General features: G+C 60.8%; 57 protein-coding genes and 2 pseudogenes (1 of these 59 only partly in view). 27 read left to right on the top strand and 32 right to left on the bottom strand.

Annotation, left to right across the window (positions count from 1 at the left end; translation table 11 throughout):
• Positions 1-180 carry the 5' portion of a hypothetical protein gene (locus tag NCT32_RS37520; protein ID WP_250491192.1) on the bottom strand. It extends 243 nt beyond the left edge of the window, so the window shows 180 of its 423 coding nt (coding positions 1-180); the start codon lies at positions 178-180; its stop codon lies off the left edge, out of view.
• Between NCT32_RS37520 and NCT32_RS31930 the strand changes: the two genes are divergently transcribed.
• The 10 genes from NCT32_RS31930 to NCT32_RS31885 all read left to right on the top strand — a co-directional run bounded on the left by NCT32_RS31930 (position 181) and on the right by NCT32_RS31885 (position 11,472).
• Positions 181-2,232 carry a type IV secretion system protein VirB4 gene (locus NCT32_RS31930; protein ID WP_250491191.1) on the top strand — a complete coding sequence of 684 codons (2,052 nt, stop codon included), beginning with the start codon at positions 181-183 and terminating at the stop codon, positions 2,230-2,232.
• Positions 2,190-3,023 carry a type VI secretion protein gene (locus NCT32_RS31925; RefSeq protein WP_250491190.1) on the top strand — a complete coding sequence of 278 codons (834 nt, stop codon included), beginning with the start codon at positions 2,190-2,192 and terminating at the stop codon, positions 3,021-3,023. Before NCT32_RS31930 ends, NCT32_RS31925 begins: the two co-directional genes overlap by 43 nt.
• Positions 3,020-4,042: a type IV secretion system protein gene (locus NCT32_RS31920; RefSeq protein WP_250491189.1), complete on the top strand. Its 1,023-nt coding sequence runs from the start codon at positions 3,020-3,022 to the stop codon at positions 4,040-4,042. Before NCT32_RS31925 ends, NCT32_RS31920 begins: the two co-directional genes overlap by 4 nt.
• Entirely contained in the window at positions 4,039-5,400 is a 1,362-nt protein-coding gene (locus NCT32_RS31915; protein ID WP_250491188.1) for a TraI domain-containing protein, read from the top strand. The genes NCT32_RS31920 and NCT32_RS31915 overlap by 4 nt, the downstream gene beginning before the upstream one ends.
• A complete protein-coding gene (gene traD, locus NCT32_RS31910; RefSeq protein WP_250491187.1) occupies positions 5,397-7,268 on the top strand; it encodes a conjugative transfer system coupling protein TraD in 1,872 nt (623 codons plus the stop codon). Before NCT32_RS31915 ends, traD begins: the two co-directional genes overlap by 4 nt.
• Positions 7,269-7,278: 10 nt before the next feature.
• Positions 7,279-7,797: a hypothetical protein gene (locus NCT32_RS31905; RefSeq protein ID WP_250491186.1), complete on the top strand. Its 519-nt coding sequence runs from the start codon at positions 7,279-7,281 to the stop codon at positions 7,795-7,797.
• Entirely contained in the window at positions 7,754-8,008 is a 255-nt protein-coding gene (locus NCT32_RS31900) for a hypothetical protein (RefSeq protein ID WP_250491185.1), read from the top strand. Before NCT32_RS31905 ends, NCT32_RS31900 begins: the two co-directional genes overlap by 44 nt.
• Positions 8,001-8,615: a DUF4400 domain-containing protein gene (locus NCT32_RS31895; protein WP_250491184.1), complete on the top strand. Its 615-nt coding sequence runs from the start codon at positions 8,001-8,003 to the stop codon at positions 8,613-8,615. Before NCT32_RS31900 ends, NCT32_RS31895 begins: the two co-directional genes overlap by 8 nt.
• Before the next feature lie 286 nt (positions 8,616-8,901).
• Positions 8,902-9,738, top strand: a complete 837-nt coding sequence (locus NCT32_RS31890; RefSeq protein ID WP_250491183.1) for an ATPase — start codon at positions 8,902-8,904, stop codon at positions 9,736-9,738.
• Between the two features lie 9 nt (positions 9,739-9,747).
• A complete protein-coding gene (locus NCT32_RS31885) occupies positions 9,748-11,472 on the top strand; it encodes an ATP-dependent helicase (protein ID WP_250491182.1) in 1,725 nt (574 codons plus the stop codon).
• A gap of 901 nt (positions 11,473-12,373) precedes the next feature.
• Here the strand turns inward: NCT32_RS31885 and NCT32_RS31880 are convergent.
• The 3 genes from NCT32_RS31880 to NCT32_RS31870 form a co-directional block, all read right to left on the bottom strand.
• Positions 12,374-12,826, bottom strand: coding sequence for a polymer-forming cytoskeletal protein (locus NCT32_RS31880; RefSeq protein ID WP_250491181.1), 453 nt, complete (start codon positions 12,824-12,826; stop codon positions 12,374-12,376).
• A 12-nt stretch (positions 12,827-12,838) separates the two neighbouring features.
• A complete protein-coding gene (locus NCT32_RS31875) occupies positions 12,839-13,657 on the bottom strand; it encodes a hypothetical protein (protein WP_250491180.1) in 819 nt (272 codons plus the stop codon).
• A gap of 85 nt (positions 13,658-13,742) precedes the next feature.
• Positions 13,743-14,342: a DUF1845 domain-containing protein gene (locus NCT32_RS31870; RefSeq protein ID WP_250491179.1), complete on the bottom strand. Its 600-nt coding sequence runs from the start codon at positions 14,340-14,342 to the stop codon at positions 13,743-13,745.
• 677 nt (positions 14,343-15,019) lie between these two features.
• On the opposite strand from NCT32_RS31870, the gene NCT32_RS31865 reads away from it, so the two are divergent.
• The 8 genes from NCT32_RS31865 to NCT32_RS31830 all read left to right on the top strand — a co-directional run bounded on the left by NCT32_RS31865 (position 15,020) and on the right by NCT32_RS31830 (position 22,801).
• Positions 15,020-15,286: a hypothetical protein gene (locus NCT32_RS31865; RefSeq protein ID WP_061168064.1), complete on the top strand. Its 267-nt coding sequence runs from the start codon at positions 15,020-15,022 to the stop codon at positions 15,284-15,286.
• Complete coding sequence (locus NCT32_RS31860) at positions 15,283-16,608, top strand: hypothetical protein (protein WP_250491199.1); 1,326 nt, start codon at positions 15,283-15,285, stop codon at positions 16,606-16,608. Before NCT32_RS31865 ends, NCT32_RS31860 begins: the two co-directional genes overlap by 4 nt.
• 166 nt (positions 16,609-16,774) lie before the next feature.
• Positions 16,775-17,257, top strand: a complete 483-nt coding sequence (locus NCT32_RS31855) for an NADAR family protein (protein WP_250491178.1) — start codon at positions 16,775-16,777, stop codon at positions 17,255-17,257.
• 82 nt (positions 17,258-17,339) lie between these two features.
• Positions 17,340-18,734, top strand: a complete 1,395-nt coding sequence (locus tag NCT32_RS31850) for a metallophosphatase family protein (protein ID WP_077161723.1) — start codon at positions 17,340-17,342, stop codon at positions 18,732-18,734.
• A gap of 238 nt (positions 18,735-18,972) precedes the next feature.
• The gene (locus NCT32_RS31845) at positions 18,973-19,521 is read left to right on the top strand and encodes a hypothetical protein (protein WP_250491177.1); all 549 of its coding nucleotides are present in this window, start codon (positions 18,973-18,975) and stop codon (positions 19,519-19,521) included.
• On the top strand, positions 19,509-21,830 hold the full coding sequence (locus NCT32_RS31840) for an SMC family ATPase (RefSeq protein ID WP_250491176.1): 2,322 nt from the start codon (positions 19,509-19,511) through the stop codon (positions 21,828-21,830). The genes NCT32_RS31845 and NCT32_RS31840 overlap by 13 nt, the downstream gene beginning before the upstream one ends.
• A 308-nt stretch (positions 21,831-22,138) precedes the next feature.
• On the top strand, positions 22,139-22,525 hold the full coding sequence (locus NCT32_RS31835; protein ID WP_250491175.1) for a hypothetical protein: 387 nt from the start codon (positions 22,139-22,141) through the stop codon (positions 22,523-22,525).
• A gap of 90 nt (positions 22,526-22,615) precedes the next feature.
• A complete protein-coding gene (locus NCT32_RS31830) occupies positions 22,616-22,801 on the top strand; it encodes a hypothetical protein (RefSeq protein ID WP_250487088.1) in 186 nt (61 codons plus the stop codon).
• A gap of 35 nt (positions 22,802-22,836) precedes the next feature.
• Here NCT32_RS31830 and NCT32_RS31825 read toward each other — a convergent pair.
• Positions 22,837-22,980: pseudogene (locus NCT32_RS31825) on the bottom strand (Ku protein); the annotation flags it as partial.
• Positions 22,981-23,173: 193 nt separating this feature from the next.
• On the opposite strand from NCT32_RS31825, the gene NCT32_RS31820 reads away from it, so the two are divergent.
• Positions 23,174-23,884 carry an SOS response-associated peptidase gene (locus NCT32_RS31820; protein WP_250491174.1) on the top strand — a complete coding sequence of 237 codons (711 nt, stop codon included), beginning with the start codon at positions 23,174-23,176 and terminating at the stop codon, positions 23,882-23,884.
• Positions 23,885-23,980: 96 nt separating this feature from the next.
• On the top strand, positions 23,981-24,139 hold the full coding sequence (locus NCT32_RS31815) for a hypothetical protein (RefSeq protein ID WP_159462575.1): 159 nt from the start codon (positions 23,981-23,983) through the stop codon (positions 24,137-24,139).
• A 5-nt stretch (positions 24,140-24,144) separates the two neighbouring features.
• Here the strand turns inward: NCT32_RS31815 and NCT32_RS31810 are convergent, their stop codons facing one another.
• The 11 genes from NCT32_RS31810 to NCT32_RS31760 form a co-directional block, all read right to left on the bottom strand.
• Complete coding sequence (locus NCT32_RS31810) at positions 24,145-24,627, bottom strand: hypothetical protein (RefSeq protein WP_250491173.1); 483 nt, start codon at positions 24,625-24,627, stop codon at positions 24,145-24,147.
• A gap of 323 nt (positions 24,628-24,950) precedes the next feature.
• On the bottom strand, positions 24,951-25,145 hold the full coding sequence (locus NCT32_RS31805) for a YqaE/Pmp3 family membrane protein (RefSeq protein ID WP_239295530.1): 195 nt from the start codon (positions 25,143-25,145) through the stop codon (positions 24,951-24,953).
• A 101-nt stretch (positions 25,146-25,246) separates the two neighbouring features.
• A complete protein-coding gene (locus tag NCT32_RS31800) occupies positions 25,247-25,525 on the bottom strand; it encodes a hypothetical protein (protein ID WP_250491172.1) in 279 nt (92 codons plus the stop codon).
• A 247-nt stretch (positions 25,526-25,772) separates the two neighbouring features.
• The gene (locus NCT32_RS31795) at positions 25,773-27,392 is read right to left on the bottom strand and encodes a tannase/feruloyl esterase family alpha/beta hydrolase (RefSeq protein WP_250491171.1); all 1,620 of its coding nucleotides are present in this window, start codon (positions 27,390-27,392) and stop codon (positions 25,773-25,775) included.
• A gap of 531 nt (positions 27,393-27,923) precedes the next feature.
• Positions 27,924-28,667 (bottom strand): SDR family NAD(P)-dependent oxidoreductase, encoded by a 744-nt coding sequence (locus NCT32_RS31790; protein ID WP_250491170.1) that lies wholly within the window; start codon positions 28,665-28,667, stop codon positions 27,924-27,926.
• Between the two features lie 13 nt (positions 28,668-28,680).
• Positions 28,681-29,826 carry an amidase gene (locus NCT32_RS31785; protein ID WP_250491169.1) on the bottom strand — a complete coding sequence of 382 codons (1,146 nt, stop codon included), beginning with the start codon at positions 29,824-29,826 and terminating at the stop codon, positions 28,681-28,683.
• Positions 29,823-30,338 carry a nuclear transport factor 2 family protein gene (locus NCT32_RS31780; RefSeq protein ID WP_250491168.1) on the bottom strand — a complete coding sequence of 172 codons (516 nt, stop codon included), beginning with the start codon at positions 30,336-30,338 and terminating at the stop codon, positions 29,823-29,825. The genes NCT32_RS31785 and NCT32_RS31780 overlap by 4 nt, the downstream gene beginning before the upstream one ends.
• Before the next feature lie 3 nt (positions 30,339-30,341).
• Positions 30,342-30,722: a hypothetical protein gene (locus tag NCT32_RS31775; RefSeq protein WP_250491167.1), complete on the bottom strand. Its 381-nt coding sequence runs from the start codon at positions 30,720-30,722 to the stop codon at positions 30,342-30,344.
• A 68-nt stretch (positions 30,723-30,790) separates the two neighbouring features.
• Positions 30,791-31,165, bottom strand: coding sequence for a tautomerase family protein (locus NCT32_RS31770; RefSeq protein WP_250491198.1), 375 nt, complete (start codon positions 31,163-31,165; stop codon positions 30,791-30,793).
• A gap of 20 nt (positions 31,166-31,185) precedes the next feature.
• A complete protein-coding gene (locus tag NCT32_RS31765) occupies positions 31,186-31,686 on the bottom strand; it encodes an aromatic-ring-hydroxylating dioxygenase subunit beta (protein WP_250491166.1) in 501 nt (166 codons plus the stop codon).
• Positions 31,683-32,966, bottom strand: a complete 1,284-nt coding sequence (locus NCT32_RS31760; protein WP_250491165.1) for a Rieske 2Fe-2S domain-containing protein — start codon at positions 32,964-32,966, stop codon at positions 31,683-31,685. The genes NCT32_RS31765 and NCT32_RS31760 overlap by 4 nt, the downstream gene beginning before the upstream one ends.
• 169 nt (positions 32,967-33,135) lie before the next feature.
• On the opposite strand from NCT32_RS31760, the gene NCT32_RS31755 reads away from it, so the two are divergent.
• Positions 33,136-34,056: a LysR family transcriptional regulator gene (locus NCT32_RS31755; RefSeq protein ID WP_250491164.1), complete on the top strand. Its 921-nt coding sequence runs from the start codon at positions 33,136-33,138 to the stop codon at positions 34,054-34,056.
• A gap of 6 nt (positions 34,057-34,062) precedes the next feature.
• Here NCT32_RS31755 and NCT32_RS31750 read toward each other — a convergent pair whose 3' ends face one another.
• The 7 genes from NCT32_RS31750 to NCT32_RS31720 form a co-directional block, all read right to left on the bottom strand.
• Positions 34,063-35,031 (bottom strand): PDR/VanB family oxidoreductase, encoded by a 969-nt coding sequence (locus tag NCT32_RS31750; protein WP_250491163.1) that lies wholly within the window; start codon positions 35,029-35,031, stop codon positions 34,063-34,065.
• 94 nt (positions 35,032-35,125) lie between these two features.
• Entirely contained in the window at positions 35,126-36,436 is a 1,311-nt protein-coding gene (locus NCT32_RS31745; RefSeq protein WP_250491162.1) for an MFS transporter, read from the bottom strand.
• Between the two features lie 129 nt (positions 36,437-36,565).
• A complete protein-coding gene (locus tag NCT32_RS31740; protein ID WP_250491161.1) occupies positions 36,566-37,486 on the bottom strand; it encodes a LysR family transcriptional regulator in 921 nt (306 codons plus the stop codon).
• 43 nt (positions 37,487-37,529) lie between these two features.
• On the bottom strand, positions 37,530-38,204 hold the full coding sequence (locus tag NCT32_RS31735) for an ethyl tert-butyl ether degradation protein EthD (protein ID WP_250491160.1): 675 nt from the start codon (positions 38,202-38,204) through the stop codon (positions 37,530-37,532).
• A 2-nt stretch (positions 38,205-38,206) separates the two neighbouring features.
• Complete coding sequence (locus NCT32_RS31730) at positions 38,207-38,722, bottom strand: flavin reductase (protein ID WP_250491159.1); 516 nt, start codon at positions 38,720-38,722, stop codon at positions 38,207-38,209.
• A gap of 29 nt (positions 38,723-38,751) precedes the next feature.
• On the bottom strand, positions 38,752-39,942 hold the full coding sequence (locus NCT32_RS31725) for an acyl-CoA dehydrogenase family protein (RefSeq protein WP_250491158.1): 1,191 nt from the start codon (positions 39,940-39,942) through the stop codon (positions 38,752-38,754).
• 33 nt (positions 39,943-39,975) lie between these two features.
• The gene (locus tag NCT32_RS31720) at positions 39,976-41,328 is read right to left on the bottom strand and encodes an MFS transporter (RefSeq protein WP_250491197.1); all 1,353 of its coding nucleotides are present in this window, start codon (positions 41,326-41,328) and stop codon (positions 39,976-39,978) included.
• A 337-nt stretch (positions 41,329-41,665) separates the two neighbouring features.
• On the opposite strand from NCT32_RS31720, the gene NCT32_RS31715 reads away from it, so the two are divergent.
• From NCT32_RS31715 to catA, 4 genes are all read left to right on the top strand, one after another.
• Positions 41,666-42,868, top strand: a complete 1,203-nt coding sequence (locus tag NCT32_RS31715) for a porin (RefSeq protein ID WP_250491157.1) — start codon at positions 41,666-41,668, stop codon at positions 42,866-42,868.
• 189 nt (positions 42,869-43,057) lie between these two features.
• Positions 43,058-44,194 (top strand): muconate/chloromuconate family cycloisomerase, encoded by a 1,137-nt coding sequence (locus tag NCT32_RS31710; protein ID WP_250491156.1) that lies wholly within the window; start codon positions 43,058-43,060, stop codon positions 44,192-44,194.
• Between the two features lie 24 nt (positions 44,195-44,218).
• A complete protein-coding gene (gene catC, locus NCT32_RS31705) occupies positions 44,219-44,509 on the top strand; it encodes a muconolactone Delta-isomerase (RefSeq protein ID WP_250491155.1) in 291 nt (96 codons plus the stop codon).
• 65 nt (positions 44,510-44,574) lie between these two features.
• Positions 44,575-45,510 carry a catechol 1,2-dioxygenase gene (gene catA, locus NCT32_RS31700; protein WP_250491154.1) on the top strand — a complete coding sequence of 312 codons (936 nt, stop codon included), beginning with the start codon at positions 44,575-44,577 and terminating at the stop codon, positions 45,508-45,510.
• Between the two features lie 110 nt (positions 45,511-45,620).
• On the opposite strand, the gene NCT32_RS31695 is transcribed toward catA, so the two are convergent.
• From NCT32_RS31695 to imuA, 6 genes and pseudogenes are all read right to left on the bottom strand, one after another.
• Positions 45,621-46,001, bottom strand: a complete 381-nt coding sequence (locus NCT32_RS31695; protein WP_311768211.1) for a glycogen/starch/alpha-glucan phosphorylase — start codon at positions 45,999-46,001, stop codon at positions 45,621-45,623.
• Positions 45,993-46,273: pseudogene (locus NCT32_RS37515) on the bottom strand (glycogen/starch/alpha-glucan phosphorylase); the annotation flags it as partial. The pseudogene NCT32_RS37515 and the gene NCT32_RS31695, both read right to left, overlap by 9 nt.
• 239 nt (positions 46,274-46,512) lie before the next feature.
• Positions 46,513-46,686 carry a hypothetical protein gene (locus NCT32_RS31685; protein WP_250491200.1) on the bottom strand — a complete coding sequence of 58 codons (174 nt, stop codon included), beginning with the start codon at positions 46,684-46,686 and terminating at the stop codon, positions 46,513-46,515.
• A 674-nt stretch (positions 46,687-47,360) separates the two neighbouring features.
• Positions 47,361-50,504: an error-prone DNA polymerase gene (locus tag NCT32_RS31680; protein ID WP_250491152.1), complete on the bottom strand. Its 3,144-nt coding sequence runs from the start codon at positions 50,502-50,504 to the stop codon at positions 47,361-47,363.
• Between the two features lie 4 nt (positions 50,505-50,508).
• A complete protein-coding gene (locus NCT32_RS31675) occupies positions 50,509-51,981 on the bottom strand; it encodes a DNA polymerase Y family protein (protein WP_250491151.1) in 1,473 nt (490 codons plus the stop codon).
• A complete protein-coding gene (gene imuA / locus NCT32_RS31670) occupies positions 51,905-52,612 on the bottom strand; it encodes a translesion DNA synthesis-associated protein ImuA (protein ID WP_250491150.1) in 708 nt (235 codons plus the stop codon). Before imuA ends, NCT32_RS31675 begins: the two co-directional genes overlap by 77 nt.
• Before the next feature lie 408 nt (positions 52,613-53,020).
• Between imuA and NCT32_RS31665 the strand changes: the two genes are divergently transcribed.
• A complete protein-coding gene (locus tag NCT32_RS31665; RefSeq protein ID WP_250491149.1) occupies positions 53,021-53,368 on the top strand; it encodes a flagellar transcriptional regulator FlhD in 348 nt (115 codons plus the stop codon).
• Between the two features lie 2 nt (positions 53,369-53,370).
• Entirely contained in the window at positions 53,371-53,955 is a 585-nt protein-coding gene (gene flhC, locus NCT32_RS31660; protein ID WP_250491147.1) for a flagellar transcriptional regulator FlhC, read from the top strand.
• 72 nt (positions 53,956-54,027) lie between these two features.
• Here the strand turns inward: flhC and NCT32_RS31655 are convergent, their stop codons facing one another.
• The 3 genes from NCT32_RS31655 to NCT32_RS31645 form a co-directional block, all read right to left on the bottom strand.
• Positions 54,028-54,366 (bottom strand): hypothetical protein, encoded by a 339-nt coding sequence (locus NCT32_RS31655; RefSeq protein WP_250491145.1) that lies wholly within the window; start codon positions 54,364-54,366, stop codon positions 54,028-54,030.
• Positions 54,367-54,419: 53 nt separating this feature from the next.
• A complete protein-coding gene (locus tag NCT32_RS31650; RefSeq protein WP_250491144.1) occupies positions 54,420-54,824 on the bottom strand; it encodes a hypothetical protein in 405 nt (134 codons plus the stop codon).
• Positions 54,825-55,064: 240 nt separating this feature from the next.
• A partial coding sequence (locus tag NCT32_RS31645; RefSeq protein WP_250491143.1) for a hypothetical protein occupies positions 55,065-55,725 on the bottom strand: 661 nt, incomplete at its 5' end.

The raw sequence follows: 55,725 nt of genomic DNA, 5'->3' as shown, positions 1-55,725 counted from the left end.
CACCGGCGCGTGCGCGGAGGCATCGACGGCACGTTCGCGTCGGAAGCCGATGCGCGCGTCGACGCGATAAATCAAGCGATCATCGGCAGCGGCAAGTACTTTAAGAACTCTCACTCGCTCGCGCTGGCGTTCACGCCTGAGACCGGCATTTCGCGGATCTTCGACAAGATCGGCTATCACATGACGGTCGGCGGCAAGAATCTGGCTGTGGCGATGTTCGAAGCGGTGAAAGACACGATTCTCGCGCGCAGTGCCTTCGCGTTTGACCTGACCAAGATCCAAAACGAGATCAAGCGGTTCGAGTCGGTGATCGACGGATTCGTCGGCGGTGTTACGCGCCTGAAGATGAAGCGGCTGCAGCTTCAGAACGTCCTGTCGTTCTTGCATCAGCGAGCGAATCCGTCGACACCCAAGCGCCGCGTGCGCTATCCGGTCACGATGCTGGACACGCATTTGACCGAGACCGAAGTCACAATCGGCGCGACCGAGCTGATGTTTGAATCGGCGCACGGCAAGGTGTACGCCCGCATCATCGGCATCAAGGAGTGGATGGGCTTTCAGGAGGCGGCGCTCGACGTTCTCTCACAGGTGGACGCGGAACTGGACGTCTGTGTGATGTTCCGATTCCTCGACACATCACGTGCAAGCGCCTACATTAAGAAGATTCGAGGGTTCTATAAGGTCGCGGCCTTCAATCCCGTCGCCATCCTCAAGCAGTGGGCAACGAAGGAAGAGCAAAAGAACGACGAAGGCCGTGAGATTCTCGCGAAGGAAGCGGGCGACGCGCTGGCGAAGCTCGACGCCGAAGGCCAGCAGTACGGCTTCGCGAACATTTCGGTGGTCGTCTATGGGAGCACTCCTGAGGAGTGCGAGGACGCAACGCGTCAGGTGGTCGGCGTCATCGGCAATGCTGGCTTCGGTGTAATCCTCGAAAAGACGAACCTCTTCGCCTCGTGGAGCGCAACGCTGCCGGGCCGGTGGGACCAGCAAAGGCGTCTGCAGTTCGTTGAGACGCCCGCGGTGTCCGACATCGCCCCACTTTGCAGTGTGGGCGAGGGTTCGAAGGTCAACGAATGGCTGACGCAGCAGTCCGGCACGAAAACCGGCCCGCTCACCTGCCTGCCGACCCGCCATCGCACGCTCCAGTATTTTGACTTGCATCATCCGGGCGGCAAGGCCCATACGCTCGTCGTCGGTCCAATCGGCGCGGGTAAGTCTGTGTTTCTCAACTATCTGATGACGCAGACGGGCCGTCACGGCGCGCGCCGCATCCGCTTCGACAAGGACCGATCGACCCGTATCCCGACCCTGCTCGGCGGCGGTCGATTCATCGATGCAACCGGCAGATTTGAGGCCGCGACCTCGGTCAATCCGCTTTCGCTGATCGGCGAGGAAAAGCACTGGTCATATGTCGCGGACTGGGTGCAGCTTGCCATCGAGGGCGAGGACTACACCTGCACGCCGCAGCAGCAGACCGAAATCTACGATCGGATCAAGACGCTGGCGCTCGGCTTTCCGGCTGAGAAGTGGCGTCTGTCGAGCTTGATCACGTTGCTGCCCGCGGATCTTCGCGAGCGACTGCAGGTTTGGACTGAAGGCAACAAGAACGGCAAGTTCTTCGATCACGCCGAAGACGGCTTCGCGATCTCCGACGATCTGTCGATCGAGATGGGCGACTTGTTCCAAAACTTCCCGGTGGCCGCCGCGTTGTTTATGGACTACGCGTTCTACCGGATCGCCCAGATCCTCGACGGCAAGCGCTACACCGTGATCGAAATTGAAGAGGCGGGCTTCTTCTTTACCTACCCGAAGTTCTACGCGCGCCTCGAAATTTGGGCGGTGACCATTCGAAAGCTCAACGCCGCGCTGGTGATGGCGACGCAGTCGCTCGGGCAGCTTGCGCGCGTGCCGAACTTTGAGATTTTGAAAGAGAACATCCCCAACCTCATTTACCTGCCCAACAGCGACGCCATCAATAACCAAGGCTTGTACCGCGATGTATTCGGCCTCACGCCGCATCAGATCAAGATGATCTCGGATGCGGTGCCCAATCGCGACTACCTGTGGGTGACGGCTAAACAAAGCCGGATGCTGCAGGCCCAGTTCCCGAAAGAAGCGCTCGCCTACCTCCGCTCGGACGGCCGTGCGCAAGCGCTTCTCGACAAGCACGTCAAGTCCGGCAGCCCACAGTGGCAGGAGGAGTACGTGCGAGACGTACTCGTCAACGCTTAACGTTCTATCAGCAAGGTACCGCCATGATGAAAAAAATGCTCCGCCGCATCGCAGCCACCGGCGTGCTCACGCTCGGGTTTGTGCAACACGCCAACGCGAACATGCCGGTGTTCGATGCGTCCAACTTCATTCAGAACACGATGACCGCCGCGGCCGCCGTGAAGGGTGAGGTTTATCAGGATTCGAACCTGGTGTATCAGTACCAGATGATGCTCAACCAGCTCAAGCAGGCGACCAACCTCGATCCGTCGGCGATGCTGGCACAGTTCAAAAGCATCACGAGCGATATTTCGAGCCTGAGCAAGTACACCGACGCCTTGAAGGATTTGTACGGAGGCCTGCAGAACAACGCCGAGTACGCAAGCAAGGTGCAGGCGCTGATTACGCAATCGGGCAAAACGGCTGACCAGTGGTTCACGGACCAAAACACGCTACTGCACAACAACGACAAGACGGCGAAGCAGCTTTTCCAGCAGGGCAACGACGTCATCTCGCACGTCAGCACGCTCGCCAAGCGTCGGCAGGAGATTCAGGACCAACTGAATATGTCGCCGACAATGCAGGCTACCGCTCAGTTGACCACGCACATGCTGGACATCATCTCCAGTCAGAACAGCGACCTTCTGACGATGATGGCGGCCAAGCAACGCAACGACGCTGTCAAAGACTCGGCGACAGTCGCGGATCAGAAGGCGAACAACGCGAGTCAGGCGGCAATCAAGGCGCAACAGGATCGAGAGCGTGCTGCCTTTGACGCACAGATTGGCTCGTCGAAGGTGCTTGGGCAATGATGCGGTGTTCCGTCATTTCTTTCATTAGGACGCTGCTAATCTTAGCCGCGGCGGTGGGCTGCGTCGCCATCACCTCTAACCGGGCGATGGCGCAAGCAGCGGTCGACGTGCCCGCTTCGGCGGCGACAAGCTCTGCGGCAATACTGGCCAGTCAGAAAGGTGATTTCGCCAAAGGGGCGACCAGCGCGGCACAGCAGATCCACGTCTTGCTCGGCAACGTCGTCAGCACCGCGGTGGATGCCAGTTCGAATGTGATGAGCGAGGCGAACAAATTTGCGTGGGGCCTGGGCGTCATCTCGTTGGTCTTGGTAGGAGTCCGGTTCGCCGGGACCCACCATCCGATCGCAGCGTGGGTCGATCTTTTCGAGGAAGTGGCGATTTTGGGCATTTTCGTCGCCTTGTATCTCGGTTACACCACATCAGCCGCTGGCTTCTGGACATGGTTCGAGCAGTTGGCGGCACACATCGCCACCTCGGACAATGGCTCGGTTGGTTCGCAAATGGCCTCACTTGCAGGGACCATCATCGACGCACTGACCGCCAAGCTAAAGACGGTAAAGCTCTGGGACATTCCTGCGCTGTTCACCGATATGATCGTACTGGCCATCGCGGGAATGCTCATGGTTCTCGCCTCCATCATCTTCGTCTACTACACGGCGATAGGCCAAATTCAGGCCGCCATCGGTATCGTGCTCGGCCCGATTGCGATCGCGCTCGGCTTCTCTTCGTACACACGAAACTATTTCAAGAAGTGGCTCGACTGGATGATTAGTGCGGGCATGTACACGGTCGTGGTCTCAGTTCTGATCAAGCTTGTAGGGGCGTCAATCACGGAAGCGGTAGCGAAGGCGACGCAGGTGGGCGGGTCGACGACAGTCAACGGGGCGTACGTGTTCGACCTAGCAGTGTTCGTGCTGCTCCTGTCCTTCGAAATCCCGAAGCTCGCGACGATCTTTGGCGGCGGTGCAACGGCAACCGGAACCGGGGCGATGAAGTTGGCGAGCAAATTCATTCCATGACGAACGCTCACGAAGCTATCCCGGTCGAAGACCTTTTCGCCACGCACCAAAAGCGCATCGAACTGGTTCGACAGTGCGCCAATGAAAGCACGGAAACCGAGTTCGCGCGCAAGTGGCTGTCCGTACTGCGTCGGTGTGCGAGCTGGTTTTCGGCGATGCCGCTCACGCCTGAGTTGCACTGCGAGCCGGGCGGTGCATTTCGCGCGACGATCGAATCAACGTTCTATGCCATGCGGCTCGCGGGCGGGCAGAAATTCGCGGCCGATCTCACGTCCGACAAGCGTCGCCGTCTCGAGCCGCAATACAACTTTGCCGTGTTTCTGGCCGCCGCATGCTCGTTGCTTGACGAGCCGTTTCGTCACTTCGAAATGCTGCGGCTCTCGGACCGTACGAAGTGGAATCCGGCGGCGCACGGGGCGTTCGGCACGTGGATCGGAACCGGTCAGTTCGCCGTTGAGCGGCGTGTGACGCCACTGAAGAACGAGCGCATGCGCACTGCCATGTTTGCCCAGACCGTCATCTCGCCCGAGCTGCTCTCCGGGTTCGACACAGCGGTGCTGGACGACCTCTTCAACGCGATAAATCCCGAGCGCAGCCCGCAGGGGTTTGAACCCCTCGTCCACAAGGTAGTGCGGCAGGCCATGGGCGTTGCGGTGGACTTCGAGCGCAAGGCGCAACGCGCCGTGTTCGCGCCGGTGAAGTATGACGTTCCCTCAGCCGTGCACGTCGCGCTCGCGCTTGAGCCGCAGTTCGTCGCGACGCCCGCCCCGGCTAGTGTTGATTCCTCCGTGAACCCGGGACAGTCGACCGCAACGACCGCATCAGTAGCGTCGGCCACGACCCCGGAACCGCAGTCTGCCGTTGTTGGAGCAACGGCCTCGTCGCAGCAGGAGGCGAGCGCCTCCGCGCCGAAGTTTTCTCAGTCGTTGCTCGATGCGTTGGAGCGCAGCGAAGCACAGGCCGCTGGTGCGGCTGCGGCTGAGCCCTCGACCGGCCCGAGCGCGCCTGCATCGCGTCCGGCGCCGGTCGACCCTGCCGCAGCGCGTTCAGCGAGGTCCAATGCAAACAGGGTCGGGCCGTCTGACGAAGAATTGACGGAACTCCTCGGCCCCGGCGCTGCAATGCTGAAAGAGTTTTTCAAAGCCCTCGCCGGTGACGTGGCGACCGGAAAGGCGGAAGTGACGTGGGAAGAGAAGGGGCTCGCCGTCAAGAAGCGGCTCGTCGGCGGATACGGCATCACGAGCGATACCCTTGTCGAACAACTCAAGAAGCGCAGCCTCCTGATGCGCGCACACGGCAATGACATCTGCATTGTTGAGCGCGCCGGACGTCTCATCGTGGAGCGACCAGCGGCATGAACTACGTCAATCACTTCCGTCCGATTTACGAATTTCGACCGTTTCTCGTCTGGCCCATCGTCATCATTGGCATCTTGGTCTCGGGGATGCCCTACGGCTGGGCGTTTGCGCTAGCCGGCGTTGCCCTGCTGTCGATTCGTGCGCTCCAGATATGGAAGGCACTGAGCTTTCGCATGGCCATTTCAACGAAATGGCTCAGCAAGATTCGCATCGAAAAGCTTCTTGCCACGCAGAACTCGATGCGGAAAAGAGCGGACTCGATGTACCTGGGCATCGGATACGAGTGGACGCAGAAGCATACACAGATTGCCCACGAAATCCTCCGGATGCCCGTAACCGACATTCCGTCGCTGCCGAAGTGGCTGTCAAAAACCGAGATAGGCCGTACCGTGGAGGAGCGCATCGAGCGGCTATTCGGTCCGCGCGACAGCATCCGCGATCGCATGCCGCAGGGATCATCCTGGATCCACGGTATGGAGCAGAAGAAGGTTGAGGTGCCGTTTCACTATAAGGCGATGGGCGGTCACACGCTGGTGGCGGGCACGACTGGCGCGGGAAAGACCCGCACCTACGAAGTTATCTCCACGCAAGTGATTCACAACCCGAAGGACGTCCTGATCATCGTCGACCCCAAGAACGATGACGAGTGGAAAAAGCGCGTGGAGAAGGAATGCGCGCGCACCGGGCGCAAGTTCCTGTACTTCAATCAGGCGAAGCCGCATGAGTCGATCCGCCTGAACCCGCTCGAAAACTGGTCGCAGCCGTCGGAAATCCCGTCGCGCATCGCGCAGTTGATGGAAGAAGGCCAGTTCCGTGACTTCGCGTTTCTCTTCATCGACCGCGCCGTGAAAGGTGAGCTGTATGTCGGCGACAAGCCCAACTTGCGATCGATTCTCAAATACGCACAGTCAGGCATTGGCAATTTGCTCGACCGTGGGCTGCGACGATTCTTTATTGAGAACGGCCTGACCGATTGGGAAGAACTGACCGTAACCGCGACGGTAAAAGACGCGCAGCGCCGCAACGACGCCTCGTTGATTGACGGGATGGTGAAGCTGTATCTCGACCGCTTTGCCGCTCACGACCGGGGGCACGAGACGATCGATGGGTTGATCGCCACGCACACCCACGACCGCGAGCACTACATGAAGATCATCGCGTCCGCGTTGCCGCTGCTACAGATGCTCGCGACAGGCGAAACGGGCCTCATGCTCGCGCCAAAGGCGGACGACTTCGAGGACGAGCGCGAGATATGGGACATCGACAAGATCATCAAGCAGAAGGCGGTCTTGTACATGGGGCTCGACTCTCTGTCGAACAACATCGTCCAGAAGGCAATCGCGTCCATGGCATTGTCGGACGTCGCGGCCGTCTGCGGCGCCATCTACAACTTCTATGCAGAGAAGCCTGACGTCGTGCTCATCATCGACGAGATCGCCGAGGCCATCAACGAGAAGGTTATCCAAATCCTGAACAAGGGACGCGGGGCAGGGTTCAAGGCGTTCGTCGCATTCCAGGCGCGTGCCGACCTCGAAGCGAAACTTGGAAACGCAGCGAAAATGCTGCAGGTTTTGGGTAACCTCAACAATCAGGTGGTGCTTAGACTAGAGGACTCAGATACAGCGAAGTGGTTCTCGGACAAGGTCGGGGAGACTGCGATCCGCGTGGTGAACGTGTCCAACAGCACCAATACCACGACTGAGGCGCACGCGCTTGAATTCAGTGGCTCACAGTCCCGCTCAATCCAGTTGGAGAAGGTGCCGCTCATTCCCGTCAAGCTCCTCCACAGCTTGCCGAATCTGCAGTACTTCATGCGCATCTCTGGCGGTGCCGTGTATCAGGGTCGCATTCCTATCATCGAAGGCTAAACACAAGATTATGTCCGCTGCATATAAAAACATCATTCGCGATCACAAGCTCTCGCACAGGCTGGTTGCGGTCTTCAATGTCGCACCGGAGCTGGAGCTCGCGTGTTCGCGCGTGGCCGACTTCATCGGGGAGCGGTTTATCGGAGACAAGGGGCCGCTGGCTGCGGAGATGATCGAGTCGGCGCTAGAGGGTTTCCGGCGTGCCAAGCGCACGGGCGACCAGCACATCGCCTTCATGCAGGGCTTGTTCGAGCCGTCGAAAGCGCTGTATGCCCGCCGGCTTGTCGCTCGGTTTGGCGACAAGGTGTCGGTGTGGTGTCCGATGGTCGAGGCGATTCCCGCGTTCGAAGCGCGCCACGCTGAGTACCAGTTCGAAATGGTCGATGAGCGTTGCCCGGACGAGATCACTGAGCGCACCGCGGCGTTCCAGCTCGCCGCACGCGTGCTTCAGGGGGAAGCTTTCCGCCGTTACTTCGAGGAATATGATGTCGCTCACCGTTACGATCATAGCGAAGCTGTCGGGAGTTGAGCCGCGCACGGCCCAGCGCGCGCGCGACACTGCTGCTGCATTCGACGGCGACATGAACGCGGCCGTGCCGGACGAATTCACTTACGGCGCGGGCGCCCGGTGCTATGCATTGGCGACGATCGCCGAATTCCGACCGGCGCTGTTTTGGGGCGGACTGATGGCGCTCGTCGCGGTGCCCGCCCTCATGCTAGTCAAGGTGCTGCATGGCTAGCCGGTTTGGTTCGCATATCAAGGTTTGGTTTCTGCTCGTGCCGGTGCTATCCATCGCGGTCATGCCGGCGATTCCGGAGCGCAAGCTCTTTGAGGTGCCGGAAGCGGAAACACATTCTCTCGTCGAGTCGGTGGGACAGGACCGGGTCGATCGCGCCATGCGCAGCGCCAACGAAGAGTTCCGCCGTGCATTTGTCGATAGCGGGCTGCTCCACCGCACGCTGAATGCATCCGGAAAGGTAGGCGGCTTGGACGACGGCGGATTCTCATCGTTCGCCCACACCTGGACCGAGAACTTCTGGTTACTGGTGTACCGCATGCTCTTCCGTGCGATGGTGATGAAGATGTGGATCGTTGGAACACTTCTTTTCGCCGTCGGCATGTTCATCGACGGTGCGGCGCGCCGCAAGATCAAAGCGTCGGCTGCGGGCTTTGTAAGTCCATTGTCTTTCCATCTGGCAGGCCATGGACTGCTGCTTGTCACTGGAACGCTGTTCGCGGTGCTGGTGGTTCCGTTGCCTGTGTTGGTGGGCTACTGGGTCGCCGTTGCTGCACTCCTCGGAGGTCTCCTGTGGAAAGCTGCCGAGTCCTTCCAGTCGTCGAGATAGGGAAAAAGGTCCTCCAGGCGCATTAGCAATTCATCAGAAAAATTGCTCTATTTCTCTTAGGCAACGCTACCCGGCTAGCGTTGCCTTTGTTTTTTCCGCCTTCGTCTTGCCGCTGCTTGCCTAGAGCGCGCCGACAATTCGGCGAAAGGCGCTTCAAATAGCCACCGTTTCGAGCTTTTTCACGCTGCCACCGCCGCAACAATGCTAAATATGGGCAACGCGCTTTGCTTGCCTAATCCCCAACGATGAAACGGGACCGATGCGGTCCAGACAGGAGAAACGGCGAATGAGCACGGTTGTGGAACCCGGCAGTGAAGAGACGGTCGCGCTTAGCGCACTTGAACAAGGTACGGTCGAGGCGTCGCTGACCACCGATGGCGCTGACGACGGCGAGCTTGAGCGCGAGTTGACGCAGATGGAGGCGGACGCCGATCGTCTTCAGAGGGAAGGCGTGATCTCCACCGACGACGCCGATATGAAGCGGGCGGAAGTTGCGAAGACGCGCAAGCTGTTCCGCGACCTGCCTGCCGCCGAGCGTATTGCCATCATTAAGCGCCGCCGCGAAATAGGTCGTCAGTTGCTTGACCGCCAGCTTTCCGGCGCAGCAGTCGTGACCGCCCGCGTGCGTCTAAACCACACCCGCCTGAAGCCGTTGTTCGAACAATGGTGGCCGTACATCAACCGCATGAGCATCAACATGCAGCGTTTCGGCCGCTCGACGTTCGGCGAAAACGACAAGGAAGTGGTCAACAGCGCGCTCGAAAAGCTGCTCGGAGGCATCGAGAGCTACGTTGACGAGCAACTGCGCGTGGCCGAAGGCTTCCGCCAGCAAAAGGAAGCGGAGCTTCGGGCGAACAAGGAATTCGTGTTTGAGCCGACGATCCCAATGCCCGCGATGGACATCGAAGTTGAGGCGTACTCGCGCTTTTCGATGCGCGTGCTGGGCGTCATCATGAAGTTTGACAGCGCGATGGACCACTTCGATTTCATGGTCTGGAACGGCATCCGCGACCAGTCCGACGTGGACGACGAGGCAGTCAACTTCCTCAAGCGCTTCAATCCGCTCGGAATTCGCGGGTACATGACGCACCTGAAGCTGATGACGACGGTCCGCGGTAACTAAGGAGGCGCGATGCTGGACGAACTCAATCCCCAGCAACGGGAAGTCGCCCAGTTGCGCCAGCATTGCGTGGCGATCGCCTGCCCGGGCGCGGGCAAGACAAAGACAATCGCCACGAAAGCGGCCCTGCTGCTACAAGACAGCGCCGCGACGGTCGGCGCCGTCACTTTCTCCAAGGACGCCGCACTCGAATTGCGTGAGCGCATCCTGACTGCCGCCGGCGAGTCGGCGAAGAAGCGCCTGATCGCCGGCACCTTCCATTCCCTTGCGTTCAAACAACTAAAACGCCCCGGTGCGCGCGCGCTCGATATCGCCTCCGATGGTGACCGGCTCGGCTTGCTCATTCGCGTGATGCAGGAACTCGGCCGCGACGGGAAGGCAGAAGACGTCATTCCAACGATCGAGAAGATCAAAACCAATTTTGGGCGGTGCGACCCGAACACTGCCGACGGCGAGCTTTATCACGCCTATCAGGACGCGCTCGCGCGTAACGGCAAAATCGACTTTCAGGACATGCTGCGCCTCGCCGTCGAGGGGATGGAGCAGGGCACCATCGCCCCATACGCGTTCACCTATCTGCTCGTTGACGAGTTTCAGGATACCGACCCGCTGCAGTACCGGTGGATCGAGCTACATGCAAATGCGGGCTCGGTCGTGACGGTCGTGGGCGACGACGACCAGAGCATCTATGCGTTCCGCGAAGCACTTGGGTACCGAGGCATGGAGTCGTTCATCCAGTCGCTCGCCGCAAAGCCCGTTGTCTTGGGCAGCAACTACCGGTGCCGCGCAGAAATCCTGGGCGCGGCCGACCGCGTGATTCGCAACAACGCCGACCGGATCGCCAAGGTTTTGCGCGCTGAGAAGGGCCCGGGCGGTAGCGTGCAAACTTCCCGCCATCCAGATGAGTATGAGGAGGCAACCGCGGCGGTCGAGGTGCTCGGGCCGTTGCTGGCGAAAGGGCAGTCGTGCGCAATCCTGGCGCGTACTAACCGCATACTAGACCCCCTTGAGGCAGTCTGCCGCTCGCATGGCATCAAGTACTACCGGGCATCGGGCGCGTCTGTCCTGAGCCGCCCGGAGGGCGCGCTGATGTGCAATCTGCTCGAAATCGTGGAGCGAATCAAAGACACCGGCCTCGATGCAGTCTTGGCGCACCTCGGGCTTACCACCCAGCAGCTACGCGCACTCCACGCGGATATGGGTGCGGAACTGACGCAGAAGGGGCGGGCGGAATTGGTTGGTCTCGGGCTGCCCGAGGACGTGGCGACGAACTATCGCGAGTTCATGAAGCGGCTCGCCGAATGGCAAAGCCTGTGCGATCGTAAATTCTACTCGCTGACGCTCTCGGGCGTCGCGGAGTGGATGTTGAAATACGCGAAAAAGGATTCCGCGATCCGCGCGATTCAAGCGACGAACGATGTTTTGTCGCGCCTGTCCGGCAGTTTCGCCGAACGGCTGCTCTTTCTGCGCCAAGACAATAACGAGCCGACGCCGGGCGCTCTCATTCTCACAACAATGCACAGCTCCAAAGGGCTGGAATGGGATCACGTCTGGATCGCCCGCAGCGAAGAGACGATCGTCCCAGACCCCAAGTCGACTGAGCCAGAAGAGCGGCGGCTGTTCTATGTCGCCATGACGCGTGCTCGCGAATCATTAATGGTCTCGGGGACGTCGAAAAATTTCGAATCGCGATTTGTCGTTGAGGCGCAGCTTCACCAACCCGCTATCGCGGGGTGACTCCACATCTGCAGAGCTAAGCTGGCTGGCGAATTACGCCCAATCAAACGACGCGTGCTGGAGCTTGACGCGCGCAAAGCGGGCCCTCGATAGAATTGCGTATTGTGAAAAGTGTGCCGACTAAGGGGGGTGTGAATATTCGGCAACTTTTGTAACAAGCCTTTTTATGTTTTGATTCAAGCCACTAACGAAATGGGCACACGCAGTGGGACGCTCTCCGGAGAGCGTCCCTCCGCCACTGTTGCGCGAGGTCGTCGACGCCGTCACGTGGATTTTTCGACGATTGTGTAACTGCGTGCCAGGGCCGGTGCGGATAACTTTGGCGAACCGACGTCGCTATTCGTAGAGGTTCGTTTCCCGACTGCTCAGAGCGCAGCCCGAGACCGCATACATGGTCATTGTGGGTCACTCCGCACTGTCGGGCGCGGCCGACTCCCAAGGCCTGACGTGTCCGGCATCCAGATATCGAGCAGAACGAAGTCGGGCTGCCACCGCTTGGCGATCGCGATCGCTTGCTGTCCGCCATAGGCGACTTGACTCTCATTGAGTTACGAAAGGTAAGCCTACGCAAGCATTGCTATAAGGCGGGCCATTCGTTCACAGCGGCGGTGCAGACGGACTCGAGATTACTAGCGCTTGCGTTGCAGAGCGCGTTTATAGCTTGCGACGGACTGGTAAGCCGGTCGGTTCCAATGAGGCGTGTCGACGGGCATCGAGTGGCTATTCACGAGTCGTCCGGTGTCGAGCATGCAGAAGCAGTGGCCTTCGAAAGCGGCCTCTTGCGCGGCCGCGTCCCACGTTACAGTGAGGAAGTCGAAGATGGGTTCGGTGGGTTTCACGGTTGGATGAAGCAGGGCTAACTTGGCCTTTTATCGGCAAGTCATACAACACATTGAGCGGCTTACGCCATCGCCCGCGAAATGTCGGTTACGTTCGATTCCGTGCGCTCCTCAGCGGGCCTTTCTGCTGTGCGCTGAGTCTCTATCGACGCTTGCTCCTGCTCCGACTCGGCTTCGATGGTGAGCATACGCGCAACGCGTTTGAGCGTCCCATTAAGCGCCGCACGCGGGCCGAGGCGGATGGTGCCGCAATAGAAGATGTCGCCAGACACCTGGCCGTTGATCTCAAGCGAACCGCGCGCATGGACGTCGCCATCGACGCGTCCGTCGATGCGAAGATGCTCGCCTTGTGCCATGCCTTTGACGAGGCCGCCCTCGCCAATGTGTAGCAGACCCTCGGTTGAGATGATGCCGCCGTCGAGCAGGCCAAAGCACGAAATGCCGTGATCCACGACCATGTCGCCGGTGATTGCGCAACCGCGCGCGATAAGCGTGATATTGAGTTCGGTTTTCATGGTGTCGATTCCTTAAAACATTTGCACTTCGTTCGCGCCGGCGCGGTTCGCAGGTGCCGACTTCTTATTTGTTGCTGACGCGGTGTCGCCGTCGCTTACCGGCTCATCGCGCGAGTGAGAGCGGTGGCGGTAGCTGTGCGTACGGGTCGGGGCCGCGTTCGGTTGCTGCGCGTGTTCTTCAGTGGCGGGCGGGGCCGCCGGTTGCGCAGGCGTCACTGAGGTCGCGGGCTTGGTGGAAGCCTGGCTAGCCGGCTCTGTCTCGCGACGCGCTTGATGAATAGGTGATGCCGCCGCTCGTTGCTCATCGTTGGAAACCAGAGGGGTCGGCTTGGGCGCGGCCGCGCTCGTTGCGGCGCCGCTCGTCGTCCCCAACGAATTCTTGAATTGGTCGGCAGTCAGACCGATCGAGGAACCAGGAGCGATGTCCTTTCCAGTCAGCAACGGAGCGAGCGCTACCGGATGCGGCGGCTCTGCATCGATCGGGCGCGTCGCTGCTGCAACTGCCTGTGCTTGCGTTACTGGCCGTTCGCTCAGGTCCCATTGCTGCTGATTAGCCGTCTTCAAGACATGCGCAGAGGGCGCGCCCACCGACTTGTACAACGACGCCGGTCCCATACCCGCCATAGCCACGACAGCGGCAATAGCCACTGCGATGAGGCTTCGGCGAGCGACAGGCACCGTCCTAGGAAGCCGCACTCTAAGCGTCGGTGTCCTGGCGTCTGCCGTCACGTTGGCCGGTGCCGGAAGAGCAGCAATCTGTCGCGGCAGATCGATGGTCATCGAGTCAGGTGCGAACTGCGCATGCAGTCGTTGAATTTCGCGTAAGTCCATGCAGGGTCCTCCCGTCGTTGTTAGAGCGAGCAGTCCAGCGCCGCCGTGAGTTCAGGCGGAAACGCAGGGACGTTCAAGTCGAATGTCAGTGAGTTCGATCCGAGTCCGGAAGTAGCACACCCTCAGGCGCAAAGCGGTCGTTGTCCGGCATGCACAAGAAAGGGATTTGATTGATGCGTGCCTCGGCAGCCTCAAGCGCGGATTGGCGCACTTGAGGCGTCATGGTTCTCAGCATCAGCGCTTCCATCGTCTTCAGGAAAAGCTGGTCATACATCGAGAGGAGCCGCACGAGGCGGCCGGACATAGCGTGCTTGATTTCAAGCGTGACCATCTCCGGCGGAGTCGGTGCGCGTCGACCAGGAAACTTGCTAGCCCATGCGAGCGCCTTCTTCATGAACGCCTCGGCCGTGCGAAACTCCGATTCAATGGCGATCAGCTTGCCGCCGCGCGCAACGGTCATCTTTGCGGCCGCGAAGTTGAAGTCGGCTCGGAGGAATTCACGCGCGAACAATGAGTAGTAGGGCAGTTCCGTTTTTGCCAGCGTGTCGCCGTTGATGCGTGCGAGACGACTGTCGTTGGTCAGTCGGTTCAACGGACGAAGACCGCTTTGCGCAGCGCTCTCGTTGGTGAGCGTAGCGGTTCGCTTAGGGTCTTCGTCAGGCGCTTCTAGGTCGGTTGCAGCCATGGAATTTTCGGTATGTCTGTGTTCTCTCTCACATAGAATTTTCATTGATTAGGCAAGAGTCAAGCGGGCGAAAGCTATATGAATTTCGTTAGCTTTCGAGCGCACGCGTCCGCCTTTAACCCGGATACTCAACTCCATTCCCCGCGTCACCGACGCATCGACCTCGACTCCAAGCCCGGAGTCCATCTTTTTTCTGCAAGTCGTGCCCGCCTCGTGCGTTGGCATGCGCCGACCGGATAGCTACCGGTGTGGAAATCTTCCTTGTGCTGAGTGTGCTCGCTACACACTCCCCAATTTCAGCCGTGATACTCGTACCCAGTGCTGCATTCATTTGCACCGGTACATCGTTCGAACCCGGGTTTTCGGGTGTTCTCTCTCCAGAGCCTGATCTGGGTAGAACGATCGAAGTTGGCTGATCCGTGATTCCTGCGGCGGAAGTAATTCCGAAAAGGGCTGTTGCTCGGCGTGACCATGCTGCGCGAGAACGACTTTACGTTCTCTGACCGAGCGACACCGGCTTATGCCGGCCGCTCCCTGCACGCCACGTCCCCGGAAGGGACGTGGCGCGTAGGTCTCTATATCGATTTCAAGAAGCTCGCTCCCTCACGGGAGCGGGCTTTTTTTTCGCCTGTCGCTTCCTGCGGCCACACATTTCTCAACGGAGGTGCTGTTCTATGTTGTTGCCCGACCGCCTCAATCAACGTATCGCCGAGGCCATAACGCATCAAATCAATACCGAGCGCGAGCAGGCGGACACCACGTCCCCCGTTTGGCGTGAGCGGTGCGAAGTAGCTCGAGTCGCGATGTTCAGCGACGCAGAGCGCTCCGTCTTCATTTCCCATGTCAGCGAGCGTCGCGGCAGTGCGGCAGCCCGAGAGATGCAATCTCAGGCCGAATCACTGCGGACAAACGCCATCTTCTTTCTCGCAAGGAAACCATCATGAATGCAGTTGTTCAGATGTTCGATCACGCGCCGCGTAGCCTCGTTGAAGAACGAGCTATTCGCCCGCCCACGATCGGCAAGATTCGACCCGGCATCAAAGTGCTCACGCGGGCGCACCAGTCCAACGAAAAAGCCGTCAAGCTGTACAACGACATGGTGGCAGCGGGCGAGTCGTTCGAAGCCATCGGCAAGCTGCTCGAAACTTCGCTGAAGCTGCGCAACGCGCTGATTCCGCGAAACGTCGACTACTTCGTTTGCAGACGCTCAGACTTCTCCAATCCGGACACGGCCGACGAAATCCTGCGGCTGTATGGCGAAAATCGCGGGCAAGGGTTGCGGCTCTACCGTTTCCCGATCATGTTTGCGTTCGACGACTGGCTGCGCAATGTGCCAAATCAGATGGCCCTTTACACGCCTACCGGGCGACAGTACTTCTCGGAGTACGACCGCGACGGCAAGCGATATTGCAAGACGTACGCGCCGGTCGAGCGTAACGCACGCGCACAACGGGCGCGGCGATCCTTCGGTGGGCGACTGGTCGTTCACCGGCAAGACGACGACATTCCCGATGGCGTCTGTGATCCTCACATCTGTCCGCAGTATCAGGACCGCAAGTGCAACCTGACCGCAAACTTCTTGTTTGCAGTTCCCGACGTGAAGGGGCTCGGTCTAATCGAACTGCCGACCAACTCCATCTACGTGCTGCAGAAGGCGTACTCGGCGATGCAGACCGTGGCATTGGCGCGCGGCAGGCTCACCGGCACACGCTTCTGGCTCTCGAAGAAAGAGTTCGACATCACGCGGATTGACGACAACGGCCAGGCCGTGCGTCAGAAGCAGATGTTGACGGTGCTCGATGCCGACATCGACCTAGGCGCGCTACTGGATGGCGCGGACGAGGCTCAACCGGCGCTCGATGCTGCCAGTCGTGCAGTGGCGCTGTTGGAGTCGGACGGAACGGTACAGTCGATCGGCGATCCGGTCCTTCAGCCAGAGCAGCAGGCCGAAGACGCACGGATAAGCGATGGCGCATCATCGGGCATCAACGGCGCCGATGGCCACAACGACGACGCGCCGGATCACGACGAGACGCTGGAAGACAAGCGCCACCGCATGTCTGACCTGCTGCATCGTCTGGGCCTAAGTCAGCCGGAGCGACAGAACGGGTTTCGCAAGTACGCGCACCAGATGTACGGTCGCGGTTGGATCGAACGCATCGCTGATGTAGATGCGATGAATGCGCGTCTCAAGAACGCGCTCGACGATCCCTCCTCGCTCGACGTCGAAATTCAGGACGCGATTGCGCAAGCTGCTTACGTCTAACCTTAGCCAGTCCCCGAATGGGGGCTGGCATCCTTTCTTCCACGCTCGCGCATGAGAGCATTTCAGCAAGAACCGCTTGCTCAAATGTTTTCGACCGCGCTGTACCGGCGCATCGAATCCGTCCGCCTCGGCGGCCCATCTACTTGTTCACGCGAAGGAGATTCCAATGCGTAGAGTCGGCAACTTCACGCTGTTCTTCGGCGCGGAGGACGCTTTTAGTAACTGGCACCCGTGCCGCTTTACTTACCATGACGTCGATTTTGTGTCGGTGGAACAGTTCATGATGTTCTCCAAAGCGAAGCTGTTCGGCGACGAGGACATTGCACAAGCTGTCCTCGCCACACACCTCCCGAAAGAGCAAAAAGCGCTAGGCCGCAAGGTCAGGGGCTTCGACCTCGATACGTGGAAGGCGAAGCGCGAGTCGATCGTCTATGTCGGATGCCGCGAGAAGTTCGCGCAGCATCCGGGTCTGCGAACGCTGTTGCTTGCGACGGCGCCGACCGAGCTTGTCCAAGCAAGTCCTTACGACACGATATGGGGCGTGGGTCTTGGTGAGCACCATCCAGACATCACGGACAAATCGAAGTGGCGCGGCCAGAACCTTCTGGGCAAGGCGCTGATGAAAGTCCGCGACACGCTGTCAACGTAATCCCTCTCTTAGCGCGCCCTAGCGGTGCGTCGGCAAATACTGGCTACCTTCGGGTGGCCTTTTTCATTTATAGGAGGCGACCTTGAAGATCGCACATTTTTCCGACCTGCACTACGCGCCGGGCAACATCGAAGAGTCGGACCGATGCTTCGGTTTCGGCATCGACCATGCGGTGCTGGCCCATGCCGACGTGGCAGTCATCTCCGGTGATGCGACGGACCATCGTCTCGACGCACACGCGCCGTCGTTGAACCGCCTCGCACGCCGCATCAACGGTCTGAGCGGCAGCATGCCGGTCCTAATGCTGCAGGGCACGTTTTCCCATGAGCCTCCGGGCACGCTGCGCAACTTCGAACTGATGGCAACGACGCATCAGATCTATGTTGCGGAACGCGTGCAGCAGGTAAGCCTCCACGAGGGGCGGTTCTACCCCTCGGACGGCCCGGTGTTCTCGGACGACGAGCTGCGCGAGGTTCTGGCAATCGGCGCTGATGTCGTGTTCACGTGTCTGCCCACGGTCAATAAGGGGGCGCTGGCGGTCGCTGTTGGTGCTAAGGAAGCCGGGACGGGTCTTGAAGCCGTCCTGGGCGACTATCTCGCCGCAGCAGGGGGCGTCAACCAGCAGCTTCGTGCCGCAGGCATCCGGACTGTCGGGGTTTCACACGGCACGGTCAACGGTTGTACGACCGAGCACGGCGTAACGATGGCGGGGTTCGATCATGAGTTTTCGCTTGGCAGTCTGTTCGAGGCCGAATGCGATGCGTTCATGCTTGGGCACATCCATAAAGCACAGCAGTGGGAGCGAGCGGGGCGCGTTGTGGCGTATCCCGGTTCGATCGGGCGATTCCACTACGGCGAGGAAGGCGACAAGGGCTTCCTCATGTGGAATGTCGAGGTGGGAAGCGCGCAAGCTGATCTGCTCGTGACGCCCTCTCGGCAGACGATCTGCGTCGACTTTGACGGACCGCCCGACATGGAACGCCTGACGGCAATCGCGCTCGACGCGACCGACAAGTTCGTGCGAATTCGTTGGCAGGTCGACGAAGAGCACAAACAGTCAGTGGACCGCGACGCGATCGCGGCGCTGTTTGGCAACGCGGCCGAGCTGAAGGTCGAAGCTCGCATTCTTCCCGTCGTCCGGTCACGCGCCCAAGGCATCAGCCTCGAAACGTCGATTGACCGTAAGCTCGAGCGTTGGTGCGAGCACGCCGAGGTCGATCCGGCGCCCTTGCTTGACCGGCTGCAGTTGTTGGAAACCGGGGACGCGGAGGCAATCGCCGCTGGCGTGCTGGCGCGACTGACCGACGCTGACGCATTGTCGAGCATATCCGAGCCTGCGCCGGTGACGGCACACGTAGCTCGGGATAGCGATGTTGGCGACGATGCACTGCCCATGCCCGATGCGACGGTGGAAATCGTCGAGTCGGCTTCGGCAAGTCAGCTTTCGTGGCTCAACGATGATTTGTTCGCGGCTTAATTAGCAAATGAAGTAGCCGCTCATGCGAGGAGGCCAGTATGGCTCCTTCGCTTGGACACGCGAGCCGTGTTCCGATAGCCGATTTTGATCGTCGCTATCGAAACAGAGGTTTCACCGCGTCTTTGACGCATCGACTAGTAGTGGCAGGACCTTTCTCTAGCAGTTCATCTCTTCTTTCACCCTGGCGGGGAGCGATCCCTACCGGGGCCGCATTCCGCCCACCATAACGGAGTGCATCATGTTTGGTCTTTACCCCGCTGGCCCGAACTGGGTTCGCACCTTTGCGTTGGTCGACTGCTCATCGCGTGATCTTCAAAAGTCGTTGGTCGATTTGGCCGGCTTTACCGCTGCGATTCAGCATCAGCCGTTCGGTCAGCACCGCGGCGCGGTATTGGCGCAGTTCGGTCAGACGCTGTTGCTGGTCGCCACAACCCCCGGCGCGTGCGAGATCGCCGTTACGCCGACCGTTGAACTGCAGCACCTTCTCTGGTCCTACCAGGAAGGCTATGCAAGCCAGTGGTCTGCTGCAGAGATCCGCAGCCTCACCGGGCATAGCGGTTGGTCCGAGCTTCTGACGAACGCGCGTCGCGAGTTCGGCAGAGTCTGCGACAACGTGGCGGCCGCACTAGACGGAACGCTTCAAGCGCCCAAAGCAGCGGTGCAGTCTGTGCCGTCCGTCGTGATGAACGAGCCGTTTCCCAACGAGGATGACGACGCGTTCTATTCGCAGATGGCAGCGATGTCTGCATCGGTGAGCGTATCGGAGGACGTGTCATGCGGCCTCTGAAACTGACACTGGAAGGCTTCGTTGGCGTGCGCGATGGCATGAAACGCGAAAGCGTCACGCTGGATCTGGAGACGTTGCCGGATGGTTTGATCGCCTTGACCGGCCCTAACGGGGCGGGCAAGACAACGATAATGGACAACTTGCACCCGTATCCGATCATGCCGTCGCGTGCGTCGAAGCTGTCGGTCGACGCCTTCTCGTACTGGGACCACATCTGTGGCACCAGTGCCTTGAAGGAACTCGAATGGGAGCACGACGGCATTCGTTATCGCTCGTCCTTCACTTTTCGCAAGCCCGGCAAGACAGGCAAGGCGGAGTACTACCTTGCCTATCGTGGCGTCGACGGTACGTGGCGCCCAGTGTCGCTGCCTGACGGGACGGTGTCGGACGGCAAGGCGGAGTCGTATAACCGCTGTGTCGAGGCGATCAACGGTTCTCTGGAAACGTTCTTCACGAGCGTGTTCTCGGCTCAGAACCGGCGGCCGCTCGCGTCCTACGGTGCGGGCGAGATCAAGACGCTGCTGGCTGAACTCCTTGGCATCGACCACCTAAAGGCATTGTCGGCGAAGGCCGCTGATGTCGCGAAGGTGCTCGGCAAGTCGCTTGAGGGCATCCAGTCTGAGCTTGGCGCGCTAGCCGGAAAGCGGCAACGCAAAGCAGACGCTGAGCAGGCGATCGTCGCGCAGGGCAACACCTTGCGTGCCGCTCGTGAGCAACGCGATGCCGCGCTTGAGCATGCGAGCAAGCTGACTCAAGAGCGGGCGACGCTCGCGGCCAAGCAGAGCGAATCGGCCACGACCGAGGCGCGCCTGCGAGAGCTGGGCGTGCGTCGCGACGAGTTGGGGCGTGCCCTGAAAAGCGCGGCCGACGACGAACAAGCGGCAGCGGTTCGCTGTCAGCAGCGAGTTTCCGTGTTGAGTCGAACCGTGGCCACGCACCAAGCAACGCTGGCTCGCCGCGAGGCGATCCTCGGTGCGGCGGCGAAGCGCGAGGAGGCCGAGTTGGCAATTGCGCGTGAGGAAGCGAGGTTTGCTCCTTTGCAGCGCGACATTGCCGATTTAGAGGTCAAACGCGCGACGTTGACGACGCTCGATGCAACGCTTACGAGCTTGATGAGCCAAGGCACGACGAAGGCCGCGCACTTCGACACGTTGAGCAAACAGGCTTCGGTGGCGGAGCAGGTACCGTGTGTCGGTCATTCGATGCACGCGCAATGTCCGCTGCTCGCGCAAGCCTTTCAAGCGAAAGAGCAAGCGGAGGTGCAGCGTGTTTCGGTGGCGAATCTTCGCGCGGAGTATCGCGAGAAGAAAGCGCAAGCCGAAGCCTTGGCGCTCGTGCCGGCTGAGTTGGCGGCGAAGCGTGTTGAGATGCTCGCCATCACCGATGCGGCCGCGCAGTTGCGCCGTGCCTTGCAGGCGGCGGCAGAGCTTGCCGCCACTAAGCCATTGCTGGATGCAGCCGTGTCGGGACTTGAAGCGGCGCAAGCTGAGTTGCGAACGATCACTGAGGAAAGTGCTGCACGTACCGCCAAGTACCAGTCTGAGAAGACGCGTATGGAAGCGGAGCTTGCTCGCATTGCCGAGGAGGTCGGGCGATTGGCCGCCGTCGATGTGACAGCCGCGATTGCGAAGCTTGACCGCGACATCGCAGCAAACCGGGAGACCGTCGCGGCATTGGACGGTCGGATCGAGCAATCGATCCGCGCGCAGAGTGTGTTGCAGGCCGAAGCCGAAGCGCTGGCGCTGGAGTTGGAGAAGTTCTCGGCCACGCAGTCGCGTGCCGATCGCCTCTCCGATGAAATTGCTCATTGGAAGCCGCTGGCTAAGGGCTTGGGCAACGACGGCGTGATCGCGTTGACCATCGATGACGCGGGTCCGGCGCTGACGCATACCGTCAACGAGCTGCTGCTCGCTTGCTACGGTATGCGCTTCACGGTGGAGATCCGCACGCAGCGCACGCTCGCGAGCGGTGAACTGCGTGAGGGCTTCGAGATCCTCGTTCACGACGCCGAGTCCGACAGCAGCAAGTCGGTCTCCGTCATGTCCGGCGGTCAGAAGGTCTGGATCAACGAGTGTCTCACGCGCGGCATCGCGCTCTATCTCGCGCAGAACACCGGTCAGCCGTATCAGACCTTGTTCAGCGACGAGTCAGACGGCCCGCTCGATCCCGAGCGCAAAGTGCAGTTCATGCGAATGAAGCGGGAGGTGTTGCGCCACGGTGGGTATCAGCGGGAGTTTTTCATCTCGCAGACGCCCGACCTCGTCGCAGAGGCCGACGCAGTCATCGACGTGCAGGCGCTTGCCGCCTGATTTGTTGTCAACCCTTGTGGGGAGTCGCCCCACAAGGGGCGCTTCTCGTCTTTCCGACCCTTCTCTCGCGCCTTGCGGCGCTATCCCTATGGCAAACCTTCTCATGCTGCTGCTCGCGGCAGCCGGCAGTCCGTCTCACTCGAATGCGGTGCCTCACCAGCCGCCTGCGCAGCAAGCTGCACCGGCTACTGCTCAGTCGCAGCCGCCGCGTCCGCGGTACCTGCGTCGTGCGGCTGCGTTCGATACCGGCCGTTTGCGTCGCATCTGACAACGGCTCTACTTCTTTTACCTTTTGACTGGAGCCTTCCATGACCTATTCCTGCACCGATTTCGTCGACGACGTCCTTAACGACATGGTGATCCGAAACTGGATCAAGCCCGAGCAGTACGGGCCTGACGACCCGCAAGCCCAGTGCGATGCCGTGTTGGGCGCGATCGGCGATGCCGACGTTTCGCTTCGTCTGGCCGCTGACGCGAAGCAGTTTCATGCCGAACTGCTGGATGCCGTCGAAACGCTAACCGCCATCGCCGAGCAGCACGGCGCGCTTGCACTCGCGAATGTCGTCTATCTCCAGACGGCCTTTTTGAAGGGCGGGGTGATCGAGCTCACACGCGATGAGGCGGAGTCACTCTCGTTTGTCAGAGAGCTCCCCTCGGGCGGTCGCTGGTGGCAGAGCGTCAAGCTGATCGAGTAAGCGGCACAAACGCTGTTCAATTTCTTTTCTCAACCCTTGCGGGCAAGCGACCCGCTGGGGTCGCTCCGCGTTCGTTCTGTGGAGTGTTTTATGTTTGAAGCAGCGAAGCTGGGCGCATCACCGGAGCAGTTTGCCAACCTCGAAGCGGCGATCGGTTACATCGCCGGCACCGCGACGCACGCGGGCGAAGTTCGCCCTTGGATCCGGAACGTCGAGACGAAAGTGTTCTTGGTGATCGGCGGCAGAGTGCAACCCCAAAACGGGGTGCGCCAATGACGCCGCCGTGGTTGGAGCAATACGCCAGTGGCCAACTGCTGCTTGAGCCGGGTGCCGCACTCTTTGTGCATCAGGTTGAAGCCAACGCCAGACTTGCTCTCGGTGGCCGTGTAGACCTTCACCGGCACGGAGACGAGACCGAAACTCAGCGTCATTGAAGCGATCGAGCGGGCAGCCATAGGAAACCTCTCGCGTAGGCTATCTGGCCGGCCACAGTCGATGCCGCTCTTGGCGGCGCATCCCAGTCACGCGGCAAGGCCAACGGGCGTTTTGCGCAAAACGGGTGCCACGCCTTTATGCCAGGTTGTGACAACGGGGAAGGCGGGCGCCGATCCGCCTCCGTGTATATTTTCGACAACGGAGGGCGAAAAAGTGTGCACGAGCTACGAGTCTAATCCGAAAGATGCGTTCGACGTCTTCAGTCTGTTTCCGGTGCCGAACTTCGACTACAAGCCGGAAATCTACAAGGACTATGCTGCGCCGATCTTTCGCCGGATCGACGGTGAGTATTTGACTGACGCCGCGACGTTCGGCATGGTCCCGCGCAAATTCATCCCGCAGGGGGTGAAAGCGTTCGACACGATGAACGCGCGGTCGGAGTCGGTCGGGCAGAAGACGAGTTTTCGCACGGCGTGGAACAAGCTGCAACTCGCCCTGATCCCCTGCCGCCGGTTCTACGAGCCAGACTACGAGACGGGCAAGGCAGTGCGCTGGCGCATCGGCATGGCCGATGGCGCTCCGCTCGCGATCGCTGGGTTGTGGCGGGAATGGAAAGATCCTGCCGACGGCTCAACGAGCCTGTCGATGACCATGTTGACGGTCAACGCCGAAGATCACCCGTTGATGAAGCGTTTCCACAGGCCCGGATCGGAGAAAAGATCGGTGGTCATCATCCCGCAGACCGGATACGAGGACTGGTTGTCTTGCAAAAGCACGGACGAAGCGCGGTCCTTCCTGCAGCTTTATCCGGCCGACGCGATGCACGCGGAGCCCTTTCCTCTGCCGCCCCGAACGGCAAAGCCGAAGGCAACGCCTAACGTTGACTTGGCGCAAGCATCTCTTCTTGCGGACGACGGCGGCTGATCGAGGGCAGAGATACCGGTCTGGACAACAGGAGAAAGGCGATGCCTACTTATCGCGGCATATGTTCGGCCGGAAGCCGGTTCTAACGGCGTCGGCATGCTGCTGACGACGCAAGAGCATTCCACTTTGACCGACGACGAACTGATGGTGGTCGCCCGTCAGGTGGCGGCCGCCAACGACGTGGAAGGGGGAAATTGTCATCGGCGGCTGGAGGGAGTAATGCAACAGAGGCGTCGCATCGTCGATTGCACGTGAAGCAGTTAGGCGGGCGTGCGTTTGACGGTGATGCGGTACTCTGCGCCGCGGCTGTCGGTCGCAATGGCGGTCGCAGCGTTGAGCGGGACCGTTGTGTCAACGTGCTGCTGCCAGCCCGAATCATCTAAATCAATGACGACATGCGCCGTATTGTCGGAATTGAGCGCAACGACATTAGCCACTAGCGTGAATTGGCGGTGTCCGTCGCTGCTCTGCTGGATTCTCCAACGGCCGATCAAATCCTTAGTGGCATATGACGCTTCGAGAGCTTTGGCCTCGTTGTATTTTTCGACATTGACAGTGGCCAGAGGCGCGATCGCATCCTGCCACTTGGCGTTGGCGCAAATGACTGATCGATGCGATGCGGCATCGCCGAGCGCGCCATTGTTCTCGTCGGGGCATTTTGCGCCCATGACCTGCTGAGCATGCGCGGTTCCGAGCGTCGCAAGAATCGCCCATACTGATGCAAGCAGGTTTGCTTTGTTCATTTCGATTTATTTCCCGTAAACGAGATCCCGGCTCTGTGGCCCGCGACCAACGCACTCGCGGATGTCGATGTCGAGGCCACACCAACCGACGCGGGCCGCTCGCAGCATCGTTTGCTAGTCGAATTCCGGGTCAACGATGTAGCCGCCACCGCGGCCAGCAACTGCGATCGGGCGCGCGCGAAGCGAATACTTGAATGTCTGCCACGTAATCCTTCGACGTAGCAGAAGTCGCCCGACGTTGAATGCGTAACGGACGATCACGCTCATCCCAGAATGGCGACCGACGTGAAGCTCCTGCCCCAGCGACGGCCCCATGTCGTTTCTCAGGCCCGGCTGCCGAGCGCGCGCTCGATCTTACGATCGGTCTTGTACTGGCCGAGTGCGAAAACGGACCAGATAGCGGCGGGGATCCAGCCGATCAGCGTGATCTGCAGAAGCAGGCAGATGATTCCGGCGATCGGACGGCCGATCGTGAAAAACTGGAGCCACGGGATGATGATGGCGAGAAAGAGGCGCATGTTGAATTCCTTGATGGTTCGATGAGACCGCCGGTATAACGGCTCAACTAAGCAAATCCTTAACGGGGCGGGAGTGCGTCTTGCCTTCCGCCCCAACTTGATCAGTTGACGACAAGAGCGCCGCCGTTCCCCAGGCCGCCCTTGACGTTCTGCGCGCGGTACTGTCGAACTGCGCCAACGAGGTTGTTGAGCGAGTCGGTGAATGCGGCTACGACGACCTTGCCCTGCGCGGTCCGTGCGTAGGCACCGCCGCCCGCAGCGCCTGCGCCACCCAAGCCGCCGGCGAACACGCCGGAGAGCATGCCGAAGTCGACGTTGCGCGCCGAACCTTCGGCGGCCGCCAGTTGCACGCTGGAGCGGTTGTCGACGAGCGTCAGCATGGTCGACGCTTCCTGCGCCTTCATCGTGCCAGCGGCACCGGCGAGCACATATGAATTGCGTTCATCTGGTTAGATATTATGGAATGCGATGTAGTGTGGGCTATAGCATCGGCAAGGCGTACTGTGTGAGCGTTCCCGTCCGCATCATCCGCAACACGTAACGCACGCAATGGAGCAGGCGCCCCGTCACCGACAGGACGCCCGCGTAGGCGCGATCGAACGCCGTGCTTACTCCGCGTTTCTTGCGCTAGGACGGATCGACACAGCTGAAGCTATCGGCCGAATTCACATCGCCCGTGCCGTTGTATCTGCTGACTTTCGGCCACGGGCACAAAGGCATGGTCCGTTCAACAGCGCCGGTCGGGGAGTTGTTCCCGTACTTGGTCGCAATAAGCTGGTCGGGCACGCGACCTTTCTCGACCCACGACTGCGCGGCGGCCAAAAGGTCATGAGTAGGATCGTCTGGCGCAATCGGAAATCCTGGATTAAGGTTACCGAAAACGTTCGGGCCGACGCCATTGCGGCAATGATCCATTCCCGGTGCGGTGAACAGCTTCATAAATTTATCGGACTGGCCTGGCATGTGGTTCTCGACACTTTGGCGGTAGGCAATCGCAGCTCCCGGCACCTGAATGCCATCGGCGAGTCCTTGAAAAACGATGAGCTTTCCGCCATGCGCCGCGAATGCGGTGAGGTCAGGATTCGATGCATCCACTGCGAAGTCTAGGGTGTTGTGCATCACATCAACGTCGCTAGCCCAGTTAAAGCTTCTCCAGTCCCAGTTGACCCCCCATACCCACTGAAATGGAAAGGGGAAGGGCGGCGCCGAGGTCGGCGTAGTCGCCGCAGTCGAGAAATCGAGTTCGGTACCGGGCAGATATCCATAGGACAGTTGTGCGCCTGTCACAGGATTGGTGGGTCCCGCGTAAATCTTGCGCAGTGCACTGACCTGCCCGGCTGTTAGGCAATCAGCCGCGTCGGCGGACTTGCACTGAAGCACCGCTGGATCGACCTTGCACATGTCCGGCCGGCCGATGACGCCGTCCTTCAGTCCATCCAGCTCGTCGCAAGCGCTCATGACATGGTCGGCCCAGAGCTTGCGCTTAGCGACCGTGAGATTGCTCGTCGGGTCTTGCTGGGTCGCGGCCCACGCCCACTGGTAAGAAAGATGCGCGGGGACGCGAGCCGCACCCGGTGCGCCAGCCACGATGCCGTCGTAGTCCTCCGGATACTGTTGTGCCTCGTGCATGCCCTGACCGCCCCCGGTGGAGCATCCGAACCAGTAGGAATAGGCGGGAGCCTTCGTATAAAAACGGTTGACGAGCGTCTTCGACATGGTGGTCATCAGGTGGGTCGCGCGATGACCGAAGTCGACAATCGTCTCCACATGGCCGACCATGCTTGCGACCCCTGCCGATGTGCCGAGGTCGGTATTCGCGACTGCAAACCCGCGGCGCAATCCATTGGCTAGGGCTTCATAGTCGATGGTCCCGCCGAGGCCCCCGTTTCCTGTGCCGAGGTATTTACCGTTCCACGCGGCCGGAAGCCACAGTTCCACCTTGATGTTCGAGTCGGACGCCGGCTTGATCGTGGCGGCAACTCTGCAGAAGGCCGGCAGGCCTTTGATGGTCTCGCCCGTAGGCGGCGCGAAATCGCCTGGTGGCATGTCCTTCGTAAGGGTGAAGGTTGTGTCGGCTATCGTTGTGGAAGAGAGATCAGAACAGCTCGGCGTGGCTGTGTGGCTCGTCACCGGCGCGGTGTCAGTATCGCCGCCGCATCCGGCTGTGAACAAGGCAGCTGACACAACGACCGCTGGCGCCAGTGCGGACGGCGAAAGCAGGACGTTGCCCTCTTTTTTTTTGAGCATTGCGTATCTCCGGAGACAATGAGTCGGTCTAAGAACTGAACAGCGCGGACGCCGAACCAATCAGCAAGCTTGTTGCTTGACTACCGCTTCGTGCGAAGTGCGAAGCTGCGAGCAGTTGTTTCCTTGGGGCTGACATTGGGGTGCTCTTGCGATGTATGGCCGTCGCATCGCGGCTTGCAGTCAGTGGCACATCTGCGCGCGCGAACGAAAGTGTCGACGCATTCGCGCGCCAGCGCCAATCCGCCGAAATGGGCCATCAATATCAGCTGGACGGATGCAATTCGTCGCGCGCCGTCCGACAATGCACGCGACACGTTCGCTAGGCCATCCGCCCATGAGCACGGGCTGTCGCGCTTATCTCCCCGCCCGGCGAGGTAACGCGGGACTTGCACGGACTAGTCAGAAGCGGCTCGGTTGCTGCGTCGAAGGAAGTTGGTGATCAGACGGGTGGGTATGCTTCGTTTTGATGCGGCCCATCAGAAGGACCTTCACGGGAAGGTGGCTGCAGGAGCACACCGCGTCGCTTCGCGCTCAGCGCATGAAGAGTCCGCCGTTGATATCCCAGCACGCGCCGTTGGCAAAGTAGGCATCGGTGGAAGCGAGCAGCACGGCGACATCAGCTATATAGCTCGCGGAGCCTAGGCGGCCTACCGGAATGCCCGCAATCACCTCATGCAGTTTCTGCGCCGGTACGCTTTCGTGCACGACAGCCAGATCGAGCGGACCCGGCGATATTGCGTTGACGGTCACACCATGCGCGGCGAGATCGCGCGCAAAAGTTTTAGTGAGCGTGATGGCGCCGCCTTTCGCAGCGGCATAGTGCGCACCGGTAGCAGAGCCGCCGTTCTGTCCCGCGAGCGAGGCAATGTTCACGATGCGTCCGGCACCTTGCGTCGCAAAGTGCTGCCCGAATACCTGACAGCCGAAGAGCACGCTGCGCAGATTAACGTCCATCACCTCGTCGAATTGGTCGGCGGTGATGTCCATTGCAGGCACGACTTTCGATGCGCCCGCATTGTTCACGAGCACGTCGATCGCACCCCAGCGGTCGAGCAGCGCATCGCGTGCTGCCTCGAAATCTGCCTTCTTCGTTACGTCGAGCTTCACCGCGAATGCGCTCGCTGCGTCGCTGCTCAGTTCGAGCGCGAGCCTTTGTGCGGCATCGACAGCAATATCGGCCAGCGCGACGTTGTAACCGGCATGATGAAAGCGGCGCGTCACTGCTTCGCCCAGCCCGCGCGCAGCGCCGGTCACGAGCACGACTCTCTTCGTCATGGTGCCGGCTCCTTCAATCCGCATTGCAGGCAAGCATCGCTTCGATGTATGCGGCGACGGCGCAAACCGTCTCGTCGTCGCCGCGTCGGCCGACAATCTGCAGTCCCGCCTTAAGCGACGTCCGGTCGATCGGGACCGGTAACGTCAGCGCCGGATGCCCGCTCAGGTTGAACGGCCGAATCAGCGACGACATTGCGATCACCGACGTGCCCGCTCTCGCGGCCTCGATCGTGATCGGCAGCGACGGCAGCGTCGGTAGAATGAGGACGTCCGAGTCTTCCAGCACGCGGTCGACTCGGTCCGTGAAGACGCGACGGATGCGCTCGGCTGCAACGAGCTCCGAGGCCTCCGTGTTCGCGGCGGCGCTCAAGCGAGCCATGATGTCCGGACCGAGTTGGCCGCTACGGACGAGATGACCGAACGCATGCCACGTCTCGGCGTTGATGACAGCAAGCCCGGCCGTGAAGGCGTCACGCAGGGATTTGAGTTGTACGACACGCGACGCCAGTCCGCTGCGTGCGACGGCCGCCGTCACCGCATCGCGGATTTCGCCGTCGGCTTCGACTTCGGGCAGCGCGACGCGCAGTCCGGTGACGTCACGGCGTGCACGGCCGCCCTGGAATGACGCATCGATTGCGAGCATCACGTCGACGATGCTGTTCATGTCGCGTGCAAAAGGGCCGACACAGTCGAGCGATGTCTGGCGCGGCGCGACGCCTTCACGCAACACGCGTCCGAACGTTGGCTTCAGTCCGATGACGCCGCAGCATGCGGCAGGGCAGCGCACCGAACCGCCGGTGTCGGTGCCGAGGGCCGCATCGACGAGCTTCAATCCTACCGCCGATGCCGAGCCGCTCGACGAACCGCCGGGAATACGAGCCGGGTCTTGCGGGTTGACGGGCGTCCCACTGAAGTCGTTGATTCCTGTCATGCCGAACGCGAGTTCGTGCATGTTCGCCTTGCCGGTAATGCGCCAGCCAGCATCGAGGAGACGCTGCACGACTTCCGCGTGCCGCGGCGCGGGCGGCGCATCGGCAAGCGCGCGGCTCGCCGCGGTCGTCGGATAGCCGGCCACGTCGATGCTGTCCTTGATTGCGATGGTCGGCGCATTCGCGGCGGCGTGCGAAGCGAGATCGAACATCCGCAGAAAGGCACTCATGCTCGGACTCCTTGCGCGGGGTTCACCTGCCAGGGCGCGTCGAAAATGCGCTCCGTGCGGAAGTGACGAATCAACCAGACGTCTTCTCTGTGCGGCGAAGGATTGAAGTCCACTTCGAGCCGCGCCGCAATGAGTTCGGCTTTCGCATCGACATAGCCGGATGCCTGCAACATGATCCAGCGGCCTTTCGCGATGTCGCCTTGCACTTCGATATGCTCGTTCGTGAGAAAGTGGAGGTTCGTCGCAAAGTGCGGCGTGGGCGGCAGGTAACGTTGCAGCATCGTGACGATAGCGCCCGTCCCCTCCAAGCGGCCGAACTTGTCCGCATACCGGGGACCGATGCCTTCCCACACGGCATCTTCGCTAAAAAGCGCCGCCAGCGATTCACCGTCCAGTGCGCGAGCCGGCACATCGCAGAGCGCCATGTATCGGGCAATGGTCTTGCGAACCGCGTTGTGCGCTTCAAGCAGGCGCAAGCGCAGTTGCAGACTCTCAATGGTCGTGTGCGTCATGACTCACGCCTTGTCGGTAACGGCGGACGGAACCGTGAGCGCGCGCCCGACGCGCGCTTCGATTTTGCCGTAGCGCCAAAGGTTGTATTCGCCCACGGGCGTCGTGCGATACAGATTGCAGACCGCAACGGCGGCGTCGAAGTCGGCGACGTCGGCCATGATGTAGAAGGTCCACGGTGCCCCTTCGGCGTTGCCGACGACAAGCCGGTCGTCATCCATGACACCCAACACTCGTACGTTTTCCATTGCTTCGATGGCGCTGAGCATGTTGCCGTACGCCTGCCATACATCGCCGATTTGCTCACGCGGCAAGTCGAAGAAATTCTGAGTGACTCCGCAGCAAAAGAGCACACGCAGCGGCAGGCTTCGAGTATCGTTCGTCATCTTGTTTCCCTTCGAGCCTAACAACAGGTCCGGCGTACGGATCGCGGAAGAATGGGCCCGACTTCGACTTAGCGGCCCAGCGCGCGCGCGGTCTTGCCGCCCAAGCCGAAATCGGTATTGGGAATGTCTTTGATCATGACGCGCGTGGACTGCAAGGGCACATCGAGGACAGAGGCGCTGATCTCTGACAGATGCCTGATCAACGCTTCTTTCTGCGTCTCCGTGCGGCCCGCAATCAAGATTGCGATGATGACCGGCAACGCAGCGGGCGTTGGCTTTCCGCCCAGCCCGATGTCCGAGGCCGGCAACTCCGACAGCAGAATGCGCACCGACTCCGCGGGCGCGCCGATGGCGTCGACGGTCGCTTGAGTCAGACCCTGGATAAGCGATGCCTTGCGATCGTCGGAGTGACCTTGAGGCAGATAGACTTCGAGTGTCGGCATGGTCGGATAGGGATGGAAAGTCAAAGCAGGAAGCCGATGGCGCTCAGTGCTTCGGTCGAGTTGATCAGGCGGATAACTTTCTCGACGAGCAGCGGCTGGCCGTTGGCCATGCTGATCTTATGCGTCAGATCCGCGGCGAAGATCGTCGACACGCCGCGCTTGTACGCAATGATGATCTGCGAGGACTTCACTTCGACGAGGTCCGCGCTATCCGAAGACCGCGTGAAGCGCGACACGGTGCGCACCGTACGCGCGGCGTCGGCGGCGGACGCCGAATAGCCGGACGCCATGCGCTGCACACGCAAATCGCGCATGTGCTGGTCGTCGAATGCGTAATTCAGTGTCGCTTCGTAGTCGGTCGTATCGGGGTCGATAGGCACCACGTAGATGCCATTGGGGTCCCACATTTCGAGCCACGCGCGGTAATCGCGCCGGTCCAGAAGTTCGGCTTCGCGCCAGATGAATTCGATAGCGCGGGCGAAGGTCTGGTCAGAGAGAAGTGCGTTACGGTCGTCCATCATGCTTGCTCCATCATTGCGCGCCATTGTCTATAGGCTTCGCGCATGCCGGTTTCGTCGGTGGCGTGCGCGGTTTTCTCGCCGTTCGGCGCGGTCGTTTCGCGATTCAGCCCCCGGTTCACCAGGATAGGTACGTCGGGGCCTGCGTATGAGCCGCGCTGCACGCGTTCCCATGCTTCGGCATCATCGGGGCTGCCGAAACCGAACGGGCCCTGGAAGTGCTCGTGCATGCGCAAGCGCGCACGATTGGCTTCTTCGGGGCCGCCGTCCATCCCTAGTGCGACGTGGCGGATTTCTGTTTCCACCGCGGAAATGGGGCGCAGCACGCGGAAGAAGGCCATCGACAACGCGAGGTTCGGAAACAGATTCAGGTTGAAGCCGACGCCCATCAGCGAACGCACGACGCGGCGCACTTCTTCCGCCGTGTGTTTTTCTGCAAGCTGCGCGGCGAGTTCATTGAAACGTTCGGGCAGCGGCGCACCGTCGTCCTGATGGAGATCGACGAGTTCCGGCATGAGTACGGCCAGGCTGTGACCGTTGCCGAGGGAGCGGCAAAACGCCTGGTCGCTCGTCATGAAGCTCGTGATCGCGGCGGCCGTTTCATCGTCGATAGACTTCATCCAGGACTTATGCACAACGGGAAAGTGATACAGGTCCGTCGTGTTTTCGAGCTGAATCTTCCAGTTGCCCTTGAACGTGAACTTATGCTCGCCGTTCGCCTTGATCGGATAGCCCGCGCCTTGCTTCATGAACAGGTCTATCCATGGTTTCGCACCGCCGAGAAAGTCTTCGAGCGACTCGATGTCTTCGTTGAAGCTCGCGAAAATCAGGCCCTGATAGACGCCCACGCGCAGCTTCTTGAGCGGCAAATCGCCTTTCTCGCATACGCCTTCATAGCCGTCGCCGTAGGGCAGCGCGCGCAGCGTGCCGTCGAGCGCGTATGACCAGCTGTGGTACGGGCACGTGAAGCCTTTCGCATTGCCCTTGTGCTCTTCGCACACGGTCGCGCCGCGATGACGGCAGCGATTCTGAAGTACGTTCACGGCTCCCGTTTTGTCCCGCACGACGATGACCGGCTGGCGGCCGATGGTCGTCGTGACGAAGTCGCCGGGCTTCGGCAACTCGCTGTCGTGAGCGACCCACACCCACGTCTTGTAGAAGATGCGTTCGAGTTCTTCCTCGAAGAGCTGCGGATCGTAGTAGAGCGAAGGCGCAATGCGATCGGACTGCGCGCGCTTCGCAAGCGCGCTCGTGTCGATGGTTTGATAGGTCGGCGTACTCATCGTATTCCTGGGGAGAAGTTGAGTGGCTGTTTGAGCGACTAACACGAGCCTGGCCGTGCACTCGGCGCATCCTCTCGTTGACATCAGTCTCGCTTTTCGAAGATCATGCGTCAAATCGATTAAAAACGGATCGCTCAATCAGTGCGGCCGATATCTGGAACTGCCTGCCATGACCTCCATCGACCACATCGATCTCAATCTCCTGCGCGTTTTCCAGGCCATCGTCGAGGAACGCAGCCTGACGCGCGCAGGCGAGCGGCTCGCGCTCTCTCAACCGGCGGTCAGTTATTCGCTCGGGCGGCTGCGCACCTTGTTCGACGACACGCTGTTCATCCGCACGCGGGCGGGCATGCAGCCCACGCCGGTCGCGCTTGAGCTGGCCGAAATCGTCGGACGCGCGCTCGATACCGTGCGGCAGGCCTTGCGTTATGCCGAACGGTTCGACCCGGCGACGAGCACGCGAACATTTCGCCTGTCGCTGTCGGATGCGGGGGAGATGGCCTATCTCCCAGCCATCTGCGCCGCGTTACACGACGCTGCGCCGCGCGCGAAGCTGGTCGTCGAGCCATTGCCCATTGAAGAGATAGAGGAGGCGTTGCGCTCGAGTCGGCTGGATTTTGCGATCGGCAACTTGCCGTCGCTGATGCCGCGCACGCGCCATTGCGTGCTCTTCGAGGAATCGTATGTGTGCATGACGCGCGAACGCGACGATCTACCCGAAGGCAAGAAGCTCAAACTCGAGCATTTTCTTGCTGCTTCCCACGTCCAGGTTCGCTCGATCGAGCACAGCCATGACGCGCTGGACGACGCGCTGCGCGGACAAGGCGTCGGGCGCAATATCGCAATGGCGCTACCGCATTTCGTGGCGGTGCCCGGCGTGCTGGCTGCAACGGACCTGTTCGCTACGCTGCCGGAAAAGCTCGCGCGTATCCTCAATCGAGCCGACGCTTTCCGCATCTATGCGATGCCGGTGCCGCTGCCGAGAGTGGCCGTGACCATGCACTGGCACGAGCACTTCCACGAAGACGAAGGCCTCGCGTGGATGCGCAGCCTCATGACCGACACCCTCGCGAGCTTCAAGAAGATGTGATCGCGCTCAGAGGTCGAGCACGAGCACAGGTGAGCGAGAACGCGAGACGCAGCAGCAGATTACGGTATTGCTCGCGCGTTCTGCTTTGCTCAGGCAGTGATCGCGATGTTCGGGTTCGCCGCTCACGACGTCGACCATGCATGTACCGCACACGCCTTCGCCGCACGACGAATCGACTTCGATGCCGATCGCAGCGAGCGCGTCGACGATCGACGTACTCTTGTCCACGCGAACCGTTTGTCCGCTGCTTGCGAGCTGCACCTCGAAGCTGTCGAGCGACGTTTCGGCCGCCACGGCGGGCTCGCCCTTGAATCGCTCGAGATGAATCGCATCCGCAGGCAGGCGGGCTTGCGCCGTCTCCACGACAGCATCCATGAAGGCGTTCGGGCCGCATGTGTAGACATGCGCGTCAGGACCGGCATCGCTGATACATTCGGCGAGCTTGCTACGCTGTTGATTCCGCTCGACGCCGAAATGCAGTTTCACGTGCGCACTGAACGGTGCGCGCGTCAGCAGCGTCATGAAAGCCGCGTGCGCCTCGCTGCGCGCGAAGTAATGCAGCGTGAAGCGCGCATCGCTCGCAAGGAGCCGATAGGCCATCGACAGCAATGGCGTGATGCCGATGCCCGCGGCAATCAGAATGTGCTCGCTTGCCGACGGGTCGAGCTGGAAGAGATTGCGCGGCGCGCCGACGGCCAGTTCGGTGCCCACGGTCACTTCTTCGTGAAGCGAACGAGAACCGCCGCGCGACTGCTCTTCCTTCTTCACCGCGAAGATCTGCGTCTCGAGACAGGCGGGATCGCCGCAAAGCGAATACTGACGTGTCACGCCCGAAGGACTGGTGACGTCGATATGCGCGCCCGGCTCGTAAGGTTCGAACGGCGCGCCGTCGATTCTGGAGACGCTGAACGACCGCACGCCATGCGCTTCCTCGCGCAACGCGTCGACTCGGACTTTCACGGTGTGAGCCTGCATGATCGCCTTCCTTTCGAGATGTTTTCCGAAACCATGCGTCGATGGTAGTCTCGGCCGTCGAATAAGCAAAATAGGCTAAAAATCGTGGGTCGCATCAACGTGACTGATGACGCGTTTCGCGCGTGAAGCGCAGTGTGACGACCGTGACAAGACTCAGCACGATGAGGAACACGGCGACAGGCCAGGACGCGTGATAGTGCGACAGCAGTGCAGTCGCGAGCAGCGGCGACAGACCGCCTGCGAAAATCGAGGCCACTTCATGCCCGAGCGCGACGCCGGAGTAGCGCACTTCCGTGCTGAACAACTCGCCGACGAGCGCGGGCAAGGTGCCGATCATCGCGCCGTGACAGACGGCAGTGCCGAGCACCAGTGCGAGCCAGATGAGCGGGGTCGCGTGCGTGTCGAGCAGCCAGAAGAACGGGAAGGCCATCACCGCAAGCGAAGCGGCGCCGATCATGTACACAGGCTTGCGTCCGATGCGATCGGAGAGCTTGCCCCACAGCACCATCGCGATCATTTCGACGATCATGGCAAGCATGACGCCGGTGAGCATCGTCGAATTGGGGATGCCGACGAACTTGCCGTACACGAGCGAAAACGCGAGGAAGATGTAGGCGCCGCCATTTTCCGCGACACGCAGGCCCATCGCCACCAGGATTTCCTTCGGATGACGCTTGATGGCTTCGAGCACCGGGATGTGCGATGTCTTGCCCGATTTCTCCGCGTTCTCGAAGTCGCGGCTCTCCGGCAGGCTGTGACGAATGTAGACGCCGAGCGCAAAAATCACGATGCTCGCGAGAAAGGGCAGACGCCATCCCCAGGAGATGAACTGCTCGTGCGGCAACGCCTGCACTGCGAGAAACGCCGCGGAGGACAGCACGAAACCGCCGCCCACGCCGAGCTGACTCCACGCGGCGTAATAGCCGCGCTTCTCGGGCGGCGCGTTCTCGCTGATCATCAATACACCACCGCCCCATTCGCCGCCGGACGCAATGCCCTGCAGCAGGCGAAGTGCAACGAGCGCGACCGGCGCCCAAAGACCGACGTGATCGTAAGTCGGCAACAGGCCGATGCCGAAGGTCGCGAAACCCATGATGAGCAGGGTCCAGACGAGCGACGCACGCCGACCGTAACGGTCGCCTATATGGCCAAACACGATACCGCCAAGCGGCCGTGCGACAAAGCCCATCGCGAAGGCCGCGAACGCGCCGAGCGTGCCGATCAGCGGATCGTCGTTGGCGGGGAAAAACAATTTTCCAAACACCAGTGCGGCGGCCGTGCCGTAGACGAAGAAGTCGTACCACTCCATCGCGTTGCCCGCGACCGACGCGATGACGATACGCCTAAGAGTGCGATCCGGCATTGCTGCGCTGGTTTCGGCGGTCGAGGTATGAACTGTTGCCATGTCTGCTCGCATTGAATGAGATGGACTGCGGCCTTCTCAAGGCTTCGCATGACAAACAGTGTCGAGGCGAGGCTGATCTCCGTCAAATTCGCCGAAAAGACGTCGTGATATCAGCGCAGCAAATGAACGTCACTCCTCGGGCTGACGAAACATCGCCGAGACGGTCTTCCGCAACCACGCGACGCCGGGATCGTTGGCAAATTGCGTGTGTGAGTGAATCTGTATTTCGATAGGCGGCAGAGCAAACGGCAAGGGCAGAATACGAAATGCCTTGCCGCGGTTGAAGCGCCGCGCAATGCTTTTCGGAAAGATAACGGCGAGGTCCGTGTTCATCACAATTTCGGGCGCCACTACAAAATGCGGCAGACGGACCACCACATCGCGCTTGAGATTGAGCTCGTCGAGCCATTGCTCGACCATGCGATGGCCCGTCGCGTTGGTGCTCGCGTAGACGTAGCGCAAGGCGGCCAGGTCTTCACGTGTCGGCCGGGACTTGCCTAATGGATGATTTGCGCGCACCACGCAGACATGCTCGTCGACGAAGAGAGTTTGGCTCAGACATCCCGCGTCGAGACCTGGCACGTAGCCCAAAGCAAGATCAATCTCTCCGGCGCGCATTGCTGCGCTCACCGCTTCCACCGGAACATTGACTACTTCGATTCTAATGCCGCGCGCCTCGCGGTCGAGCAACGCGAGCAGCGGTGGCAGGAAAAAGAATTCGGACATGTCGGACATTGAGATGCGAAAGACGCGTCGCGCCGTCGAGGGATCGAACTTGGCAAGCTGCTGGACCGCCTCATTGATGATCGACAACGCCTGCGCGAGCGGCGGGTACAACCGATGCGCCGCATCGGTCGGCACCATGCCAGTGGGCGTGCGCACGAAGAGCGGATCATTGAAGATCGTGCGCAAGCGCCGCAGCGCGTGACTGACCGCAGGTTGCGTCAATTCCAGACGGTCGCCGGCGGCAGTGAGGCTGCGCAGATCCCAGATGGCGAGGAATACGCGCAGCAGATTCAAATCGGCGAGACCGAGATTGAGCTTGGTCATACGGTTGACTCACGAACGAGCGCATGGTCGCGCCACGCGGCCATCAATGTTTGGCCAGATTACCGTATGTGCTGCGCATTGCAAAATGCGGCGTGCCTCCTTGGTACGGTGGCAAAGCATGAAAATCGCCGCGCATCAGGTCGCGCACCGGCGAAGCCAGCGCGTCGGCGAGCGCCGACGCATCGTCGAAGACGACCTTGTTGCGCTGCATCGCGTCCGCGCGCGCGCAAGGCAGACCGATGGTGCACTCTACGCGCGTATAGATCTCCAACTCGCGCAGTGCGGGCAAGGTCGACATCAGCGGTGCGTGGTGCTGCAGATAATGCGCGAGCCATGTGTCGAAGTCTTCGGCCGGGCCTTCGTACTCGACGAGATACGTACACCGCTGCGCGCTCGCTTCGCCTCCAGGCCTGGGTGACACAAGGGCGCGCACCGCCATGACTTGCTGCGTGAAGCTCTTGGCTACCGATTGTGCTTGCAGCACGCGGTGAATAGGGCCATCGCCGCTCGAGGCCGCTTCGAGGGCGGCGAGTTCATCGAAATAGAGTTGCAGGATGCACGACGGCGCATCGGTAGCTGGCGCGATGCGCGGATCGACGCGTTGGGATATCGGCTCATGCACGATCAGGCTGCGCAAGCCTTCGATGCCCTGCAAGGGCGCCACATCGAGCAGCGGTTGCTGCCCGTTCGCACCGGTTAAAAACAGGCAGACTTGCATGGTTACGCCGCCTCGCAGGATGCGGCGCGCGCGAGCCGGTGAAACTGTCGGCCGAAGTACACGAGGCCATCGCCGTCCTCACGGCAGCCAATGTGTTCGACTTGCACGAAAAGCACCGAATGCGAGCCGACCTTCTTGCTGTCGACGATGCGGCCTTCAAGACTCGCAATTGCATCGTCGAGCACGGGAAGTTGCAGGGCGCCGGGACGCGAGCCACAGCGCGCGAAGCGTTCATCCATCGAACATCCATCCATACCCGCAAAAGTGCGCGCCAGTTCCTGCGCGTGCGCGCCGAGTACATTGATGCACGCGCGGCTGTTGCTCAGCAGCACGTCGTGAGCATAACTCGACTGATTGATGCAGACGAGCATCGTCGGTGGCGTATCAGTCACCGAGCAAACGGCGCTTGCGGTGATACCGCAGCGTCCGTGCGGGCCGTCGGTGGTGATGACGTTGACGGCCGCGCCGAGCGAGGCCATTGCATTGCGAAACTGTGCACGCGCTTGATCGTGGGGCATGGCTGATGTCCTTTTTAGGGTTCGCGGGTTCAGGGATACGGCGTGACGGGCGGAATGCCCACAAAGATCGCGCCCGATGCGTCGTAATTGCCTTCGCCGAGAAAGGCGTGTTGCGTGACAACGATCGAATCGCGTACCAGACGCTGCATCCGGCTCTCGCGATAGATCGCGCCAATGCCCGCCATCCTGTACGCCTGCATCACGATATCGGCGCAGGTGTGGGCCGCGTGCGTAGCCGACAGACGCAGCAAGTTTGCTTCTGCAGGCAGCACCGGGTCGCCAGCGAGCACCGTGCGCCAGGATGCTTCCGCGGACTCGAAGAAGAATGCTCGCGCGCTGCGCAACTGTGCTTCCGCCTGCGCGAGTCCCGAACGATAGTAGGCCCGATCGGCGAGACGCGGCGCACCGGTAGTGGTCTTCGTCACGCCGGACATTCCCGCCAGCATGTCGAGCGCGGCGCGCGCCAGACCGATATTGACTGCTGCATGCACCTGCGCCTGGTAGGCGACGGCTGGATACCGATACAGTGGCTCATCGATCAGCGGCGTGCCTCCGCGCACGAAGGTCCATTGTTCCTCGACGTATTTGTCTTTCAGGCGCAAATCATGGCTGCCCGTGCCTTGCATGCCGACCACGTTCCAGTTATCGACGATCTCGACTTCGCTCGCCGGAAAGACAGCAGTGAAAGGCTTGCCGGCGTTCTTGTCGTCCGCACCAGCGGGTGCGCCGCCAATCCCTACGCCAATCCAGTCTGCACCCTTGCAGCCGCTGGCGAAGCGCCATTGCCCCGAGACGAGAAAGCCGCTGGGTGCGCGATCGGCCTTTTGCAGCGGATACAAACCGCCCGCGAAAACCTGATCGGGACCGCTCGCATAGATTTGCGCCTGTGTCTCTACCGGCAGTGAAGCAAGGTACGTGTTGGCGGAGCCAAACGCTGCGACCCATGCGGTCGAGCCGTCCGCGATCGCGATGCGTTCGAGCATCTCGAGGAAGCGCGCAGGCGGCAGCGCGTCGCCGCCGAAGCGCTTCGGCGTACTAGCGCGGAAAATGCCCGCGCGCTTCATTTTGCCGACCATATCGCGCGGCACATGAGACATGGCATCGAATTCGTCACGGCGGCGCTCGACTTCTTCGATCAACGCATCGAGGGACAGCGGGCCGGCATACTCGGGATAGTCGTTTTGCGAATCGATGGTTGCTTCGGTTTCAACGGCTTGCATAACTGGTACCTCTCGGTTAATGGTGTGTCGATGTCATTCGGGCTGCTGACGTGCAGCAGCGCGCATCGCTTTGGGAAACGTCTCACGTGCGAGCAACGTGGCGACGACGGTGATGAGCCCCAGACCGCCCAGATAGATGGCGACCGGCACGGCGCTGTGATAGTGAGCGAGCAGTGCGGTGGCGATCATCGGCGAAAGGCCGCCACCGAGCACGGAAGAGACTTCCCGGCCGATGCCGAGTCCCGAGAAACGCAGGTGCACCGGCAACATTTCGCTGATAAACGCGGGCTGCGCGCCTTCGAGAATGCCGAGCGTGATGCTGTTCGCGAGGACGAGCGCCGCAACGACCTTCCAGTACTCGCCTGAGCCCAGCAGCGCGAAATACGGCCATGCGACAAGTACGATGGCGATTGCGCCGGCAAGATACACAGGCTTGCGTCCGACCTTGTCGGTCACCCAACCGAAGAAGAGCGAAACGGGGATCATCAGCAGCATCGAAATGCAAAGACCGCTGAGAATCCAGCTCGATTTGATGTTGAGAAACTGCCCGTAGGCGATCGAAAACGCGAAGAACAGGTAGGACGCTGCGCCCTCGCCAAAGCGCAGGCCGAACACCGTGAGCACTTCGCGCGGACATTGGCGCAGCACTTCAATCACCGGCATCCGGCTTTCGTGGCGCGTCGCCTTGACTTTCGCGAACGCGGCGCTTTCTCCGACGGAGCGGCGCATCCACAGGCCGAGGAAGACGAGTGCGGCGCTGGCCAGAAACGGAAGGCGCCATCCCCAGCTCTGGAAGTCGCCAGCTGGAAGGTTCTGCACCAGCAGGAACGCGCCAGTGGACAACACGAAGCCGAGTGCCGCGCCGCACGGACTCCATGCCGCGAGCGCCCCGCGCCTCGATTGCGGCGCGTTCTCGTGGATCAGCAAGATACTGCCGCTCCATTCTCCGCCGGCGGCCAGTCCCTGAAGAATGCGCAGCAGAACCAGCATCACGGGCGCCGCAATGCCGACCTGCTGATACGTTGGCAAAACGCCCATCAGGACCGTAGCGGTGCCCATCGTGAGCAGGGTGAGCATCATCACGGCCTTGCGACCGTAGCGGTCGCCGATATGCCCGCATAGCACGCCGCCGATGGGTCGGGCGATGAAGCCGACGGTGAAGCCGCCGAATGCGGCGATGGTGCCCGTGAGCGGATCAGTGCCGACCGGAAAGAACAGCTTGCCGAAGACGAGCGCGGCAGCCGTTCCATACAGAAAGAAGTCGTACCACTCGAGGATCTGGCCGAGTACTGCAGTCGTGACCGCACGGCGCACGTTGCTTGGACGACGGGCCGCTCGGCTTTGAGCGAGCGTGCTCAGATCGGAATTCAGAGCTTCAGGGTTCATGGTGGGGGAAGACATGAGGTGATGGTTCCCGCTTCCCTGATGCTCAAGAAGCGGCGCGAATGGTATCGATGCGATGTGCCCACGATATGAGCGTCGATAACCGCGGTCAAATTCGAGACAAAAATGCACGACATGAATCTGATGCATGTGCTTCGCGTGCCGTACGTAATAACCCTTGCCTTGAATGACATATCGATCGTGCTTATCGCCGGTCATGCTTTTGGTTTATTTGCCGTGTGGAACGGGCGACCGCAGACTGCGTGGCGCATCCCCGTCAACCCCGCAATGAGCCTTCATTGCGTCATTCAACAGAACCACTCGCATGGAATACGCACGTATGAGACTCGCCTTGGCAACTTCTCTCGCGCTGCTCGCAGTTGCAGGCACGGCGCAGGCACAAAGCGCGGTGACGCTGTACGGCATCGTCGACGATGGCTTCAACTGGACCTCGAACTCGGGCGGTCACAATCTCTACAACCTGTCGAGCGGCGTCATGCAGGCAAGCCGCTGGGGGCTAAGGGGTAGGGAAGAGCTAGGTGGCGGGCTCGCTGCTCTGTTCGTACTCGAGAACGGCTTCGATCTCAACAACGGCTCGCTTGCGCAAAAGAATCGCGGCAGCACCCAGGGTCTGATGTTCGGTCGCCAGGCGTATGTGGGCTTGTCCAGTGCTTTGGGCACCGTGTTGCTCGGTCGTCAATACGATTCGGTTGTCGACTATGTGGGCCCGTTCGAGTCCGGCGCCCAGTGGGCGGGATATATCGGCGCGCATCCAGGCGATTTGGATAACCTCAACAACGCATATCGCGTGAACAACGCGATCAAATTCGTTAGCAAGTCATACTACGGGGTGACGTTCGGCGGCATCTACAGCCTGGGTGGCGTGGCAGGGGCGGTTTCACGCAACCAGCTGTGGTCCCTCGGAGCGGGCTATGCGAACGGACCGCTTACGCTGGGCGTCGCTTATCTGAACGCGCGCAACCCGAACGTCGGCTTCTTCGGTGACAACGGCGCGAGCACGCCGCCCACCGCGAGCGCGAACTTCATTTCGTCGCCGGTATATAGCGGCTACGCGTCGGCGCGGACGTATCAAGTCGTCGCGGCTGGCGCGGCGTACGCATTCGGCGCGGCGACGCTGGGTGCGACATACTCCAACGTGCAGTTCAAGAACCTCGGCGATACGGTGAACTCCGGACCCAATCCGCGCGGCTACGCCGGCAATGCAATCTTCAACAACGTGGAAGTGAACTTCAAGTATCAACTGACACCCGCGCTCGTGCTCGGCGCGGCGTTCGACTACACGAACGGCGGCGACGTCGATTCGGCCACCGGTAACAACCCGGGCGCGAAGTATTACCAGGGCGCGCTCGGCGCCGACTACTTCCTGTCGAAGCGCACTGACGTTTATGTGATCGGCGTCCACCAGAAGGCATCCGGTACCGACTCCACCGGCGCGGCGGCCGTTGCGGCAATCAACAATCTCACGCCGTCCACGAGTGATCGTCAAACCACAGTCCGCGTGGGCATCCGCCACAAGTTCTGAAGGGAACCGGCATTCGCGCCAACGCGTCATTCATTTCGTGGATGACGCAGGCGACATTTGATCTATTTGACGGATGCACGCTGGCGAATTAATTTGTCCTCGAACTCACACCGGCCGCAATGAGCGAGTGCGCGCGGCGAGCTTGGACAGCGTCCGCGTCACTCGTTTGCACTTATCGAACCTATCGCCATGACTTCAGCGACGATCGAACGCATCGAAACCTGTCTCGTCGACCTGCCGACAATTCGCCCGCACAAGCTTTCCGTCGCCACCATGCATGGGCAGACGCTCATGCTGGTGAAGGTATTCTGCAGCGACGGCATCGTCGGCATCGGCGAAGGCACGACCATCGCCGGCATGGCGTATGGTCCCGAGAGCCCCGAGTCGATGAAGCTCGCCACCGATGCGTATCTCGCGCCCGCATGCATCGGCCGCGATGCGACGCGTGTGCAGGCGCTCATGGCTCACCTCGGCAAGCTGGTGCGGGTCAATCATTTCGCGAAGAGCGCGCTCGAAACCGCGCTGCTCGACGCACACGGAAAGCGCCTTGGCGTACCCGTCAGCGAACTGCTGGGCGGCCGTCATCGTGATCGTCTCCCGGTTGCCTGGACGCTCGCATCGGGCGATACGAACAAGGACATTTCGGAAGCAGAGACGATGCTCGAGCGTCGTCGGCACAAGATCTTCAAACTCAAGATCGGCGCAAGGCAGATCGAAGCGGACATCGAACATGTCGCCGGCATCAAGCGTGCGCTCGGCGATCGCGGGGCCGTGCGGGTCGACGTCAACATGGCCTGGAGTGAAACGCAGGCCGCACGAGCCATTCCCGCGCTCGCTGATGCCGGCTGCGAGTTGGTCGAGCAGCCGGTCGCATCCACGGCGGCGCTCGCGCGCCTGATGCGCCGGTTCCCCGTTGCGCTAATGGCCGACGAAGTGCTGCAAGGCCCCGAAAGCGCGTTCCAGATCGCCAAGCACGAAGGCGCCGACGTCTTCGCGATCAAGATCGAGCAAAGCGGCGGTCTCTTCGCGGGACAACGCGTCGCCGCCATTGCCGATGCAGCGGGCATCGAACTTTACGGCGGCACCATGCTGGAAGGCGCGGTCAGCACGATTGCATCGGCACAGCTCTTCGCGACCTTGCCCAATCTGCAATGGGGCACCGAGCTGTTCGGCCCGCTGCTCATCACCGAGGAGATTCTCGTCGAGCCACTGGATTACAGCGACTTCGAGCTCACCGTGCCGAGCGGCCCGGGTCTCGGCATCGAGCTGGACGAAGCCCGGATCAAACGCTTCACGCGCGACGGACATGTCGCGGTCATCAAGTAAACCAACATCCGACGAGAGGACGCAATGCTTTTCCACGTGCGCATGGATGTGAAACTTCCGCTGGATATGCACGCCGAGATCGCAAACGAAATCAAGGCCCGCGAGAAAGCTTATTCGCAGGACCTGCAGCGCAGCGGCAAGTGGCGCCACATCTGGCGCCTTGCGGGTGAGTACGCGAACTTCAGCATCTTCGACGTGCAAAGCAATGCCGAACTTCACGACATTCTCACTGCGCTGCCGCTGTTCCCATATATGAGCATCGCAGTGACGCCGTTGTGCCATCACCCGTCGTCCATTCGCGACGACGACGCGTGAGCGAGCGTCGCGTCGCAAAACAGCCAAGCTGCGTCGTACCCCCAATACATCAAGGAGACAACATCGTGAGCGTCAAAGTTTTCGATACGAAGGAAGTCCAGGACCTGCTTTCGGCAGCCGTCAATCTCGGCAGCGAGGAGGGCGACGGCCGTGCGAAGCAGATCACTCATCGGCTGCTAAGCGATCTGTTCAAGGCCATCGACGATCTCGATATGACGCCCGATGAAATCTGGGCAGGCGTGAACTACTTCAACCGGCTCGGTCGGGACGGAGAGGCGGCCTTGCTCGCAGCGGGTCTCGGTCTGGAGAAGTTTCTCGACATTCGCATGGATGCGCAGGACCGCCACTCAGACATTCACGGCGGCACACCGCGCACCATCGAAGGTCCGTTGTATGTCGCGGGCGCGCCGTTGCGCGACGGGGTAGCGAAGATCGACGTCGATCCCGACGAAGCAGCCGGGCCGCTCGTTATTCGCGGCGCCGTGACCGGTCCGGACGGCAAGCCTGTCGCGAATGCAGTGGTGGAGTGCTGGCATGCGAACTCCAACGGCTTCTACTCGCATTTCGACCCGACCGGCGCACAGAATGACTTCAACCTGCGTGGCGCTGTGCGGACGGGGGAGGACGGCAAGTACGAGTTCCGCACGCTCATGCCCGTAGGCTACGGATGCCCGCCTCACGGTTCGACGCAACAGTTGCTGAACGTGCTCGCGCGGCATGGCAACCGTCCGGCGCACGTTCATTTCTTCGTGACGAGCGACAACTTCCGTAAGCTGACCACGCAGATCAACATCGAAGGCGACCCGCTGATCTGGGACGACTTCGCGTACGCCACGCGCGAGGAACTGATTCCTCACGTCGTCGAAAAGACGGGCGGCGCTGCGCTCGGTCTGAAGGACGACGTCTATAAGGAAATCGAGTTCGATATCACGCTGACTCGGCTCGTCGGAGGCAAGGACAATCAGCTTGTCAGTCGCGAGCGCACGTCGGCGCCGGCATGAGTCCGCGAAGCGACGGCTAGCTGCCGTCGCGCGCGATCTCGCGGTGATGTGCAGTTCGGCAGCGCCGACCAGACCTCAAGTTCGGAATCACGACCGAGTGAGGTCGATCTTCAGTGCACGCGCATCCATATCCGCTCGCAATATTCCGTGATCGCACGGTCCAAAGAGATTTTCCCAGAACACGCCATATTCCAGATGGACATGCGCGTCCACTGCCGCTTGTCACGCCATGTTTCGCTCACGCGCTCCTGACAGGCGGGGTACTCCGCGAAGTTCGCCAGCACAAGGAATGGATCGCTATGCAGCAGGCTGTCGAGCAGCGGACGGAACATGGTCGTATCTCTGCGCGAAAAGCGACCCGACCCGATCTGGTCAAGTGCGTCGCGCAACTCAGACAGAATTGAAGCCTTGGAAGTCGAACGATTCGACAGCTTTGCTTTCCATAGGCGCAAAACGTTGCAACTGTTGACGCGAAAGCCCTGGATCGGCATGTCACGAGCGGCTTCCTTGACTTGCCGCTCCCGAATCCACTGCACCGCGAAGCGTCCGTCCGCATTGGTGTGATGTCGCTTGTAGCCACCGAAGTAAACGCGGAAGCTTACTTCCGGTCGCAAGATCTCCAATGGATTGCCCTTCTCGAGCCACTTGTCCGCGCGCTCGACCTGAAGCCATCGCGGATGCCCTGGTTGAAGATCCCGAATTCGTAGCAAATTCCATAACCGATTGCCGGGATCTGCAGCGAAGATAACGAGTCAACTAGCACGCCGCAGGCCGGGCTAGCGCTCCTCTACCAAGGCCGGGCTCTTCTTCGATGCTTAGCAATTCGTCTAGGTCGAGGCCAAGCGCGCGCAGCGACTCGCGCGCTTCGTCGTACAGTCCGAGGTCAAGCACGTTTCTGCCGGCTTGCGGACCGATCAGGAACTCCGCGGAGAAACAGCAACCGACCTTGACCCCTGCGTCGTGTAAGTTCTCGCAGATGCCACCCACCGAGCAAGCATTCGGTCACGAACGGTATAGGCGAGGGCGAGATACCAGCCGTGCGCAGTAGCGATGCCTGGACGCGCGCTTGCCGGCAATAGCATTACCTACCGCGTCCTGCAGCAAAGCGTTTGCTTCAAAGCCATCAGGCATGACATTCATGTTCATGATGTCACTGCTTGCCTTGGTATCGCTCATGGTCGTCCCTCTCGGGTTTGAACAAGCACATCGAGCTGATGGGCGTTCCGCAGTCAAGGCAGACGCAAACTCAACAGAAATTTGCACGGCTCTGGCTCGTTGGTTTTCCTGAGGGGTTCCAAACTGCGTTTAGCACGCGAAACTTGTCGCGATGTTTATCGCTTCGATGACTCTAAGTTCGTCCGCACAGGCTTGTCTTCAGTGTTGCCGCTATACGAAGGGCGGGGAAAAATCCCTTCGACCTACTGATGCGATAGGGAAGTTTGCGACTTCTCACGCAGGAGCCTGCGCCGCATCGAAGGCACGCGGAAAGCTGCGGCGGGCGTACCGCACCTCTCTCACCGCAAGCGCAGATATATCTCCGGGCACTTGCAAAGCCGTTGAAGCTTCTGACGGCGACGCTGGCGGTAGCTAATGCGGGCGCTAGCCAATGTATCTGGTGTTCCCGGAGACCTGCGGAGCGTCGCTAGCGCGACGCATATTTGCCGCCATCCTTATAGCCGGCCGCGTGCGCTGGTACGCGCATGCAGACGGTGTTAGGTCAAAGCGACCCTGTTTGCAATGTCGTCGTTGGTTAGTTTAGCGACCGCTCCACTCCCCGTAACAGACATGTCGATAGATCAATACCGAGCGTCGGGTAAGGGTCAGGTCGATCTTGGTCAGCGGTGCCAAGTTCAGTGAAAATTTCGGCTCGACGTGGCCAAGTTGCCAAGGAGCGCGGTCATGTCAACGAGTCGATTCGCGACAAGGTGCTTTACTTCGCCTTCCTTCTGCCACACGCCATACACGCCAAGCAAAGATGCGCCGAGCGCTTCCTTCCTGAACTTTTCGACCAATGACGGCCAAACGATCACATTGATCTGGCCGGTCTCGTCTTCTAGCGTGATGAATAACACTCCGTTTGCTGTCCCCGGACGCTGACGCACGGTGACGATCCCGCATGCCTTCGCAAGTCGCCCGTTCGGATAGGTGGCGAGCTTCGAGGCTGCGGAGATCTTCTTCTCGTTGAGCCGTTCACGCAGCAAGGCAAGCGGGTGCCGGTTCAATGTCAGGCCCGTCGAACGATAGTCGCTGACGATCTCCTGCGCCTCGTTTGGCGCGGCGAGCAGCGGCAGTTCCTCATCGCGCGCCGTTGCGCGCAACAAGTCTTTGTCGGGCACGGCCGCCACCGCCTGCCAAAGCGCTTCTCGCCGATTGCCAGAAAGCGCGGAAAGAGCGTTCGCGTCCGCAAGCAACTGCAGGTCACGACGATCGAGGCGTGCTCGGTTGGCAAGGTCGTTGACCGACTCGAAAGGACGTACTGCTCGCGCGGCCTCGATGCGAACGGCTGATTCGTCCCGCATGCCGCGAATGAGCGACATGCCAAGCCGCACTGGCGCCATTGAACCATCGCCTTCCAGGGAAGAATCCCAGTTGCTTATCGTGACGTCGATCGGCAGCACGCGGACCTTATGGCGCTTTGCGTCTTGCACAAGTTGTGAGGGCGAGTAGAAGCCCATCGGTTGGCTGTTGAGCATCGCGCAGAGAAACGCCGCCGGTTCATGGCACTTGAGCCAGCTGCTCGCATAGACGAGGAGAGCGAAACTCGCCGCGTGGCTCTCCGGAAAGCCGTATTCGCCGAAGCCTTGGATCTGAGCAAAGATCGATTCAGCGAACTCGCGGTCGTAGCCACGATCGAGCATGCCGTTCACGATGCGGTCGTAATAGTGCTGCAGTCCGCCTTTTCGCTTCCATGCGGCCATTGCGCGGCGGAGCTGGTCGGCCTCGCCGGCGCTGAAGCCAGCTGCGAGCATGGCGACCTGCATCACCTGCTCCTGGAAGATCGGCACGCCGAGCGTGCGAGCGAGCGCCGTTTCCATCTCAGGCGAGGGGAATGACACAGCTTCCAGCCCTTGCCGCCGGCGCAGGTACGGATGGACCATGCCGCCTTGGACGGGGCCCGGCCGCACGATCGCGACTTCGATCACGAGGTCATAAAACTGGCGCGGCTGCAGGCGCGGCAACATGCTCATCTGCGCACGTGATTCGATCTGAAAGACGCCAACCGTATCGGCGCGGCAGATCATCTCGTACGTCTTCGCGTCTTCTGCCGGAATATCCTGCAATTCAAATGGCTCGCCGCGCTGTTTGGAGATCAGGTCCAGGGTGCGTCGAATCGCTGACAGCATGCCGAGCGCCAGCACGTCGATCTTCAGAAGCCCAAGCGCTTCAAGGTCGTCCTTGTCCCACTGGATCACGCTGCGATCGACCATCGCGGCGTTTTCGATCGGCACGAGCCGTGAGAGTTTGCCGCGCGCAATGACGAAGCCGCCGGTGTGCTGCGACAGGTGACGCGGGGAGTTCAGCAATTGCGATGCGAGGCTCGCCCACTGCTGAATGATGGGTGTCGAGGTGTCGAGGCCGGATTCAACGAAACGGTTGAGCAGGTCCGCGCTGGAGTCAAACCAGTGGTGCGACTTGGCTACCTTGTCGACGATGATCGGATCGACGCCCAGTGCCTTTCCCGAATCGCGCAAAGCAGATTTCGGACGGTACGTGGTGACGGCGGCCGCCAGCGCCGCACGGGTGCGCGTGTACTTGCGATAGATGTGCTGGATGACTTCTTCGCGCCGCTGGTGCTCGAAATCCACGTCGATGTCGGGCGGCTCGCCGCGTTCCTTCGAGATGAAACGTTCGAACAGCATCGAGCTGCGCGCGGGATCGACCTCGGTGACGCCTAGGCAGTAGCAGACCGCAGAGTTCGCCGCTGACCCGCGCCCCTGACACAGAATTCCTTCGTTGCGCGCGAAGCGAACAAGGTCGTAGACGGTCAAGAAATACGGCTCGTACCGAAGCTCGGCGATGAGCGCGAGTTCATGCTCGATTTGCGTCTGCACCTTGTGCGGGATGCCTTGGGGAAAGCGGCGATGCGCGCCGATGTACGTTTCCTGCCGCAGATAGGCGGTCGGTGTCGTCCCTTCGGGGATCAGTTCGTCGGGATATTCGTAGCGCAGTTCATCCAACGAGAAGATGCAGCGATTGGCGATCGTCAGCGTCTCGGCCAGCGCCCGTTCGGGATAAAGATTCGCGAGCCGTAGGCGAGCGCGCAGATGTTGCTCGGCGTTCTTTGCGAGTTCGAACCCGCACTCGGCAATGGACCGGTTCAGACGCACGGCTGTCAACGTATCCTGCAGCGGCTTGCGAGAGCGCACGTGCATGGTGACGCCGCCAGTGGCGACCACCGGGACGCCGTGTTGGTCCGCGACGTACTCGACGATCCCGCGGTGAATATCGTCCATCGCGCGGGCGTGAAGCGTCAGCGCCGCCCAGCAGCGGCCCTCAAACGTGCGCGCTAGCCATTCCATCTGCGCATCGAGTCGTTCCTCCTTCGCCGGATACTCGGGCGAGAGGATCACGAGACAGTCCGGCAGACCCTTCAGGTGTTCATACGGCGCTTCCGGCCGCGCGAGATCGTTGGGCGTTAGGAGGTAGGTACCCTTCGACGTGCGCGTGCGTGCGAGCGTGATGAGTTCCGACAGGTTTCCATAGCCATTGCGGTTCATGGCCAGCGCCGTGAAGACGAGGGCACGTGTGCCGTCGGCATTGGCCAACTGGAAATGCGCGCCGACGATGAGCCGGATATTCGCTTCCTTCGCGGCCACATGCGCGCGCACGATGCCCGCGAGCGAGCATTCGTCCGTAATCGCGATCGCGAGATAGCCAAGCTGCTCCGCACGCAAAATCAGTTCTTCCGAGTGCGAGGCGCCGCGCAGGAACGTGAAGTTGGAGAAGCACTGCAACTCGGCATAGCCGGGCAGCATGGAGGTGTACACGTCCATTGCTTCACCCGAACAGGCCGTGCAGGAACCATCGAGGATCTTCTTCGGCGCGGCTACCGACGCGCTCGCGGTAGATCCAGTAGCAGGTATGGTCGTCCGCTTCCGCGACGAAGTAATCGCGCGTGACGAGCTCGCCGCCCCACCATCCCGCTTCAACGCGCTCACCGGGCGATACCGTTCGCAACGGACTACCGTAGAACGGGCGGTGCTGGCGCGTCATTAACTGAACCGGCGTCTCAAGCAACCACGAGGGGCGCGGCTGATCGCCGGGCAGGGCACAGCCTTTGACGTCGCTCGTCACCGGAACCCAGTTCGATACGATCTCGGGCCGATGATCGGCCACGGGCGCGGCGCGCAAGACGTTCTCGTGGCCAAGCCGCGCGACGAGCAGTTCCATCAACCGGTTATGGTCGGCCGCGCTCCCGCCCGGTTCGGGGAATAGCGTGTCGGACGGCGGCTCGGCTGCTTCGACGTCGTTGACTTCGAGACGCACGGCGATGACCGCGGCCGCCAGCTCAACGCGTCCGAGCCGCTCTTTCAGCAAGCGCGTGAGGTGTTCCTCGTGCCAAGTGGGTTCCGCGAGCGCGACCTCAATCGTCGTTGGCGGCAACGCCGCGCGTCCGCGCTCATGTTCGAGTTCGATCGAAAAGCGCGTGAGTGCCAGTTGCTTGCTCGCGAGCCAGCCGGTCAGTTGCACGATGAGCCGGCGCGCCACGAAGAGGACGGCTTCCGCGTGCTCGACGCGATCGGGTAATTCGATGCGAGCGTTGAACGACGGCGGCGTCTGGACCCATTCGTAGAGTTCGGGTGCTTCCCCAACGGCGCGATCGAGCGTATCCAGTAGCGCCGTGCCGCAGCGCTTTTTCAGACCGGCGCGCGGCAAGCGCCGCAGGTCCGCGACGCTCGTGCATCCGAGGCCGTCGAACCAGTCGGCGTAGCGTCGGGCTTCAAGAACGAGCAGGGCGGGCAAGCGCGGCAATTGACGCATCAGCGAGCGGATGGAGAGACGTCGGCCGCCGCGATAGCGGGCCATCAACCACGCGCTCTGACCGGTCGGCGCGACGCTCATCCGCACCGTGAAGCCGAAGGCGGCGAGCGAGTCGCGGATTGCTCGTCTGAGCGCGCGAACGCCACCGAATAACCGCAAGCTCGCCGACACGTCGACCATGACCGTCTGCTCCTCGGCGATCGCGACCTGCGGGCTGAACTGCATGAGGGCGGTGGCCACGTCCGCGACGGCCTGCTGCTCCTTCAGTTCGTCTTTGTCGTGAATGCGCGCATCGGGCGCGAGCGTGAGAACGCCGCCTTTGCGCATGCCTACGCGAACGCCTGCCTCGTGCGCTGCCTGATCGAGCGCGACGACACGCTCGTGATCGAGCACGACCAGGCCGGAAGTCGTCTCACTCGTGGACGACCAGCTCGGCTGGAAGACTTCGCGGCTGAGGTGCGGCAGATACACGCCGATCCACACTTGCATGGCGATTCAACAGGATAGGCGAATGGGTCAGTCCAACGACAAGCGGCTCGTCACGCGCTGGGCCTCGGCGCTTGACGAACTCCAATGAAACGCTGTCGCGCGCAGGGCGCACAGCAATGCGAAGCGGGGCAGGCGACGTGTCGCTCGCAGAAGCGAGCGGCCGGATCATGAAGAACAGCGACTCGCTCGTTTGGGCGGCAAGGTGCAGGCGGCGCAGGGCTTCGGGTCGAACATGCGTTTGCCAGAAGATCAACGCGCCGAACGTCCCCGCGCGAAGGATCTGTTCGCCCGCCCAAAGTGCATCGGCGGTCTTCTGGGCGCGCACGACGTTGATCGACGTCTCAGGCAGACCCCAGTACGCCGCTGCTTCGGGTTGAAAGCGATGAGGCGGCTGCAGGAAAGCAATGCGCCGTTGCGCGACAGCCTTCAGCGCCGGCAACAGCAATCGCATCTCACCTACACCTGGCTGCTGCACCAGCAGGTCGGTCAGTGCGCCCTTCGGCCAACCGCCGCCCGGCAGTTCTGCGGCAAGGGTCTCAGATCCACACGGCACGACGTTCACGCGAGCAGAGGCCAGCTGCGAACCTCGCCACAAACTTGGATGAATGTCCTCGAGGGCTAACGCTCCCATGTCGAACCCCGTACTGTATGTTTGTACAGTAGTCTACACGATGCGTGTGGCGAATGGTCTGGGGTCTAGGTCAGCGACTTGGCCTGGATTTAACTTGCAAAGGTAACTGTGTAGTTTTCTCGCATCAGTCGGGTAACTCCTCATAGAGTAAATATGACCGAAACTGTCATTTTGGTCGCGTAGCACGTAGCTGCAAGGAAGGCGCAAGCAGCATGCCACTGAGCAATGGGTTAGCCGATCTTTGCCTCCAAGGATGGTTATTTGTTACACGTTATCCGCTCAAAAGAGGATGAATTCCCTTCCTTCGCGAACGATGGCGCGAGACAAATTTGCTGTAGCAAACGATTACCGCGTGTAACAAGATGTTGCAAACTAAGGACCATAGTCAGACAATTTGCTCGCGCGCCGATGAACGGCGCCAACGAGCAAGCCGAACTCACTACCTGGTCCGCCGCTATGATCCACGCCTCTTCTGACCTTGGTTCGATCCGCGAATTGAACCTGTCGTACCTGATGCTCGCGCGACGCGTCCTGGCGTCGGATCGCGAGGCGGCACAGTCGCATCTGGGTCTGTCCGCGGAGATGGCGGATACGCTGCTCAAGCTCTCGCCGTCGCAAACCGAGAAGCTCGCGTCGTCGTCTCAGTTGTTGTGCTTTTTTCGCATGAGCGCCGATGCAATGCTCGCGGGCCTGGCTGGTCGCAGCAACGAAGCTTCGATCTCGGCCGCCACGAATGACGCTCTGCTGGCGGCCTAACCATGACCACGACCGTTTCCTCCAAAAGCCTGGCTGCCGAAGCTGCTCAAGTCATGCGCGCGATCGCGCTGATCAAGCTCGGCGCGCGCATGCAAGTGTTGGAATCGGAGATCCCGACGCTCTCGCGTGAGCGACTGATTCGCTTGTATCGGGAAGTGAAGGGTGTCTCGCCGCCCAAGGGCATGCTGCCGTTCTCCGAGGACTGGTATCTGACGTGGGCGCCGAACATCCACACCTCGATGTTTGCTAACGTCTATGCCTTCCTCGAAGCGAATAGCCAGGGGCTGGACCGTGTGGATCTGCTCACGCGCGCCTACGCGCTGTATGCCGAGCACTTCGAGATGAACGGCGAGGCGTTGCAGATGGACCTGACGCGCGCCTGGACGTTTATCCGTTTCAAGGACGCCGGCATTCTGCGCCTCGCGGGCTGCACGCGCTGCCACGGCAAGTTCGTCGCGCACGCGCACGAGCCGTCGCATTCGATGGTCTGCGGTATTTGTCAGCCGCCGTCGCGAGCCGGCAAGACGAAGGCGGCCGCGAAAGCAGCGCTTGAGCGCGACGCCGCTCTGCAAGCACAAGCGGCTTGACCGTTCGTCCGAAAGCGGCCTTCGGCAGTTTAAGGGCCGAAAGTTCGACTGGCAGCCGCGCGGTGCTCCGCGCTACTTCCGTCCGTCGGCGACGAAGCGGAACGGGAAGACAAGACGACTTAAGTCATCGCGCGCAAGCGGAACGTCTGGACCGTCCAGCAGCTTCTCGACCTCTTCGACCTCGGGCAACGGCGGCCACGGCCAAGCTCTAGTCGCCCATGATGGAATCTCGGTCTGACGAACGAAGCCGAACTCCTCGGGCTCGTCCCATATGGAATCGAACGTCTCGTTGAGGATTTGCTGCATATAGGCGACGTGCTCAAGACGCATCGACCACCAGCGACCGCGAATGCGATCTTCACCGGCGATCACGGTGCGCGATTCGAGGTCGAGCACGAACCGGTGCTTCATGTACGGGTCGCTTGCCCACAACGAGTCCCACTCGCCGACCGCATATCGTTGCTTCACTCCTGCCAATAGTGTCCCCATTGGTGGCGTTCGCGCGCCTCGATGGCCACCGCCATGATCTCGCCCAGACCGAACGCTGGATTGTCACGTTTTGCCGCGATAAATCGGTCGACAAGCGAAGGCGCAACCCGGAGCATGCACAACGCCTTTAGTTCGACATAGTCGAACAGGCTAGTCATTATTGGCCGATTCGCGACTAGGGCGCTAATCTCGTGGCATAGCATCGCTTCCCGACGATCTCGCAAGCCGCGTTTAGCCATCACGTCGGAAAACACTGCTCGTTGCGCGAGATTGCGGTCCTCAGCAGTAGCGAATTCTTTTGAATCGATCTCAAGTAGTGCGAGATTGATCTCGTCACCGGCAGCAATGAATTCGGAGAGCGCTGGTTCTTCTTGGTACATGGCGATGAGCGTCGTCTTACGGTAGACCCTATTAGCGGCCGCAAACGAACATTCTTAAGAGATTGCGTAACAGCAGGCGACTCTAATCGAGCCATGCTGCAGCAGGTCGGCGTGCATATCAGGGCGATGCCGCTCGTTCGACCCGCGCGTACGCGACAAAGATCCTGCATCGACAACACGGCCGACAACCAAATAGGACTCTCGCTCGACGAGTCTTAGCTTATAGAGCTGACCTTGAGCTCATCTGCGCCGGCGCTTAAGAACTTGCGACAGCCACCCGTCGACGGGGCGCGCACTTGTCAAATCCACAAAAACGGGCAGGCTGCCGCCGACGATATCACGCGACTCTACGGAGACAACGGGGGGCTTCCATGGTTCGGCAGACGGCCGAGTGGTCGGCAGGTCAGCCGCATTAAAGTCGAGCGAGTATTCCGTGAAACTCCGGTCGGTCTCGACCACGACACGCGTGCGGTCCACGCGAATGCCCCGAAGATCCTGGCCGACAATGCGGCCGATGACGACGTCGAGTTCTTGCTCTCGCGCGAGGCGAACGGTTCCTGCGTGGTGCTTACGATGCAGGTGGATCACAACAGCCGCTGTGGGTTTTTCTTCAAGTAGAACCAAGCGGTAAGCCGCGACGCGAGGCTCGCGTTTCTCATTCGCATAGACAATGTCCCTGAATTGCCCTAGATACGCCATGCTCCCTCCGTTAGCTGCCGCGACACCATCGTTACGACTCACTACCGAGCCTACGGAACGGCCAGTGAAGTCAAGGGAAGCCGGCAAAACGATGAGCGTGCGACTTGGCGTCCATAATGCTGTCGAGCAGCCATATGCCGCCGCTAATTTGACCGACAAAAAATGGACAGCAAACCGCCTAAGCCAGTAGTCAAGCGTGATC

Source organism: Caballeronia sp. INML2, assembly GCF_023631365.1.
GTDB classification, from domain to species: domain Bacteria; phylum Pseudomonadota; class Gammaproteobacteria; order Burkholderiales; family Burkholderiaceae; genus Caballeronia; species Caballeronia turbans.
This window is presented reverse-complemented; position numbering and strand designations above follow the sequence as displayed.

Bases quoted from the DNA above. Each gene is read 5' to 3' on its own strand.
- NCT32_RS31930 (WP_250491191.1), top strand. From the start codon at position 181: ATGACGGTCGGCGGCAAGAATCTGGCTGTGGCGATGTTCGAAGCGGTG.
- NCT32_RS31920 (WP_250491189.1), top strand. From the start codon at position 3,020: ATGATGCGGTGTTCCGTCATTTCTTTCATTAGGACGCTGCTAATCTTA.
- NCT32_RS31915 (WP_250491188.1), top strand. From the start codon at position 4,039: ATGACGAACGCTCACGAAGCTATCCCGGTCGAAGACCTTTTCGCCACG.
- traD (WP_250491187.1), top strand. From the start codon at position 5,397: ATGAACTACGTCAATCACTTCCGTCCGATTTACGAATTTCGACCGTTT.
- NCT32_RS31905 (WP_250491186.1), top strand. From the start codon at position 7,279: ATGTCCGCTGCATATAAAAACATCATTCGCGATCACAAGCTCTCGCAC.
- NCT32_RS31900 (WP_250491185.1), top strand. From the start codon at position 7,754: ATGTCGCTCACCGTTACGATCATAGCGAAGCTGTCGGGAGTTGAGCCG.
- NCT32_RS31895 (WP_250491184.1), top strand. From the start codon at position 8,001: ATGGCTAGCCGGTTTGGTTCGCATATCAAGGTTTGGTTTCTGCTCGTG.
- NCT32_RS31890 (WP_250491183.1), top strand. From the start codon at position 8,902: ATGAGCACGGTTGTGGAACCCGGCAGTGAAGAGACGGTCGCGCTTAGC.
- NCT32_RS31885 (WP_250491182.1), top strand. From the start codon at position 9,748: ATGCTGGACGAACTCAATCCCCAGCAACGGGAAGTCGCCCAGTTGCGC.
- NCT32_RS31880 (WP_250491181.1), bottom strand. From the start codon at position 12,826: ATGAAAACCGAACTCAATATCACGCTTATCGCGCGCGGTTGCGCAATC.
- NCT32_RS31875 (WP_250491180.1), bottom strand. From the start codon at position 13,657: ATGGACTTACGCGAAATTCAACGACTGCATGCGCAGTTCGCACCTGAC.
- NCT32_RS31870 (WP_250491179.1), bottom strand. From the start codon at position 14,342: ATGGCTGCAACCGACCTAGAAGCGCCTGACGAAGACCCTAAGCGAACC.
- NCT32_RS31860 (WP_250491199.1), top strand. From the start codon at position 15,283: ATGAATGCAGTTGTTCAGATGTTCGATCACGCGCCGCGTAGCCTCGTT.
- NCT32_RS31855 (WP_250491178.1), top strand. From the start codon at position 16,775: ATGCGTAGAGTCGGCAACTTCACGCTGTTCTTCGGCGCGGAGGACGCT.
- NCT32_RS31845 (WP_250491177.1), top strand. From the start codon at position 18,973: ATGTTTGGTCTTTACCCCGCTGGCCCGAACTGGGTTCGCACCTTTGCG.
- NCT32_RS31840 (WP_250491176.1), top strand. From the start codon at position 19,509: ATGCGGCCTCTGAAACTGACACTGGAAGGCTTCGTTGGCGTGCGCGAT.
- NCT32_RS31835 (WP_250491175.1), top strand. From the start codon at position 22,139: ATGACCTATTCCTGCACCGATTTCGTCGACGACGTCCTTAACGACATG.
- NCT32_RS31830 (WP_250487088.1), top strand. From the start codon at position 22,616: ATGTTTGAAGCAGCGAAGCTGGGCGCATCACCGGAGCAGTTTGCCAAC.
- NCT32_RS31815 (WP_159462575.1), top strand. From the start codon at position 23,981: ATGCTGCTGACGACGCAAGAGCATTCCACTTTGACCGACGACGAACTG.
- NCT32_RS31810 (WP_250491173.1), bottom strand. From the start codon at position 24,627: ATGAACAAAGCAAACCTGCTTGCATCAGTATGGGCGATTCTTGCGACG.
- NCT32_RS31805 (WP_239295530.1), bottom strand. From the start codon at position 25,145: ATGCGCCTCTTTCTCGCCATCATCATCCCGTGGCTCCAGTTTTTCACG.
- NCT32_RS31800 (WP_250491172.1), bottom strand. From the start codon at position 25,525: ATGCTGACGCTCGTCGACAACCGCTCCAGCGTGCAACTGGCGGCCGCC.
- NCT32_RS31795 (WP_250491171.1), bottom strand. From the start codon at position 27,392: ATGCTCAAAAAAAAAGAGGGCAACGTCCTGCTTTCGCCGTCCGCACTG.
- NCT32_RS31790 (WP_250491170.1), bottom strand. From the start codon at position 28,667: ATGACGAAGAGAGTCGTGCTCGTGACCGGCGCTGCGCGCGGGCTGGGC.
- NCT32_RS31785 (WP_250491169.1), bottom strand. From the start codon at position 29,826: ATGAGTGCCTTTCTGCGGATGTTCGATCTCGCTTCGCACGCCGCCGCG.
- NCT32_RS31780 (WP_250491168.1), bottom strand. From the start codon at position 30,338: ATGACGCACACGACCATTGAGAGTCTGCAACTGCGCTTGCGCCTGCTT.
- NCT32_RS31775 (WP_250491167.1), bottom strand. From the start codon at position 30,722: ATGACGAACGATACTCGAAGCCTGCCGCTGCGTGTGCTCTTTTGCTGC.
- NCT32_RS31770 (WP_250491198.1), bottom strand. From the start codon at position 31,165: ATGCCGACACTCGAAGTCTATCTGCCTCAAGGTCACTCCGACGATCGC.
- NCT32_RS31765 (WP_250491166.1), bottom strand. From the start codon at position 31,686: ATGATGGACGACCGTAACGCACTTCTCTCTGACCAGACCTTCGCCCGC.
- NCT32_RS31760 (WP_250491165.1), bottom strand. From the start codon at position 32,966: ATGAGTACGCCGACCTATCAAACCATCGACACGAGCGCGCTTGCGAAG.
- NCT32_RS31755 (WP_250491164.1), top strand. From the start codon at position 33,136: ATGACCTCCATCGACCACATCGATCTCAATCTCCTGCGCGTTTTCCAG.
- NCT32_RS31750 (WP_250491163.1), bottom strand. From the start codon at position 35,031: ATGCAGGCTCACACCGTGAAAGTCCGAGTCGACGCGTTGCGCGAGGAA.
- NCT32_RS31745 (WP_250491162.1), bottom strand. From the start codon at position 36,436: ATGGCAACAGTTCATACCTCGACCGCCGAAACCAGCGCAGCAATGCCG.
- NCT32_RS31740 (WP_250491161.1), bottom strand. From the start codon at position 37,486: ATGACCAAGCTCAATCTCGGTCTCGCCGATTTGAATCTGCTGCGCGTA.
- NCT32_RS31735 (WP_250491160.1), bottom strand. From the start codon at position 38,204: ATGCAAGTCTGCCTGTTTTTAACCGGTGCGAACGGGCAGCAACCGCTG.
- NCT32_RS31730 (WP_250491159.1), bottom strand. From the start codon at position 38,722: ATGCCCCACGATCAAGCGCGTGCACAGTTTCGCAATGCAATGGCCTCG.
- NCT32_RS31725 (WP_250491158.1), bottom strand. From the start codon at position 39,942: ATGCAAGCCGTTGAAACCGAAGCAACCATCGATTCGCAAAACGACTAT.
- NCT32_RS31720 (WP_250491197.1), bottom strand. From the start codon at position 41,328: ATGAACCCTGAAGCTCTGAATTCCGATCTGAGCACGCTCGCTCAAAGC.
- NCT32_RS31715 (WP_250491157.1), top strand. From the start codon at position 41,666: ATGAGACTCGCCTTGGCAACTTCTCTCGCGCTGCTCGCAGTTGCAGGC.
- NCT32_RS31710 (WP_250491156.1), top strand. From the start codon at position 43,058: ATGACTTCAGCGACGATCGAACGCATCGAAACCTGTCTCGTCGACCTG.
- catC (WP_250491155.1), top strand. From the start codon at position 44,219: ATGCTTTTCCACGTGCGCATGGATGTGAAACTTCCGCTGGATATGCAC.
- NCT32_RS31695 (WP_311768211.1), bottom strand. From the start codon at position 46,001: ATGCCGATCCAGGGCTTTCGCGTCAACAGTTGCAACGTTTTGCGCCTA.
- NCT32_RS31685 (WP_250491200.1), bottom strand. From the start codon at position 46,686: ATGAGCGATACCAAGGCAAGCAGTGACATCATGAACATGAATGTCATG.
- NCT32_RS31680 (WP_250491152.1), bottom strand. From the start codon at position 50,504: ATGGACGTGTACACCTCCATGCTGCCCGGCTATGCCGAGTTGCAGTGC.
- NCT32_RS31675 (WP_250491151.1), bottom strand. From the start codon at position 51,981: ATGCAAGTGTGGATCGGCGTGTATCTGCCGCACCTCAGCCGCGAAGTC.
- imuA (WP_250491150.1), bottom strand. From the start codon at position 52,612: ATGGGAGCGTTAGCCCTCGAGGACATTCATCCAAGTTTGTGGCGAGGT.
- NCT32_RS31665 (WP_250491149.1), top strand. From the start codon at position 53,021: ATGAACGGCGCCAACGAGCAAGCCGAACTCACTACCTGGTCCGCCGCT.
- flhC (WP_250491147.1), top strand. From the start codon at position 53,371: ATGACCACGACCGTTTCCTCCAAAAGCCTGGCTGCCGAAGCTGCTCAA.
- NCT32_RS31655 (WP_250491145.1), bottom strand. From the start codon at position 54,366: ATGAAGCACCGGTTCGTGCTCGACCTCGAATCGCGCACCGTGATCGCC.
- NCT32_RS31650 (WP_250491144.1), bottom strand. From the start codon at position 54,824: ATGTACCAAGAAGAACCAGCGCTCTCCGAATTCATTGCTGCCGGTGAC.